The 51,602-nt window shown below is 65.9% G+C and carries 54 protein-coding genes (1 of these 54 only partly in view); 29 read left to right on the top strand and 25 right to left on the bottom strand.

What is annotated here, in order from left to right; translation table 11 throughout:
- Nucleotides 1-100, top strand: a 100-nt coding sequence (locus ACN0SE_RS14465; RefSeq protein ID WP_207382986.1) for a hypothetical protein, incomplete at its 5' end; no start/stop codon positions are given.
- Nucleotides 101-679: 579 nt separating this feature from the next.
- Here the strand turns inward: ACN0SE_RS14465 and ACN0SE_RS14460 are convergent.
- Both ACN0SE_RS14460 and ACN0SE_RS14455 read right to left on the bottom strand, forming a co-directional pair.
- Nucleotides 680-1,294: an enoyl-CoA hydratase/isomerase family protein gene (locus ACN0SE_RS14460; protein ID WP_417525239.1), complete on the bottom strand. Its 615-nt coding sequence runs from the start codon at nucleotides 1,292-1,294 to the stop codon at nucleotides 680-682.
- Nucleotides 1,291-2,019, bottom strand: coding sequence for an SDR family oxidoreductase (locus tag ACN0SE_RS14455; RefSeq protein WP_417525238.1), 729 nt, complete (start codon nucleotides 2,017-2,019; stop codon nucleotides 1,291-1,293). Before ACN0SE_RS14455 ends, ACN0SE_RS14460 begins: the two co-directional genes overlap by 4 nt.
- Nucleotides 2,020-2,209: 190 nt before the next feature.
- Between ACN0SE_RS14455 and ACN0SE_RS14450 the strand changes: the two genes are divergently transcribed.
- A complete protein-coding gene (locus ACN0SE_RS14450; RefSeq protein ID WP_417525237.1) occupies nucleotides 2,210-3,727 on the top strand; it encodes a DUF2125 domain-containing protein in 1,518 nt (505 codons plus the stop codon).
- A gap of 486 nt (nucleotides 3,728-4,213) precedes the next feature.
- Here the strand turns inward: ACN0SE_RS14450 and ACN0SE_RS14445 are convergent, their stop codons facing one another.
- Nucleotides 4,214-4,825, bottom strand: coding sequence for a TetR/AcrR family transcriptional regulator (locus tag ACN0SE_RS14445; RefSeq protein WP_417525236.1), 612 nt, complete (start codon nucleotides 4,823-4,825; stop codon nucleotides 4,214-4,216).
- Nucleotides 4,826-4,952: 127 nt separating this feature from the next.
- On the opposite strand from ACN0SE_RS14445, the gene ACN0SE_RS14440 reads away from it, so the two are divergent.
- From ACN0SE_RS14440 to ACN0SE_RS14430, 3 genes are all read left to right on the top strand, one after another.
- The gene (locus tag ACN0SE_RS14440; protein ID WP_417525235.1) at nucleotides 4,953-5,423 is read left to right on the top strand and encodes an OsmC family protein; all 471 of its coding nucleotides are present in this window, start codon (nucleotides 4,953-4,955) and stop codon (nucleotides 5,421-5,423) included.
- A gap of 61 nt (nucleotides 5,424-5,484) precedes the next feature.
- Entirely contained in the window at nucleotides 5,485-6,831 is a 1,347-nt protein-coding gene (locus tag ACN0SE_RS14435; RefSeq protein WP_417525234.1) for a TldD/PmbA family protein, read from the top strand.
- Nucleotides 6,818-7,603, top strand: a complete 786-nt coding sequence (locus ACN0SE_RS14430; protein ID WP_417525233.1) for an inositol monophosphatase family protein — start codon at nucleotides 6,818-6,820, stop codon at nucleotides 7,601-7,603. The genes ACN0SE_RS14435 and ACN0SE_RS14430 overlap by 14 nt, the downstream gene beginning before the upstream one ends.
- A 37-nt stretch (nucleotides 7,604-7,640) precedes the next feature.
- Here ACN0SE_RS14430 and ACN0SE_RS14425 read toward each other — a convergent pair whose 3' ends face one another.
- The 3 genes from ACN0SE_RS14425 to ACN0SE_RS14415 form a co-directional block, all read right to left on the bottom strand.
- The gene (locus ACN0SE_RS14425) at nucleotides 7,641-8,108 is read right to left on the bottom strand and encodes a CoA-binding protein (protein ID WP_417525232.1); all 468 of its coding nucleotides are present in this window, start codon (nucleotides 8,106-8,108) and stop codon (nucleotides 7,641-7,643) included.
- Between the two features lie 188 nt (nucleotides 8,109-8,296).
- Nucleotides 8,297-9,400, bottom strand: a complete 1,104-nt coding sequence (locus ACN0SE_RS14420) for a DUF2235 domain-containing protein (RefSeq protein ID WP_417525231.1) — start codon at nucleotides 9,398-9,400, stop codon at nucleotides 8,297-8,299.
- On the bottom strand, nucleotides 9,378-11,675 hold the full coding sequence (locus ACN0SE_RS14415) for a xanthine dehydrogenase family protein molybdopterin-binding subunit (RefSeq protein ID WP_417525230.1): 2,298 nt from the start codon (nucleotides 11,673-11,675) through the stop codon (nucleotides 9,378-9,380). Before ACN0SE_RS14415 ends, ACN0SE_RS14420 begins: the two co-directional genes overlap by 23 nt.
- A 175-nt stretch (nucleotides 11,676-11,850) precedes the next feature.
- Here ACN0SE_RS14415 and ACN0SE_RS14410 point away from each other — a divergent pair, with 175 nt between their 5' ends.
- Nucleotides 11,851-12,060 carry a hypothetical protein gene (locus ACN0SE_RS14410; RefSeq protein WP_417525229.1) on the top strand — a complete coding sequence of 70 codons (210 nt, stop codon included), beginning with the start codon at nucleotides 11,851-11,853 and terminating at the stop codon, nucleotides 12,058-12,060.
- On the opposite strand, the gene ACN0SE_RS14405 is transcribed toward ACN0SE_RS14410, so the two are convergent.
- Nucleotides 12,061-12,939 carry a TIGR00730 family Rossman fold protein gene (locus ACN0SE_RS14405; RefSeq protein WP_417525228.1) on the bottom strand — a complete coding sequence of 293 codons (879 nt, stop codon included), beginning with the start codon at nucleotides 12,937-12,939 and terminating at the stop codon, nucleotides 12,061-12,063.
- A gap of 140 nt (nucleotides 12,940-13,079) precedes the next feature.
- On the opposite strand from ACN0SE_RS14405, the gene dapD reads away from it, so the two are divergent.
- The gene (gene dapD / locus ACN0SE_RS14400; RefSeq protein WP_417525227.1) at nucleotides 13,080-13,907 is read left to right on the top strand and encodes a 2,3,4,5-tetrahydropyridine-2,6-dicarboxylate N-succinyltransferase; all 828 of its coding nucleotides are present in this window, start codon (nucleotides 13,080-13,082) and stop codon (nucleotides 13,905-13,907) included.
- A gap of 526 nt (nucleotides 13,908-14,433) precedes the next feature.
- Here dapD and ACN0SE_RS14395 read toward each other — a convergent pair.
- Nucleotides 14,434-15,501: a transporter substrate-binding domain-containing protein gene (locus ACN0SE_RS14395; protein ID WP_417525226.1), complete on the bottom strand. Its 1,068-nt coding sequence runs from the start codon at nucleotides 15,499-15,501 to the stop codon at nucleotides 14,434-14,436.
- A 176-nt stretch (nucleotides 15,502-15,677) separates the two neighbouring features.
- Here ACN0SE_RS14395 and ACN0SE_RS14390 point away from each other — a divergent pair, with 176 nt between their 5' ends.
- Nucleotides 15,678-16,022: a hypothetical protein gene (locus ACN0SE_RS14390; protein WP_417525225.1), complete on the top strand. Its 345-nt coding sequence runs from the start codon at nucleotides 15,678-15,680 to the stop codon at nucleotides 16,020-16,022.
- Nucleotides 16,023-16,027: 5 nt separating this feature from the next.
- Here ACN0SE_RS14390 and ACN0SE_RS14385 read toward each other — a convergent pair whose 3' ends face one another.
- Nucleotides 16,028-17,089, bottom strand: coding sequence for a Hint domain-containing protein (locus ACN0SE_RS14385; protein ID WP_417525224.1), 1,062 nt, complete (start codon nucleotides 17,087-17,089; stop codon nucleotides 16,028-16,030).
- Nucleotides 17,090-17,352: 263 nt separating this feature from the next.
- Here ACN0SE_RS14385 and dapE point away from each other — a divergent pair, with 263 nt between their 5' ends.
- The 4 genes from dapE (at nucleotide 17,353) to rnr (ending at nucleotide 21,917) form a co-directional block, all read left to right on the top strand.
- On the top strand, nucleotides 17,353-18,498 hold the full coding sequence (gene dapE / locus ACN0SE_RS14380; protein ID WP_417525223.1) for a succinyl-diaminopimelate desuccinylase: 1,146 nt from the start codon (nucleotides 17,353-17,355) through the stop codon (nucleotides 18,496-18,498).
- On the top strand, nucleotides 18,495-18,917 hold the full coding sequence (locus ACN0SE_RS14375; RefSeq protein ID WP_417525222.1) for a GNAT family N-acetyltransferase: 423 nt from the start codon (nucleotides 18,495-18,497) through the stop codon (nucleotides 18,915-18,917). Before dapE ends, ACN0SE_RS14375 begins: the two co-directional genes overlap by 4 nt.
- A 17-nt stretch (nucleotides 18,918-18,934) precedes the next feature.
- Nucleotides 18,935-19,549, top strand: coding sequence for a TIGR04282 family arsenosugar biosynthesis glycosyltransferase (locus tag ACN0SE_RS14370; protein ID WP_417525221.1), 615 nt, complete (start codon nucleotides 18,935-18,937; stop codon nucleotides 19,547-19,549).
- A 100-nt stretch (nucleotides 19,550-19,649) separates the two neighbouring features.
- Nucleotides 19,650-21,917 (top strand): ribonuclease R, encoded by a 2,268-nt coding sequence (gene rnr, locus ACN0SE_RS14365; RefSeq protein WP_417525220.1) that lies wholly within the window; start codon nucleotides 19,650-19,652, stop codon nucleotides 21,915-21,917.
- 549 nt (nucleotides 21,918-22,466) lie between these two features.
- Here the strand turns inward: rnr and ACN0SE_RS14360 are convergent.
- Nucleotides 22,467-23,069 (bottom strand): alpha-ketoglutarate-dependent dioxygenase AlkB family protein, encoded by a 603-nt coding sequence (locus ACN0SE_RS14360; RefSeq protein WP_417525219.1) that lies wholly within the window; start codon nucleotides 23,067-23,069, stop codon nucleotides 22,467-22,469.
- A gap of 210 nt (nucleotides 23,070-23,279) precedes the next feature.
- On the opposite strand from ACN0SE_RS14360, the gene dnaK reads away from it, so the two are divergent.
- Both dnaK and dnaJ read left to right on the top strand, forming a co-directional pair.
- Complete coding sequence (dnaK, locus tag ACN0SE_RS14355; protein WP_417525218.1) at nucleotides 23,280-25,196, top strand: molecular chaperone DnaK; 1,917 nt, start codon at nucleotides 23,280-23,282, stop codon at nucleotides 25,194-25,196.
- A gap of 93 nt (nucleotides 25,197-25,289) precedes the next feature.
- Nucleotides 25,290-26,447 carry a molecular chaperone DnaJ gene (gene dnaJ, locus ACN0SE_RS14350; protein WP_417525217.1) on the top strand — a complete coding sequence of 386 codons (1,158 nt, stop codon included), beginning with the start codon at nucleotides 25,290-25,292 and terminating at the stop codon, nucleotides 26,445-26,447.
- A 168-nt stretch (nucleotides 26,448-26,615) separates the two neighbouring features.
- Here the strand turns inward: dnaJ and ACN0SE_RS14345 are convergent, their stop codons facing one another.
- Both ACN0SE_RS14345 and ACN0SE_RS14340 read right to left on the bottom strand, forming a co-directional pair.
- Nucleotides 26,616-27,377: a MauE/DoxX family redox-associated membrane protein gene (locus ACN0SE_RS14345; protein ID WP_417525216.1), complete on the bottom strand. Its 762-nt coding sequence runs from the start codon at nucleotides 27,375-27,377 to the stop codon at nucleotides 26,616-26,618.
- Nucleotides 27,374-28,228, bottom strand: coding sequence for a DUF6692 family protein (locus ACN0SE_RS14340; RefSeq protein ID WP_417525215.1), 855 nt, complete (start codon nucleotides 28,226-28,228; stop codon nucleotides 27,374-27,376). Before ACN0SE_RS14340 ends, ACN0SE_RS14345 begins: the two co-directional genes overlap by 4 nt.
- Nucleotides 28,229-28,358: 130 nt before the next feature.
- Between ACN0SE_RS14340 and radC the strand changes: the two genes are divergently transcribed.
- Nucleotides 28,359-29,126 carry a RadC family protein gene (gene radC, locus ACN0SE_RS14335; protein ID WP_417525214.1) on the top strand — a complete coding sequence of 256 codons (768 nt, stop codon included), beginning with the start codon at nucleotides 28,359-28,361 and terminating at the stop codon, nucleotides 29,124-29,126.
- A 29-nt stretch (nucleotides 29,127-29,155) separates the two neighbouring features.
- Here the strand turns inward: radC and ACN0SE_RS14330 are convergent, their stop codons facing one another.
- Entirely contained in the window at nucleotides 29,156-29,977 is an 822-nt protein-coding gene (locus tag ACN0SE_RS14330; protein ID WP_417525213.1) for an ABC transporter permease, read from the bottom strand.
- Nucleotides 29,978-30,103: 126 nt separating this feature from the next.
- On the opposite strand from ACN0SE_RS14330, the gene cysQ reads away from it, so the two are divergent.
- The 8 genes from cysQ (at nucleotide 30,104) to ACN0SE_RS14290 (ending at nucleotide 39,447) form a co-directional block, all read left to right on the top strand.
- Entirely contained in the window at nucleotides 30,104-30,901 is a 798-nt protein-coding gene (gene cysQ / locus ACN0SE_RS14325) for a 3'(2'),5'-bisphosphate nucleotidase CysQ (RefSeq protein ID WP_417525212.1), read from the top strand.
- A 3-nt stretch (nucleotides 30,902-30,904) separates the two neighbouring features.
- Nucleotides 30,905-32,143, top strand: coding sequence for a glycosyltransferase family 2 protein (locus ACN0SE_RS14320; protein ID WP_417525211.1), 1,239 nt, complete (start codon nucleotides 30,905-30,907; stop codon nucleotides 32,141-32,143).
- 74 nt (nucleotides 32,144-32,217) lie between these two features.
- Nucleotides 32,218-33,111, top strand: a complete 894-nt coding sequence (gene galU, locus ACN0SE_RS14315) for a UTP--glucose-1-phosphate uridylyltransferase GalU (protein ID WP_417525210.1) — start codon at nucleotides 32,218-32,220, stop codon at nucleotides 33,109-33,111.
- A 3-nt stretch (nucleotides 33,112-33,114) separates the two neighbouring features.
- The gene (galE, locus tag ACN0SE_RS14310; protein ID WP_417525209.1) at nucleotides 33,115-34,104 is read left to right on the top strand and encodes a UDP-glucose 4-epimerase GalE; all 990 of its coding nucleotides are present in this window, start codon (nucleotides 33,115-33,117) and stop codon (nucleotides 34,102-34,104) included.
- Nucleotides 34,105-34,159: 55 nt separating this feature from the next.
- On the top strand, nucleotides 34,160-35,281 hold the full coding sequence (locus tag ACN0SE_RS14305) for a glycosyltransferase family 4 protein (protein WP_417525208.1): 1,122 nt from the start codon (nucleotides 34,160-34,162) through the stop codon (nucleotides 35,279-35,281).
- 43 nt (nucleotides 35,282-35,324) lie between these two features.
- Nucleotides 35,325-36,335 (top strand): glycosyltransferase family 2 protein, encoded by a 1,011-nt coding sequence (locus ACN0SE_RS14300; RefSeq protein ID WP_417525207.1) that lies wholly within the window; start codon nucleotides 35,325-35,327, stop codon nucleotides 36,333-36,335.
- Nucleotides 36,332-38,032 (top strand): beta-1,6-N-acetylglucosaminyltransferase, encoded by a 1,701-nt coding sequence (locus ACN0SE_RS14295; protein ID WP_417525206.1) that lies wholly within the window; start codon nucleotides 36,332-36,334, stop codon nucleotides 38,030-38,032. The genes ACN0SE_RS14300 and ACN0SE_RS14295 overlap by 4 nt, the downstream gene beginning before the upstream one ends.
- Before the next feature lie 5 nt (nucleotides 38,033-38,037).
- Nucleotides 38,038-39,447, top strand: a complete 1,410-nt coding sequence (locus tag ACN0SE_RS14290; RefSeq protein ID WP_417525205.1) for a nodulation protein NodH — start codon at nucleotides 38,038-38,040, stop codon at nucleotides 39,445-39,447.
- A 39-nt stretch (nucleotides 39,448-39,486) separates the two neighbouring features.
- Here ACN0SE_RS14290 and ACN0SE_RS14285 read toward each other — a convergent pair whose 3' ends face one another.
- From ACN0SE_RS14285 to ACN0SE_RS14260, 6 genes are all read right to left on the bottom strand, one after another.
- A complete protein-coding gene (locus ACN0SE_RS14285) occupies nucleotides 39,487-39,951 on the bottom strand; it encodes a PTS sugar transporter subunit IIA (RefSeq protein WP_417525204.1) in 465 nt (154 codons plus the stop codon).
- A 39-nt stretch (nucleotides 39,952-39,990) separates the two neighbouring features.
- Nucleotides 39,991-40,563 carry a ribosome hibernation-promoting factor, HPF/YfiA family gene (hpf, locus tag ACN0SE_RS14280; RefSeq protein WP_417525203.1) on the bottom strand — a complete coding sequence of 191 codons (573 nt, stop codon included), beginning with the start codon at nucleotides 40,561-40,563 and terminating at the stop codon, nucleotides 39,991-39,993.
- 281 nt (nucleotides 40,564-40,844) lie between these two features.
- Nucleotides 40,845-41,603: an LPS export ABC transporter ATP-binding protein gene (lptB, locus tag ACN0SE_RS14275; protein WP_417525202.1), complete on the bottom strand. Its 759-nt coding sequence runs from the start codon at nucleotides 41,601-41,603 to the stop codon at nucleotides 40,845-40,847.
- Between the two features lies 1 nt (nucleotide 41,604).
- Complete coding sequence (locus ACN0SE_RS14270) at nucleotides 41,605-42,099, bottom strand: LptA/OstA family protein (RefSeq protein WP_417525201.1); 495 nt, start codon at nucleotides 42,097-42,099, stop codon at nucleotides 41,605-41,607.
- Nucleotides 42,096-42,719 (bottom strand): hypothetical protein, encoded by a 624-nt coding sequence (locus tag ACN0SE_RS14265; RefSeq protein WP_417525200.1) that lies wholly within the window; start codon nucleotides 42,717-42,719, stop codon nucleotides 42,096-42,098. The genes ACN0SE_RS14270 and ACN0SE_RS14265 overlap by 4 nt, the downstream gene beginning before the upstream one ends.
- A gap of 67 nt (nucleotides 42,720-42,786) precedes the next feature.
- Complete coding sequence (locus ACN0SE_RS14260; protein ID WP_417525199.1) at nucleotides 42,787-43,398, bottom strand: ribonuclease D; 612 nt, start codon at nucleotides 43,396-43,398, stop codon at nucleotides 42,787-42,789.
- A gap of 890 nt (nucleotides 43,399-44,288) precedes the next feature.
- On the opposite strand from ACN0SE_RS14260, the gene ACN0SE_RS14255 reads away from it, so the two are divergent.
- The 4 genes from ACN0SE_RS14255 (at nucleotide 44,289) to ACN0SE_RS14240 (ending at nucleotide 46,765) form a co-directional block, all read left to right on the top strand.
- On the top strand, nucleotides 44,289-44,981 hold the full coding sequence (locus tag ACN0SE_RS14255; RefSeq protein WP_417525241.1) for a sugar transferase: 693 nt from the start codon (nucleotides 44,289-44,291) through the stop codon (nucleotides 44,979-44,981).
- A gap of 74 nt (nucleotides 44,982-45,055) precedes the next feature.
- On the top strand, nucleotides 45,056-45,505 hold the full coding sequence (locus ACN0SE_RS14250; RefSeq protein WP_417525198.1) for a YtoQ family protein: 450 nt from the start codon (nucleotides 45,056-45,058) through the stop codon (nucleotides 45,503-45,505).
- A gap of 128 nt (nucleotides 45,506-45,633) precedes the next feature.
- The gene (gene mscL / locus ACN0SE_RS14245) at nucleotides 45,634-46,071 is read left to right on the top strand and encodes a large conductance mechanosensitive channel protein MscL (RefSeq protein ID WP_417525197.1); all 438 of its coding nucleotides are present in this window, start codon (nucleotides 45,634-45,636) and stop codon (nucleotides 46,069-46,071) included.
- 106 nt (nucleotides 46,072-46,177) lie between these two features.
- Complete coding sequence (locus tag ACN0SE_RS14240; protein WP_417525196.1) at nucleotides 46,178-46,765, top strand: YdeI/OmpD-associated family protein; 588 nt, start codon at nucleotides 46,178-46,180, stop codon at nucleotides 46,763-46,765.
- A 272-nt stretch (nucleotides 46,766-47,037) separates the two neighbouring features.
- Here ACN0SE_RS14240 and ACN0SE_RS14235 read toward each other — a convergent pair whose 3' ends face one another.
- The 3 genes from ACN0SE_RS14235 to pgsA are packed head-to-tail and all read right to left on the bottom strand — an operon-like array spanning nucleotide 47,038 to nucleotide 48,397.
- Entirely contained in the window at nucleotides 47,038-47,481 is a 444-nt protein-coding gene (locus tag ACN0SE_RS14235) for a molybdenum cofactor biosynthesis protein MoaE (protein WP_417525195.1), read from the bottom strand.
- A 5-nt stretch (nucleotides 47,482-47,486) separates the two neighbouring features.
- Nucleotides 47,487-47,732 carry a molybdopterin converting factor subunit 1 gene (moaD, locus tag ACN0SE_RS14230; RefSeq protein ID WP_417525194.1) on the bottom strand — a complete coding sequence of 82 codons (246 nt, stop codon included), beginning with the start codon at nucleotides 47,730-47,732 and terminating at the stop codon, nucleotides 47,487-47,489.
- Entirely contained in the window at nucleotides 47,732-48,397 is a 666-nt protein-coding gene (gene pgsA, locus ACN0SE_RS14225) for a CDP-diacylglycerol--glycerol-3-phosphate 3-phosphatidyltransferase (RefSeq protein WP_417525193.1), read from the bottom strand. Before pgsA ends, moaD begins: the two co-directional genes overlap by 1 nt.
- 86 nt (nucleotides 48,398-48,483) lie before the next feature.
- Here pgsA and ACN0SE_RS14220 point away from each other — a divergent pair, with 86 nt between their 5' ends.
- Nucleotides 48,484-48,879: an META domain-containing protein gene (locus ACN0SE_RS14220; RefSeq protein ID WP_417525192.1), complete on the top strand. Its 396-nt coding sequence runs from the start codon at nucleotides 48,484-48,486 to the stop codon at nucleotides 48,877-48,879.
- A 52-nt stretch (nucleotides 48,880-48,931) separates the two neighbouring features.
- A complete protein-coding gene (locus tag ACN0SE_RS14215; protein WP_417525191.1) occupies nucleotides 48,932-49,327 on the top strand; it encodes an META domain-containing protein in 396 nt (131 codons plus the stop codon).
- A gap of 250 nt (nucleotides 49,328-49,577) precedes the next feature.
- On the opposite strand, the gene recO is transcribed toward ACN0SE_RS14215, so the two are convergent.
- The 3 genes from recO to era all read right to left on the bottom strand — a co-directional run.
- Entirely contained in the window at nucleotides 49,578-50,294 is a 717-nt protein-coding gene (recO, locus tag ACN0SE_RS14210; protein WP_417525190.1) for a DNA repair protein RecO, read from the bottom strand.
- A gap of 16 nt (nucleotides 50,295-50,310) precedes the next feature.
- Nucleotides 50,311-50,634, bottom strand: a complete 324-nt coding sequence (locus ACN0SE_RS14205) for a DUF1491 family protein (protein WP_417525189.1) — start codon at nucleotides 50,632-50,634, stop codon at nucleotides 50,311-50,313.
- A 259-nt stretch (nucleotides 50,635-50,893) separates the two neighbouring features.
- A protein-coding gene (era, locus tag ACN0SE_RS14200) for a GTPase Era (protein ID WP_417525188.1) crosses the window boundary here: on the bottom strand, nucleotides 50,894-51,602 show its 3' portion. 200 nt of this gene lie beyond the right edge of the window; 709 of the gene's 909 nt are visible here — the last part of the coding sequence; its start codon lies off the right edge, out of view; it ends in the stop codon at nucleotides 50,894-50,896.

Here is a 51,602-nt window from a genome sequence, read left to right as displayed (position 1 = left end):
GCTGATCGCCCCGATCGCGATGGAAGAAAGCCTGCGCTTCGCCATCCGCGAAGGCGGCCGCACCGTCGGTTCGGGCGTCGTGTCGAAGATCATCGAGTGATCGACAGATCGCTTGGTGATCCCGAGACGCGCCACATCAGCGTGTCGAAGATCATCGAGTAAGCTGGCGGCGTCCCGGACCTGATCCGGGACCTCGCAGCCGAGATGGAAAGGGCCGGTATTTACCGGCCCTTTTTCTTTGTGTGATACGTTTTGGCAGGGCCGTGCCTCAACGAGGCCGCGCTTCGACGGGCCGCGGTGCGGCGATCCGACCCTGGTTCGACAGCGCTTTATCCCTCCCATATCCGAAGATGATCCGAACGATACGCCCGGGTCAGCCAAATCGCCGTGCCGGTGGGCGGCCCGGCGATGCGCGGCGGCCTTTGGCCGCTGTTAACGCGCATGGGGCGTCAGAGTGGCGTAGGGCAAGTTTGACCCAACGTCCCGGGCTCGCCCCCGGGACCTCGCGGCCAACCCAACCGTACACCCGGGTCGCTTCTACAGAGGCCCCGGCTCGGGGGCGGGGGCGGCGTGGTGAGTTACGTCCCCCACGTCCCGGGCCTGACCCGGGACCTCCCGGCCAACCCAGCACCGCAATGGCGCTTCGGGCGCAGAGGCCGGAGGGGCATGGCGCATCCTCTCACCCCGCCCGACAGAGCGCCTTGATCCCCCGGGCAATCTCCGGCGTCGCCGCCAGAGTATCGCCGGCCAGCTCCCGCACTGCCGCCATCAGCTCCTCGCGCGGCACCAGCCGCTCGACCAGGCCGAAGCGCAGCGCCTCTTCGGCGCTGAGCTTTGCTCCGCCCATCAGCACCAGCTTGGCGCGCGCCGGACCCACCAAAGCCGCGAGGCGGCCGGGATCGGAGGGCTGCGGCAGGTAGCCGAGCTTCATCACCGGGTAGAAAAACTTCGCCTCCGGCACCGCGATCCGCATGTCGCAGGCCACCGCCATGCCGAAGGCGCCCCCCGCCAGGGTGCCGTTCAGCGCCGCGATCGTCAGCCCCGGCAGCGCCGCGATGGCGCCCGACAGACGCTCCCAGACGTCCGAGGTGGCAAGGCCGGCCTTGGCCGCCTCGAGGTCGGCCCCGGCCGAGAACACCGTGCCGGCGCCGGTCAGCACCAGCACCTGCGCCTCTTGCGCCTCGCCGGCGATCTCGACCAGCCGCTCGAGCATCTCGGGCGTCAGCGAATTGGCCTTGTCCGGGCGGTTGATCGTCACCACCCAGAGCCCGCCGTCGCGCGAGAGATCGATCATGCGATCAGCCCCAGCTGCCGCCGCCAGCTCTCGTCGCGCAGGGACAGCTCCTCGCCCAGATGCGCGTCGCCCTCGGGTCCGCACATCCAGAGCAGCGCCTGCGCCACCCATTCCGGCGGGATGTGATCGGACCAGTCGAGCTGGCTGACCGGGTTGATGCCGCTCGACTTGATCTCGCGCTGCATCTGGGTCGCCACCGTGCCCGGCGAAAGGCCCATGGCGCGGATGCCCTGATCGCGGCCCTCCTTGTCGGCGCAGCGGGTCAGCATCGCGGCGCCTGCCTTGGAGGCGCAATAGTGGCTCCAGGCCTCGACCGGGCCGTGCGCCGCACCGGACGAGATGGTGACAATCGTGCCGCCACCCTGAGAGATCATCACCGGCATCGCCGCGCGCATGCCGTGGTAGACGCCCTTGAGGTTGATGTCGATCGCGTGGCCCCAGCCTTCGGGATCGGAGCCGGCCAGCAGCGAGATCGGCTCGATCACGCCGGCATTGCCGATCAGCACATCGAGTCGGCCGAATGTCTCGACCGAGACCTGCACCGCTTTCTCGACCTCCCAGTAGCGGCTGACGTCGCAGGGCACCGCCAGCGCCCGGTCGCCGATCTCTCCGGCGAGGTCGGCCACGCTTTCCTCGCTGCGGGCGACAAGCACGACATTTGCCCCCTCGCGCGCGAATTCACGCGCTGCGGCGGCGCCGATGCCGCGGCTGGCGCCTGTGATCATTATACATTTTCCGCTGAAACTCTCCGCCATGCTTTCCTCCGCCTGTGGCCGGCCTGCGGATCTTTGGTAGCGGCTCGATGGGCATTAATCCAGCAATAGGCTATGCTCTGCCCATGCCGGCCTGCCTCTTGACCTCATCCTGCGGCCAAGGGAAGCTGACGCGGAAAATTCATGGAAAGGCGCATTTGACATGACCTGTTTTACCAAGCTTGCCGGCTCGACAGCGCTGGCCACCCTGCTGCTGGCGCAGAGCGCCGCGGCCGAGATCACCCCAGCCCAGGTCTGGGAGGATCTGCGCGGCTACATGCAGGGCTATGGCTACGAGGTCACCGCCACGGCCACCGCCGATGGCGATGTGCTCACCCTGACCGACCTGACCTCGACCATCCCGATCCCCGAGGATGACGTGACCATCGTCATGCGCATGCCCGAGCTGGTGCTGAGCGCCACCGACGATGGCGCGGTCGATGTGTCCTGGCCGGCCGAGATGCCGGTGACCTTCGACTTCACCGAGGGCGAAGAGCAGATGTCGGCGACGCTGCTCTACGAGACCGCCGATCTGAAGGCGACGGTGTCCGGCGATCCCGGCGCCACCGCCTGGGCCTATTCCGCCAGCTCGGCGCGGATATCGCTGGCCGATCTGGTGGTCGAGGGGGTTTCGCTGCCGCGCGACGTGATCCGCGGCGAGATCCTGCTCGACGGGTTGGTCGGCACTTCGCAGATGACCACCGGCGCAATGCGCGACATGGCGCAGGAGATGAAGATCGGCAGCCTGTCCTATGACTTTGCCGGCCGCGATCCGGAGAACACCGAAAATACCGTGCTCTTCCAGGGCAACATGACCGATATCGCCTACAGCGGCACCGGCACCCTGCCGGTGGATCTCGACAGCGAGGATCCGATGGCGGTGATGGCCGTCATGGATGTTGACGGCAGCTTCTCCTATTCCGCCGGATCGGCGCAGTTCAACGGCGTCGAGGACGGCGAGGCGGCGAGCTTTGCCTCGAGCTCCGAGGGCGGCAGCGTCGCCATGACGTTTTCGCCGGAGGCCTGGGATTTCGATTTCGAGGTCAAGGGCTATGACGTTCAGGTTCAGGGCGGCGACCTGCCCTTCCCGGTGTCGCTCAGCGCTGGCGAACTTTCCGGCAATTTCGCCATGCCGGTGGCCCGCGGCGACACGCCGCAGGACGTTGCCGCAGGCCTGGTGCTGGCGGATTTCCAGATGAACGACCTGATCTGGAACATCTTCGATCCCGCAGGCCAGCTGCCGCGCGATCCGGCGACCATCGCGGTCGATCTGACCGGCAAGGTGCGGATGCTCTACGACCTGTTCGACCCCGAGCAGGCCGAGGCGCTGGCCATGTCCGAGATGCCGGCCGAGCTGCACGAGCTGACGCTGAACGAGCTGGTGGTCGATGCGATCGGCGCGGCGCTGACCGCGACGGGGGCGTTCACCTTCGACAATTCCGATCTGGAGAGCTTTGACGGCATGCCCCGCCCCGAGGGCGAGTTGAACGCCGAACTGGTGGGCGCCAACGCGCTGATCGACAAGCTGGTGGGCATGGGCCTGCTGCCCGAAGCCCAGGCGATGGGCGCGCGGATGATGATGGGCATGTTCGCGGTGAACCAGGGGGATGACACGCTGACCTCGAAGATCGAGATCAACTCGCAGGGTCATATCCTGGCGAACGGCCAACGCATCCAGTAACCGGGTGCCACGCCCTCGCAGGCAACTGCGGGGGCGTGCCTGTGATGGTGGGCACCGAGCCGCGCATCGCTGGGCCGCGGTGCGGCGAACCTCACCCAGTTCAGCAGCGCTTTATCTCAGCCAGATCCGCAAACGACCCAATCGACGCGCCACCGTCAGACAAATCGCCGTGCCGAGGGGCGGCCCGGCGATGCGCGGCGGCCTCTGGCCGCTGTTAACGCGCTTGGTGCTTTGCTCCAGGGTTTGCGCTCTGACTGGCTAAAGCCGTCTGCCAACTTGACCCGAGCCGCGCATCGCTAGGTCGCGGTGCGGCGATCCTTGGGTGAGTCGGCAGCGCTTTATCTCAACCAAATCCGCAAAAGACCCAATTGACGCGCCTACGTCAGCCAAATCGCCGTGCCGATGAGGCGGCCCGTCATGCCGAAGGCATGCCTCCGGCATGACGCGCGGCGGCCTCTGGCCGCTGTCAACGCGCGGTCGCACACCTCACGCCTCAGGCACCACCCCCGCCAGGTACCCCGTCACCGCGCGCTCGATCCGCTCGACCAGCGGAGCGAACCCAGCCTCGCCGGCCCGCACCGCGGCATGGGCCATGCCCTCGGCCATGGCCAGCACGTCACGGGCCACCGTTTCGGGATCGTCGACGTAGTATTCCGCCAGGACCCCCACCACCTGCGCCTGCACGCGCGTCCTCAGCCGGGCAATGCCGGGGTCGGCGGGCAGTTCCGCCTCGGCCCGCTCCAATGCCTCGGCCAGCGCCGCCATCTCGAAGAGCTGGCGCAGCCGCGCCCGGACCATGGCGCAGACCACCACCTCCAGCGCTTCGCCCTCGACAGCCTCGGCCGCCGCCTCCATCCCCGCCAGCAGGTCGGCCCGGCTCTGTGTCAGCAGGGCGCCGATGATCGCCTGCTTGTTGGGGTAATACTGGTAGAGCGCGCCGATCGACACGCCTGCCGCCCGCGCCACGTGGTTGGTGGTCAGCCCGCGCAGGCCATTGGCCGCGAGGATGCCGCCGGCGGCGGTCAGGATGGCGTCACGGGTGTGGCGGCTGCGCGCCTGCCGCGGCGCCTTGCGCGGCTCTAGGGGGGCTGTTGCCATGAAGGCCTCCGGGTTTCGTCCAATTGCCACCACTGCGGGGCGAAAATCAACGGACGGAAGGCCGCAGTCTTGCCATTTCGCCCCCGTCAGCCATGGTGGCCCCGACGCGTCAGCAACCGAGGCCGCGATGACCCAGCAGCATATCTACACCTCCGCCATCACCTGGACCGGCAATCGCGGCACCGGCACCAGCGCCTACCGGGCCTATGATCGCAGCTGGGACATCGCGGTGCCCGGCAAGCCGGTGATCCATTGCTCGAACGACCCGCTGCTCGGCGGTGACCCTGCGAAAATGAACCCCGAGGACCTGCTGCTCTCGGCGCTCTCGGCCTGTCACATGCTGTGGTTCCTGCATCTCGCCAGCGACGCCGGGATCACCGTCACCGCCTATTCCGACGCGCCAGAGGCCCAGGGCGAGATCGAACCGAGCGGCGCGGCGCGCTTTGTCTCGGCCACGCTGCGGCCGCAGATCACCCTGGCCGAAGGCTGCGATCCCGCCCGCGCCGATGCGATCCACGGCGAGATCCACAAGGTCTGCTTCATCGCCCGATCGGTCAACTTCCCGGTGCATCACGCGGCCAGCTATACCACCGCATGAGCCGGCGGATCTTGCACCTCGGCCCGGCGCGCTCTACCTGTGACCCCCAAGGAGAGCCCAGATGCCGCAACCATTGTCAGACCTGACCCAAGCCCTGCTAGACGCCGCCCGCAAAGCCGGCGCCGAGGCCGCCGACGCGATTGCCCTGCGCGGCACCTCGGTCACCGTCGACGTGCGCGGCGGCGCGCTGGAACAGGCCGAACGCTCGGAGGCCACGGACATCGGCCTGCGGGTGCTGCTGGGCCGGCGGCAGGCCAATGTCTCGGCCTCGGACACCCGGCCCGAGACCCTGGCCGCGATGGCCGAACGCGCGGTCGCCATGGCCCGCGAAGCCCCCGAAGACCCGCACGTGGGCCTGGCCGATCCGGCGCAGCTGGCGAGCGACACCGACGCTGCCGCCCTCGAGCTGGCCGATCCCGCGGCAGAGCCCGACCCGGCCTACCTGCAAGCCCGGGCTTGCGAGGCCGAAGCGGCCGCCAAGGCGGTCGACGAGGTCAGCCAGGTGCAATCCGCCTCGGCCAGCTATTCCGCCCGCGACATCCATATCGCCGCCAGCAACGGCTTTGATGCCGGCTATCGCCGCACCGGTTCGTCGATCTCCTGTGTCGCCATCGCCGGCGAGGGGCTGGGGATGGAGCGCGACTATGACGGCGACAGCCGCACCTTCGCCGCCGACCTGCGCAGCGCCGAGGACATCGGCCGCACCGCCGGCGAACGCGCCGTCGAACGGCTGAGCCCGCGTAAGCCGCCGACCGGCACCTACCCGGTGCTTTACGACGAGCGTATCTCTGCCTCGCTGATCGGTCACCTGCTCTCGGCCATTTCCGGCGGGGCGATTGCCCGCGGCTCGTCCTTCCTGCGCGATGCGCTGGGGGAGCAGGTGCTGCCAGAGGGGCTGAGCGTGATCGAGGATCCGCATCGTCCGCGCATCTCCGGCTCGCGGCCCTTCGATGCCGAGGGCCTTCCGACGCAGCGACGCGCGATTGTCGACCACGGTGTGCTCACCGGCTGGACGCTCGATCTGGCCACCGCGCGCAAGCTGGGGCTGGAGAGCACCGGTAACGCCGTGCGCGGCACCTCGGCGCCGCCGCATCCGTCGAACTGGAACATCGACCTGACCCAGGGCAGCCGCAGCCGCGCCGACCTGATTTCCGACATGGGCACCGGCCTGCTGGTCACCTCGATGATCGGCTCGACGATCAACCCCAACACCGGCGATTACTCGCGCGGGGCCTCTGGCCTCTGGGTCGAGAACGGCGAGATCACCCATGCGGTCAACGAGGTCACCATCGCCGGCAACCTGCGCGACATGCTGCGCCGGATCGTGCCGGCCAATGACGCGCGGCCGCATCTGTCGCGGGTGGTGCCGTCTCTGCTGATCGAAGGCATGACCCTTGCCGGGACCTGACGCGGGCGAGAGCGATCTGGACCTGCTGCTGCGCGCCGCACAGGTGGCGGGCGAGGTGGCGCTGGGCTTTACCGGCCCCACCGCCAAGGCCTGGGACAAGCCCGGCCAGGGCCCGGTGACCGAGGCCGATTACGCCGTCAACGACGCCCTCCACGACATCCTGCGCGGGGCGCGGCCCGGCTATGGCTGGCTGAGCGAGGAGAGCCCCGACGACAAGGCGCGGCTGGACTGCGAGCATGTCTTCATCATCGATCCGATCGACGGCACCCGCAGCTTCATCGAAGGTTCCGGCACCTGGGCGCTGTCGATTGCCATCGCCCATCGGGGCCAGGTGAGCGCGGGCGTCATCCACCTGCCCGCCCGCGAGCGCACCTTTGCCGCCGCCCGGGGCCAGGGCGCGACGCTCAATGGCGTGCCGATTGCCACCGGCGACCGGGCCGAGCTGACCGGCGCCAGCATGATGGCACCCAAGCCGACCTTTCAACCCATGCACTGGCGCGGCGCGCCGCCAGAGGTGACGCGGGTGTTCCGCCCCTCGCTGGCCTATCGCATGGCGCTGATCGCGCAGGGCCGTTTCGATGCCATGCTGACGGTGCGGCCCTCCTGGCACTGGGACATCGCCGCCGGCTCGCTGATCGCCACCGAGGCCGGGGCGCTCTCGACCGCCGCCGACGGCTCCGATCTGGTGTTCAACACCGACGTCCCGAAAAGCCCCGGCGTGCTGACCGCCAACCCGGCGCTGCACCGCGCGATTCGCAGCCAGCTCGCGTAGGCTGGGCAATCCTGCCCACCGCCCCGGCCGCCACACCTCACAACTTCGACGAAATGATCCCGGTGGAAAACCCGCCCATCCGCAGCTCGCCAAAGAGCCGCTGGTATTCGATCTTGGGACAGCGGCTCATCACCACGTCGACGCCTGCCGCCTGAAGCCGTGCTGCAGCCTCGGCGTGTTCTACGCCGATCTGCATCCAGAAGGTCTTAAGGTTGGGCAGATGCGCCAGCGCCGCCTCGGCGATCTCGGGCACTGCCTCCGACCGGCGGAAGACATCGACCATGTCGACCTCTTTCGGCACCTCTGACAAGTCAGCGCGCACCACTTCACCAAAGAGCTGCTTGCCGGCGTGGCCGGGATTGACCGGGATCACGGTAAAGCCCTTGAGCTTGAGATAGCGGGCGACGAAATAGCTCGGGCGCACGGTGTTGGGTGACACGCCCACCACCGCGATCATCTTGGCGCGGGTCAGGACCGCGCGCAGGAAGCTGTCGGAATAGTCCATGTCCCGGATCTAGCACCCGTCCGCGCAAGAAAAAAGCGCCCAGGCAAGGCCCGGGCGCATAGTGCGGAACGAGGGACAGTGAATTCATGCAAGGGTTCCGGCCTCGCATGTCATGAAAGACAAATAGGCAACAATCGCGTCGAGAAAAGGGCATGTCACCACTTCGTGAATTGCGGGTGTTGGGGGGCCTAGCTGTTGCGGCGCATCACCACGGCCGGCAGGCCCTTGGTGGCGTCATACAGCCGGCTCATCGCGCTCACGTGGTCCTGACGCTCCTGCAGGGTGGCATGGAGCCGCTCAGACGGGTCGCGCATCCGTTTGCGCGGGGTGCGGATCACGAACATCTTGCTCCAGCCCGACCAGGTGCCGACCGACGGGGCGGCGGCATCGACCGGGTAGCGCGCGCGCCAGCCCTCCGGCAGCGGCAGGCCGCAGGCCTCGGCCTTTTCCAGCATCCAGACCAGCGGCAGGTTTGCCAGCGGCCGTGCGGGCTCGAAACTGCCGATCTGGCCGCCGACGTCGCCATGAGTGCCGGGGAACCACATCTGCTCGACCCGGCCGGTCCAGCCTTCGGGCACATCCCAGAGCAGCGGCGCATAGGCGGCACGACGTTCGTCATAGGCCAGCGCGTGATAGCCGTGGCGGATGCTTTCGCCCAGGTGATGGTTGTGGAAGGCATGCGGATCGGGGCTCAGCCGCCAGAGCAGCGGCAGACGCAGGCCCAGCGCCTTGACCGTGTCGAAGACGCCGACCATCTCGATCGGCGCAGCCTCGTGGCAGAAGGCCTTGCGAAAGGCCAGCGCCGCATCGCTGTCGGGCGCGGTCTGATAGTGGCGATAGGCGGTGGCGACATTGCGCTCCAGCGCATTGCGCGCGGTGACAAGCCCCACCCGGTCGATCATCCCGGCCAGCGACCGCACGGCAAAGGCGCCGCGGGAATAGCCCAGCAGGAAGATGCGGTCGCCGGGGCGATAGCGCGAGGCGAGGTAGCCATAGGCCCTGCGGATCTGCCGGTTGATGCCCTTGCCGGTCATCACCGCATAGGCGGCGCGCCAGTCGGGGAACTGCACCCCGGGCTCGTAATAGATCGACAGATCGCCGGGCGATTCGCAGAGCAGCTTGTAGAGGCGGCCGATGTTGGTTTCCGACCCTTCCCGCAGGCTCGACATGGTGCCATCGAGAAGGATCACGTGAATACGCTGCCCCCTGCGGGGGCCGGTGCGGGTCTCTTTGAACCGGAGCTTGCGCGCCAGCCAGCCAGTGACCTGTTTATGCAGCCGTTTTAGACGCATTCCTCAACATACTCCATACGCGCATCGGCGTGAAAGGCATATCTGCCTGCCTGACGCCCCGGTCCCACAAGGCATCCTGAACCGCGTTGCCCATGGCGGCCATGGCGCCGACGGTACCGGCCTCGCCACAGCCCTTCATGCCCATCGGATTGGCGGTCGAGGGCACCGGTTCGGTTTCGAACCGGAACATGGGAAGGATATCGGCACGCGGCATGCCGTAATCCATGAAAGTTGCCGTGAGCAGCTGGCCGTCCTCGTCATGCACCACGTGCTCGGTCAGCGCCTGGCCGATGCCCTGGGCGACGCCGCCGTGCACCTGGCCCTCGGCCAGCAGCGGATTGATCAGGTTGCCGAAGTCGTCGACCACGGTATAGCGCTCGACGGTGACTTCGCCGGTTTCGGGGTCGACCTCGACCTCGGCGACATGGGCGCCATTCGGGTAGGAGCGTCCGGGGAGCTTGTCGCGGGCTTCATGAGACAACAGGTCATCGCGGCCGGCCTCGCGCGCAATCTGCGCGGCCTCCAGCAACGTCGGGGTCAGGTTCGACCCGTCGGCTCGGAATGTTTCATTATCGAAACGCACTGCTTTCTCCTCGACACCCATCATATCCGCCAAAAACGGCGTGAATGCGGCCACGGCCCGGGCCACCACGGTCAGCGTCACGTTGGCCTGAACGGTCACCGAGCGCGACCCGCCGGTGCCACCGCCCCTGGCAATCAGGTCGCTGTCGCCCTGCACCACCCGGATCCTGTCCATCGGGATGCCGGTCTGGTCGGCGAGGAAGTGGGCATATACGGTTTCATGCCCCTGCCCGTTCGACTGGGTGCCGACGTACAGCGAGACGCCGCCGTCTGCATCGAACGTCACCTTGGCGCCTTCCGAAGGATCGCCCAGAATACTTTCGATATAGTAACAGAGCCCGATGCCACGCAATTTTCCCCGGGCAGAGGCCTCCTGCCTGCGCGCGGCAAAGCCGGCACGGTCTGAACTGGCCTCGGCATGTGAGAGGACCCGGTCGAAATCGCCCACGTCGTAAAGCTCGCCGGTGACGGTCTGATAGGGGAACTTCGCGGCAGGGATAAAGTTCCGTCGCCGCAGCTCCCATCCGTCGGTGCCAAGCTCACGCGCGGCGCGGTCCATCAGCCGTTCGAGCACGTAGATCGCCTCGGGCCGGCCGGCCCCGCGATAGGCGTCGACCTGAACGGTATTGGTGTAGAACCCCTTGACCGACATATAGGCCGCCTGAACGTCATAGGTGCCCATCAGAACCTTGGAAAACAACTCGGTCTGAATCGGCTGGCCAAAACCCGAATTGTAGGCGCCGAGGTTGTTGCGGGTGGTCAGCCGGTAACCGAGGATGCGGTGATCGGCATCGAATGCCATCTCGGCCAGCGTCGTCAGGTCGCGTCCGGCGTTGTCGCTCAGCATGCTCTCGGTGCGCTCGGCCATCCAGCGCACCGGGCGGTCCAATGCGCGGGCGGCGTACGCGCAGACCACGTATTCCGGGTAATCCGGCGCCTTCATGCCAAAGCCGCCGCCGACATCGGGGTTGGTGATCCGCACGCTTGCCGCGTCCAGCCCGAGCGCCCGGGCGATGGTCTGCTTGAAGCCCCAGACCCCCTGGCCGTTGATCGCCACGTGCAGCCGCTCGCCCTCGGGCTCGGCAAAGCAGCCGCGCGGCTCAAGCGAATTGACGATGATCCGGTTGTCCTCGACCTGCAGGGACACCACATGCGCCGCCTTGGCAAAGGCTGCATCGGTCGCCTCGGCATCGCCCTTGCCATAGTGATAGGCGAGGTTGCCGGGCGCCTCGGGGTGGATCGTGTGCGGGCCTTCCTCGAGCGCGAGGCTGACCGGCAGGTCATCATACTCGAACTCGATCAGCTCGGCGGCATCGCGGGCCTGTTGCAGGGTCTCGGCAAAGACCATCGCCACCGGCTCGCCGACAAACCGCACCCGGTCGCGCGCCAGCACCGGCCGTTCCGGCGAGGCGCCCTTGCTGCCGTCGATATTGGTCACCACCGTGCCGTGCAGCGTCGCCTTGACGCCCGCCGCCTCGAGATCGGCGAGGGTGACCACGAGATGCACGCCGGGGGCCTGGCGCGCCTCTTCGACATCGAGCGTGGTGATCTCGGCATGGGCAACGGGCGAGCGAAAGACAACGCCGTGCAGGGCGTTTTCCGGGGCGATGTCATCCACGTAGCGGCCTTCGCCGGTCAGGAAACGTAGATCTTCCACCCGTGTCACGGGCTGGCTCTTGCCGAATTTTTCCATGGGGTCTCTCCGTCGACGGTTGCCCCCGACACTAGGGGTTTGGCGGCAACTGTCCAGAGACCCCCGACACGCGGAGGACCGCGCCAGAAAATGCCCGATTTACGAACGATGCCCGCCCGAATCGGGGATTAGCCATGAAGCATAAACAATAAACAACCCAACGAGAGTAGAGCTCATGTCCACCACCGAGATTGACCAGGTCACCATCGCCCAGATCCTCCTCCTGCTTGAGGAAGAACGCGAAAAGGCGCTGAGCGCGCGTGAATGGCAGCACCGCATCGCCGGCTACGGCTATGCCATCAAGCACACCGATCACGGCGACATGATCACCACGCTGCCGCACGGCCAGGAGCTTTGCGCCCTGCCCGCGCAGCTGTCTGCCTGATCAGGTCCGGTCCGCATCCTCTGCGGGATCGGTTTTCTGCCGGCCGGGGATTTCGTCGCGCTTGGGCGCCGGCGCCCAGTTGTGAATGACCTCGAGCGCCTCTTCGGCGGTCTCGACAAACCGAAAGAGATCCAGGTCCTGCGCGGCGATCGTGCCGGCATCGGCCAGCGCCTCCCAGTTGACGATGCGCTCCCAGAAGGCGCGTCCGAACAGCAGGAACGGCACCCGGTCCATCCGCCCGGTCTGGATCAGCGTCAGCGCCTCGAACAACTCGTCCATGGTGCCGAAGCCGCCGGGAAAGACACAGATCGCCTTGGCCCGCATCAGGAAGTGCATCTTGCGGATGGCAAAATAGTGAAAGTTGAAGCAGAGCTCGGGCGTGACGTACTGGTTCGGCGCCTGTTCATGCGGCAGCACGATGTTGAGCCCGATGGACTTGCCGCCGGCCTCTTCCGCGCCGCGGTTGCCGGCCTCCATCACGCCGGGGCCCCCACCGGTGACGACGATGTTCTCGCGCCCGCCGGTTTTCATCGATTCCTCGGTCATCAGCCGGGCAAAGCGCCGCGCCTCGTCGTAGAAGCGCGACAGCTCGGCCAGGGTCTCGGTCCGGGCGGTGTGCTTCTCGGACGGTTTCGGAATGCGCGCACCGCCAAAGAGCACGATGGTGCTCTCCACCCCCGCCTCTGTCATCATCATTTCCGGCTTCAGCAGCTCCAGCTGCAACCGCACCGGCCGCAGCTCGTCCCGGCAGAGGAAATCCTCGTCGGCAAAGGCCAGGCGATAGGCCGGCGCCAGGGTCTGCGGCGTATCCGGTGTGCGGTCCGCCTCCCTGCGGTCTTCCTGGGCGTCGCGAAACCGGCTGCGGCGGTGATCGTTCATGGGGCCATCCTGCTCTTTTCGGCGTGTCCCGCATCCAAGAACGTTCGCGCGGCGAACTCAACCCCGATTGCGCAAAGCGGTATTTTCCTGTCTAAGGCGCCGCAACGCGACTGCATGACGGACCAGACGGAGGAACATCCATGTCCAACGCCCAGCTTGAGACAGCCATCGAAGCGGCATGGGACGCCCGCGACACCATCACGCCCGAGACCGGCGGCGAGACCCGCGAGGCGATCGAAGCGACGCTGAACGCGCTCGACAGCGGCGCGCTGCGGGTGGCGGAAAAGCGCGACAGCGGCGAGTGGCATGTCAACCAATGGGCCAAGAAGGCGGTGCTGTTGTCCTTCCGTCTCAATGACATGGAGCAGATCCCCGGCGGCAACGGCAACTCCGGCTGGTGGGACAAGGTGCCCTCGAAGTTCGAGGGCTGGGACGACGCCAAGTGGCGCGCCGCAGGCTTCCGCGCCGTGCCCGGCTCGATCGTGCGCCGCTCAGCCTATATCGCCCCCGGCGTGGTGCTGATGCCGTCCTTCGTCAACCTCGGCGCCTATGTCGACGAAGGCTCGATGGTAGACGGCTGGGCCACCGTGGGTTCCTGCGCGCAGATCGGCAAGAACGTGCACCTGTCGGGCGGCGTCGGCATCGGCGGCGTACTGGAGCCGATGCAGGCCGGCCCGACGATCATCGAGGACAACTGCTTCATAGGCGCCCGCTCCGAGGTGGTCGAAGGCTGCATCGTGCGCGAAGGCTCGGTGCTGGGCATGGGGGTCTTCATCGGACAGTCCACCAAGATCGTCGACCGCGAGACCGGTGAAGTGATGTACGGCGAAGTGCCGCCCTATTCGGTGGTGGTAGCCGGCTCGATGCCGTCGAAGAACGGCATCAACCTCTATTGCGCGGTGATCGTGAAGCGGGTCGACGAGCGGACCCGCTCCAAGACCGGCATCAACGAGCTGCTGCGAGACTGATTTCCTGGGCTTCGGTGGGGTCACCCGCCGGAGCCTTTTGCTGCGCCCGGGGCAAGTCGCCGCGCATTGTCGGGCCGCGGTGCGGCGATGCGCCCTCAGTTCGGCAGCACTTTATCCACGCCACATCCGAAGAAGATCAGATCGACGCGGCGGCGTCAGCCAAATCGCCGTGTCGGGGGGCGGCCCGGCGATGCGCGGCGGCCTGCGGCCGCTGTTAACGCGCTTGGTGACGTGCACGGGCGATGGCGATGGCGCTGAGCCGCGTGTCGTCGGGCCGCGGTGCGGCGATCCAACCCTCGTTCGGCAGCGCTTTATTCAGGCCATATCCGAAGAAGATCGGATCGGCGCGCTCACGTCAGCCATATCGCCGTGCCGGGGGGCGGCCCGGCGATGCGCGGCGGCTTGCAGCCGCTATTAACGCGCTGGGTGAGCTGAACGGGGGTTGGCGTTGAAGCAAGCCTTGCCTCATGCGCGGCAGCCTTTGGCCGCTGTTAACGCGCATGGCGCTAAACTCCCGAAGTCCCTATCACCCCCCGAACCACTTCCGCACCAGCGCATTGTACTGACCGTCCTCCTGCAGCTGCAGCAGCGCCTGATTCAGCCTTTCACGCAACGGGCTGCCGGTCGGCAAGGCAATGCCGTAGTCCTCGCGCCGGAACACCGTGTCGACCAGATAGGCCTCGCCGTCACGATGCTGCGACAGGTAGTAGCGCAGAAGCGGCGCGTCGAAGACCACGACGCTGACCTCCTCGGCCTCGAAGGCGGCGATCATCTCGGCGAACCCCGGATAAGCACTATGCGCCACCGCCCGCGCATCGAGGAAATCCGACGCCGTCGAGCCGGCCACCGACCCCACTGCCCGGCTGTCGAGATCGTTGAGGCTGGTCACGCTCGAGGTCAGCTCGTTGACGGTGATCGCCGCGGTGATCTTGGCGACGAAGATCGACACCACGAAGAGGCTGGAAAACACCATCACCGTCGCCAGAAGCCGGCCGGGGATCGAGCGCGGCTGGCGCTCTTCGAAGCCGCCGTTCACCACCAGGTTCAGCGCCCACCAGAACGACGGAAAGAAGGCCTCTCGCGCGGGTTTCTCGAAATAGGGCTGATGGCGGCGCTCGAAGAGCCACATGAAGAAGCCGGCGGCACAGAGCATGGCAATCGCCACGCCCAGGTAGATCGCGATGTCGCGGGTGAAGACCTGCTGCCAGAGCGGTGTCCGGTCCGAGCCCGAGACCATCAGCTGCAAGCCACTTTCAAACACCGGCAGGGTGAAGTCCATCTGCGCCTCGCGCGCCGCGGTGATCGAGATGTTGGCGATGGCGCCATCCGCTGCGCCCTGGGCCACCTGCTCGAGCATCTCGCTGAACGACCCGGCGGTCTCGAACCGCACCTCGCGGCCGATGTGATCGGCCATCATCCGCATCAGGTCGATGCTGAAGCCGGTCTGCGCCTCGGTGCCCATGGCAAACGGCGGCCGCTCGACGGTGACGAATTTCAGCGCCTCGTCCTGGGCCTGCGCCGGACCGCCGCCGACCCAGAGGGTCAGAAGGAACAGGGCAGAGACGAGATGGGCAATGATGGGCCGGCGGGCCATGGTGGTCTTCCTCGGGTTGCTTCTGACGGGTGTATCGGCAGCGCCGCCATCAGTGCAACAGCGCCGCGCGCCCCACGCGCAGATTGCGCTGCCGGGTTGACCCATTCGCCGCAAATCCCGCCGGCGCCCCCGGCAACCGGCTTGACAAGCGCGCGCGCCCGACGCATCCGCAGCGCATGACCAAGAAAGCCCGCAACCAGCAAGTCTACACCCTCGTCGTCCAGGTCGGGCGCAAGTCCGGCGACGGCCTGCCCAAGGGCGCCACCGGCGCCGGGCTGGTCTGTTATGCCTCCGGCGTCGACGAAGCCGAAGCGGTGCGCGAAACCGTGGCGCTGCTGAAACAGGCCGATCTGGCACCGCTCGATGTCACCGGCCACGGCTCGCTCGAGGAGCGCCGCGCAGCGGGCGAGGAGATCGACGAGGCAGAGGCCGAACTGATGCAGCGCGCCCTCGACGAGAATTCGGTGGTGGTGGCGCAGATGGAGCCGTTCTACGACCCGCTCGAGGCCAGCGACGACTGAGCCGCTCAGGCCACCTCGGCCAGCGCCCGCGCTTCGAACCGTTTCAGCACCGGCGGCGCCAGATGCGCCTGTTCCGGCAGCAGCACCGGGTTGACCTCGGCCAGCAGCGAGGCCGCCAGCCTGTCCTCGTCACGACGCAAGCGCCCGACATAAAGGCTCTCGGTCCAGGCGCCGCTGGCGGCAATCACCGCATGTGACGGCAAGAGCACCTGGGCGTAGCTCACCAGCGGCAGGTTGGGCTCGGGCAGCGCCGACTGGCCGTTCACCAGATACCCCGCCGGCACCAGCACGCCTTCGCAGCCGAAGGTATAGTCGACCGCCGCGCCGGTGACGAAGATCTTCTGATGCGGTGCCACCACGATGTCACGGTCCAGCCCGAAATACGGCGCGCGCAGGCGGATCGGGGCAAAACTGCCCAGCCCCGGCAGGATGCGCTGTGCCACGTGCAGCACTGGCTCTGGCGCGCCGTCACGGGTCATCACCAGATCGCCGGTCCTGAGCCGCGACACCTCTCGCGCGCCGAAGGGCGTGGACACGAAGGTCCGCGCCGCCAGCCCCGGCAAGGGGCCCACCGGCTCGACACTGTTGGAGATCGCCAGAAAGCCCAGGTCCGCCTCTTCCGGCGCGCAGATCTGCATCGCGTCAAAGGCGGTCAGGCTGTCGAGCGCCATCGGCGCCGGCAGGTCCATGGCGCCGGTGACAAAGCCCTGACCGTCGGCGCGTTCCACACCGAAGCGCGCCAGCCCGGCCTCGCAATCCCAGGCGAGGCTCAGCCGCAGCACATGGCCGCCTTCCGGCAAGGGCAGCCGCAGGGTGCGGTGCACCATCGAGCGGCCCTGCGCCACGACCAGCGCGAAGGAGCCCTGCGGCAGGGCGAGGATCGAGAGATGACCGGCGGCATGGGCCTGCAGCGGAATGCGCAGGATCGGCTGGGCGCTGGCAACCGCGCTCAGCGTGCATTCCAGCAACACCGTGCCGCGCCGCATCGCCCCGCGCGGCGGCACCTTGTCGAACGGTGGAAAGACCTGGCGCGATCCGACATGCGCAAGGGCGGCAATCCAGCTCATCGGGCGCACCGCAAGAAAGACGCGACGGATCGCGAGACCTGACAAACCATGTAACTGCTCCAGCCCTACTGCGCGGTGTTCCCCCGTGGCGTCTTCTGCCGGTTTGCACGCCGGAAGGGTCCGGGGCGGGCCGGCGGTGCCTTTGCGAGGGCCGCGTCATTGTTGCGCCCAGCCTAGCACCGCTCTGCCGGTTCTGTTAAGCGATGCCGGAACGCGGCGGGCAAGCCGCTGCAAATAGGTCACTATCCCCGGGGGGAGATTTCATGCCGCAGACCGACCCGCTCGAATTGACCGCAGCGCTGGTGCGCTGCCCCTCGGTGACGCCGGAAGATGGCGGCGCGCTGGACGTGGTGCAGGGCGTGCTCGAAGGGGCGGGCTTTGCCTGCACCCGGGTCGACCGCGGCGGCATCTCGAACCTCTTTGCCCGCTGGGGCGACAAGGGCCATGCCCGCACCTTCGGCTTCAACGGTCATACCGACGTGGTGCCGCTGGGCCGGCGCGAGGATTGGACCGCCGATCCCTTCGGTGCCGAGATCCGTGACGGTTACCTTTATGGCCGCGGCGCCACCGACATGAAGTCCGGCGTCGCCGCCTTTGCCGCCGCCGCCGCCGATTTCGTCACCGAGACGCCGCCAGATGGCGCGGTGATTCTGGCGATCACCGGTGACGAAGAGGGCGATGCCGATCACGGCACCAGGGCGCTGCTCGACTACATGGACGCGGAAGGCGAGCGCATGTCGGTCTGCCTTGTGGGGGAACCCACCTGCCCCGACACCATGGGCCAGATGATGAAGATCGGCCGCCGCGGCTCGATGACCGCCTGGATCTCCGTGACCGGTGTTCAGGGCCATTCCGCCTATCCGCACCGGGCCAAGAACCCGCTGCCGGCGATGGCACGACTGATGGACCGGCTGGCCTCGCACGAACTTGACCGCGGCACCGAGCATTTCGACGCCTCGACCTTGGCGGTGGTGACCATCGACACCGGCAACCCGGCCAACAACGTGATCCCGGCAGACTGCACCGGCTGCGTCAACATCCGCTTCAACGACGCCCATACCGGCGCCGCGATCAGCGACTGGCTGCGGGCCGAAGGCGACAGGGTGGCGGCGGAGTTCGACGTCAAGGTCGAGATGCGGATCAAGATCTCGGGCGAGAGCTTTCTCACCCCGCCGGGTCCGCTGTCGGAGCTGGTGTCGCGCGCCGTGGCGGCCGAGACCGGCGTCACGCCGGAGCTCAGCACCACCGGCGGCACCTCGGATGCGCGTTTCGTCAAGGATCACTGCCCGGTGGTGGAGTTCGGCCTCGTGGGCCGCACCATGCACCAGGTCGACGAGCGGGTCGCGGTGGACCAGGTGCACCAGCTCAAGGCGATCTACAGTCGCATCCTCAGGGACTACTTCGCATGAGCGTGACGATCACCCGCACCGAGGATCTGGAGACCTGCCTCAAGCTGCGCTTCGAGGTCTTTGTCGACGAACAGGGCGTGCCGCCCGAGATCGAGCGTGATGCCTATGACGACGTGGCGCTGCACCTGCTGGCCATGGACGGCGACCGGCCGCTTGGCACCGCACGCATCCTGCCCAATGGCGAGATCGGCAAGATCGGCCGGGTCTGCGTCATCAAGGAGGCCCGCGGCACCGGGCTGGGCGCGGCGCTGATCCGCGCGGCGCTGGACGAGATGCGCGCCGACGGGCGGTTTTCAAGGGCGGCGCTGGGCTCGCAACTGCATGCCATTGCCTTTTACGAAAAGCTGGGCTTTGCCGCCTATGGCGAGGTCTTCGACGATGCCGGCATTCCGCACAAGATGATGGAACGCACCCTGTGAGGCCACGCCTCGTCGTCATGCTGAAAGAGCCGCACCCCGGCCGGGTCAAGACCCGTCTGGGCCGCGACATCGGCATGACCGAGGCCGCCTGGTGGTTTCGTCACCAGACCGCAAAGCTGCTGCGGCGCCTGCAAGACCCGCGCTGGGCGCTGGTGCTGGCAGTGTCGCCCGACCGCGAGGGGCTGCAGAGCCGCATCTGGCCGGGACATCTACCGCGCATTCCCCAAGGCCGCGGCGATCTCGGCGCGCGGATGGCGCGAGTGCTCCGCGGCCTGCCGCCCGGGCCTGCCTGCATCATCGGCGGCGACATTCCCGGTATCACCAAGACCCATATCGCCCACGCCTTTGCCGCGCTTGGCCGTCACGACGCGGCCTTTGGCCCGGCGCCGGACGGTGGCTACTGGCTGATCGGGTTGCGCCACCCGGCGCGCCAGCCGGCAGGGTTCCTGCAGGGCGTGCGCTGGTCGACGGACCATGCGCTGGCCGACAGCCGCGCCACCCTGCCGGGACATAGCATCGCGCATCTGGCGACACTCGCCGATGTCGACACCGCCGCCGATCTGCCGCAGGCCTCTTTCGCCCGGGTCCGGGCGTCCTCGGCCCCGGCTGGCCGCGCCGGCGAAACGCCCTAGTCTCAAGACAGTCACCTCTTCCATTGCCGCGGTCCGGCACGCGCCCCCGCCCCGCGGTTTGGCAAGTGACGCCCCCGCGCCCCCGTGCTAGGCCTGAGCCATGAGTCAATTGCCCACCAAAGCCCAGATCCTCGAGTGGATCGCCGCCAACCCGACCCTCACCGCCAAACGCGATATCGCCAAGGCCTTCGGTATCAAGGGCGCTGCCCGGATCGACCTCAAGCGCCTGCTCAAGGAGCTCGAGGGCGAAGGTCATCTGGAAAAGCGCAAGAAGACCTATCGCGACCCCGACCGGCTGCCGCCGGTGTCGGTGCTGCAGGTCAAGGAACCGACGCCGGATGGCGATCTCTTTGCCAAGCCGCTAGAATGGCACGGCGAAGGGGTGGAACCGATCGTGCTGGTGGTGCCGCGCGCCTCTGACCCGGCGCTGGGCGAAGGCGACCGCATCCTCGCCCGCCTGCAGGTGGTGCACGAGGAAGACCACAATTACGAGGCGCGGCTCATTCGCCGCATCGGCACCAACCCGCGGCGGATTCTCGGCGTGTTTTCCAAGCGCACCGAGGGCGGTCGGATCAAGCCGGTCGACAAGGGTGCCGACAAGGAATGGCAGGTCGCCGCCGCCGACGTGCATGGCGCCAAGGACGGTGAGCTGGTCGAGGCGGAACTGGCCGGGCCCAAGGGCCGCATGGGCCTGCCCCGCGCCCGCATCGTCGAGCGGCTGGGCGACCCGACCGCGCCGCGCGCGGTGTCGCTCATTGCCATCCACCAGCACGGCATTCCCGACGATTTCCCCGACGAGGTGATCGCCGAGGCCGATGCGATGAAGCCTGCGGGCCTGTCGGGCCGCGAGGACCTGCGCGAACTGCCGCTGATCACCATAGACCCGGCCGATGCGCGCGACCACGACGACGCTTGCTACGCCCATGCCGACGACGATCCGAAGAACAAGAGCGGCCATGTCATCTGGGTCGCCATCGCCGACGTGGCGCATTACGTCCGCCCCGGCTCTGCGCTGGACCGCGAGGCGCGCAAGCGCGGCAACTCGAGCTATTTTCCCGACCGGGTGGTGCCGATGCTGCCGGACCGGCTTTCGGGCGATCTCTGCTCGCTGCACGAAGGTGTGCCGCGCGCCTGTATCGCCGTGCGCATGCAGATCGACGCCCAGGGCGAGAAGCTCTCGCATCGCTTTGTCCGCGGGCTGATGCGCTCGCCCGCCTCGCTGAACTATCAGGAGGTGCAGCAGGGCATGGACGGCGCGCCGAACGACAAGGTCGCGCCGCTGATGGACGACGTGATCCGTCCGCTTTACGCCGCCTACGAGGCGCTGACCAAGGCGCGGGCGGCGCGCCAGCCGCTCGACCTCGACCTGCCGGAGCGGCGGATCGAGCTGTCGGAGGACGGCAAGGTCACTTCGGTCAACTTCCGCGACCGGCTGGATGCGCACAAGCTGATCGAGGAGTTCATGATCCTCGCCAATGTCGCCGCCGCCGAGACGCTGATTGCGAAGAAGGCACCGCTGCTGTTCCGCGTCCATGAAGAGCCGCCGCAGGACAAGCTCGAGAGCCTGCGCGACACCGCCGCTGCCGCGGGGCTGACGCTGGCCAAGGGGCAGGTGCTGAAGACCGCGCATCTCAACCGGTTGCTGCATGACGCCGCCAGCACCGAGGAGAGCGAGCTGATCAACATCGCCACCCTGCGATCGATGACCCAGGCTTATTACAGCCCCAAGAACTTTGGCCATTTCGGTCTCGCGCTGCAGAATTACGCGCATTTCACCTCGCCGATCCGGCGCTATTCCGACCTGATCGTGCATCGTGGCCTGATCTCGGCGCATGGCTGGGGCAAGGACGGGCTCTCGCCCGAGGATATCGACAAGCTGGAGCCGACCGCCGCGCATATCTCGGACACCGAGCGCCGCTCGATGATCGCCGAGCGCGACACCACCGATCGCTATCTCGCGGCCTATCTGTCGGAACGGGTGGGCAACGAGTTCACCGGCCGGATTTCCGGCATCGCGCGCTTCGGCGCCTTCGTGAAGCTCGACGAGACCGGCGCCGACGGGCTGATCCCGATGCGCAACCTGGGGCGGGAGTATTTCCACTTCGATCAGGAGAGCGCGACCCTGATGGGGTCTGACACCGGGCTGACCATCACCATCGGCCAGCGGGTGACCGTGCGCCTGACCGAGGCGGCGCCGGTGACCGGCGGGATCGCGCTGGAGCTTCTGGAGATCGACGGCGCCAAACCGCCGCAGGGCAAGGGCACTGGGCCACGTGGGCGGCGTACGGGCGGCAAGGGCGGGCCGGCAAAGCGCAAGCTGGTGAAGTCGAAGAAGAAGGCTGCAAAGGTCAGCCGCAAGCGGCGGTAGGCGGTGGGCAAAACCCACCTCCGCGTTTGAAGCACAAGCCGCGCCATCGCCGACCCGTGGGGTGGCGATCCGAGGGGTATTCGGCAGCGCTTTATGGCTGCCAAGTCCGAAGATGCTCAGAGCAACGCGCGCACGTCAGCCAAATCGCCGCCCCGGGGGGCGGGTCATGCCGGAGGCATGCATTCGGCATGACGATGGCGCAGCGGCCTCACGGCCTTGATTCCGCGCCGGGGAAGATGTTGACCGGGTGCCCAGACGCGCAGGGAGGGCAATCCCGCCCACCGAAACGCGTCGCCAGTCGCCTCCCTCTACACCTTCGAAGAACAACCCGCGCCATCGCCGACCCGCGGGGTGGCGTTCCAACGTGTGTTCTGCAACGCTTTATGGCTGCCAAGTCCGAAGATGCTCAGAGCAACGCGCATACGTCAGCCAAATCGCCGCCCCGGGGGGCGGGTCGGCGATGGCGCGGCGGCCTTTGGCCTTGATTCCGCGCCGGAGAAATAGTCGACAGGTCGCCCTGAAGTGTAAGATGGGCATTGCCGCCCCCAATCACGTCACCACCCGCAAGGTCAGATTGATCCGTCCGCCGTCCTTGAGCAACGGCGAGGTCCCGAACTTGATTCGGTCCACGCCGTGATGCACCAGTCGCGCCGCACCGCCGATCACCAGCACATCGCCCGACCGCAGCCAGACCGATTGCGTCTTGCCGCCGCGCTCGACGTTGCCCACCCGGAACAGCCCTTCGTCGCCCAGCGAGATCGACACCACCGGCTGCGAGAAATCTGCCTCGTCGCGGTCCTGGTGCAGGCCCATCCGGGCACCCTCGCCGTAGTAGTTCACCAGACAGCTCTCCAGCAAACGCGCTTCCGGCGCTACGTCGCGCCAGACCGCCAGCACCGCTTCGGGAATCGCCGGCCAGGCCATGCCCTCGGGGTGGCGCGGCTCGTAGCGATAGCCGGTCCGGTCGGTCACCCAGCCGAATTGGCCGGCGGCGGTCATCCGCACAGACATCTGCCGCCCGCCCGGCGTCACCGGATGATAGAACGGCGCCTGGCGCACCACCTCGCGCAGGGCCTCAAGCATTTCAACCTGTTGGCCATGATCGAGATAGCCCGGGAAAATCCTCACCCCCCGCAGATCGACCGCCGTCATCGCCGCCCCTTTCCCACTGTCCTCAAGAAATCCTCACGCATTTGCACGATACCGCGCCCCACACCGCTTGCAGCATAGAAACCCGGTCCTTATATACACGCCGAAGCGCGGAACGGGCCGCAAGGCTCACCGCCAATCATTCGGGGTCGGGATGCCGCATATGGGTTCCGCCTCGTGTCATCGCCTTGAAGATTAAGAGGGATCGAAACAATGGGTAAAGTCATCGGGATTGACCTCGGTACCACCAACAGCTGCGTGGCCATCATGGACGGCAGCCAGCCGCGGGTCATCGAAAACTCCGAAGGTGCGCGGACGACTCCGTCGATCGTCGCCTTCACCGACAACGAACGCCTCGTTGGCCAGCCGGCCAAGCGTCAAGCCGTCACCAATCCGGAAAACACCGTCTTTGGCGTCAAGCGTCTGATCGGTCGTCGGTTCGACGACGGAGACCTGGCCAAGGACAAGAAGAACATGCCGTTCAACGTCATCGATGGCGGCAACGGCGACGCCTGGGTCGAAGCCAAGGGCGACAAGTATTCTCCGTCGCAAATCTCGGCCTTCATCCTCGGCAAGATGAAAGAGACCGCCGAAAGCTATCTCGGCGAGGAAGTCGACCAGGCGGTCATCACCGTCCCGGCCTACTTCAACGACGCCCAGCGCCAGGCCACCAAGGACGCTGGCAAGATCGCCGGTCTCGAAGTGCTGCGCATCATCAACGAGCCGACCGCGGCTGCGCTGGCTTACGGCCTCGACAAGGAAAACACCCACACCATCGCGGTCTATGACCTTGGCGGCGGGACTTTCGACGTCACCATCCTCGAGATCGACGATGGCCTGTTCGAAGTGAAGTCGACCAACGGCGACACCTTCCTCGGTGGTGAAGACTTCGACATGCGGATCGTCAACTACCTGGCTGACGAGTTCAAGAAAGAGCATGGCGTCGACCTGACCAAGGACAAGATGGCGCTGCAGCGTCTCAAGGAAGCGGCCGAAAAGGCCAAGATCGAACTGTCCTCCTCGTCTCAGACCGAGATCAACCAGCCGTTCATCTCGATGGACCCGAAAGGCGGCCAGCCGCTGCACATGGTCATGAAACTGACCCGTGCCAAGCTGGAATCGCTGGTCGGCGACCTGATCAAGGCCTCGATCAAGCCCTGCCAGGCAGCTCTGAAAGACGCCGGTCTTTCGACCTCCGAGATCGACGAAGTCGTTCTCGTTGGTGGTATGACCCGGATGCCGAAAGTCATCGAAGAGGTGACCAAGTTCTTTGGCAAGGAGCCGCACAAGGGTGTGAACCCGGACGAAGTGGTTGCCATGGGCGCCGCCATCCAGGCCGGTGTTCTGCAAGGTGACGTCAAGGACGTGGTCCTGCTCGACGTGACCCCGCTGTCGCTGGGCATCGAGACACTGGGCGGTGTCTTCACCCGCCTGATCGACCGCAACACCACGATCCCGACCAAGAAGTCGCAGATCTTCTCGACCGCGGAAGACAACCAGAACGCCGTGACGATCCGGGTCTTCCAGGGTGAGCGCGAGATGGCGGCCGACAACAAGATGCTCGGTCAGTTCAACCTCGAGAACATCCCGCCCGCGCCGCGCGGCATGCCGCAGATCGAGGTGACCTTCGACATCGACGCGAACGGCATCGTGTCGGTCCAGGCCAAGGACAAGGGCACCGGCAAGGAGCAGAAGATCACCATCCAGGCGTCTGGTGGCCTCTCCGACGAGGACATCGAGAAGATGGTCAAGGAGGCCGAGGAGAACGCCGAAGCCGACAAGGCCCGCAAGGAACTGGTGGAAGCCAAGAACCAGGCCGAAAGCCTCATCCACTCGACCGAGAAATCGCTCGAGGAGCATGGCGACAAGGTCGACCCGACCACCGTCGAGGCGATCGAACTGGCCGTTGCCGCGCTCAAGGACGAGCTGGAAACCGACAATGCCGACAAGATCAAGTCCGGCATCCAGAACGTCATGGAAGCCTCGATGAAACTGGGCGAAGCGATCTACAAATCGTCCCAGGAAGAGGCCGGCGAAGAACCTGCACCCGAGGCCGATGGCCCGGCGAATGACGATGACACCATCGTCGACGCCGATTTCGAGGACCTTGACGACGACAAGCGCGCCTGATCGTCGGTGACGACAGCGCGATGGAACCACTGCGGGGGCCGGTCCGGACGACGGGCCGGCCCTCGCATGTTCCGCGAATAGGAGGACGGACTGATGTCCAAACGTGACTTTTACGAGGTTCTGGGCATAGCCCGGACCGCCTCCGCCGACGAGATCAAGAAGGCCTATCGCAAGAAGGCCAAGGAACTGCACCCTGACCGCAATGCCGACAACCCGGAGGCGGAAGCGCAGTTCAAGGAGGCCAACGAGGCCTACGAGATCCTGAAGGACGCCGACAAGAAGGCGGCCTATGACCGCTACGGCCACGCCGCTTTTGAGGGTGGCATGGGCGGTGGCGGCGGGCGTCCCGGCGGCGGCTTCCATCCCGGCCAGCAGGGCGATTTCGCCTCGGCCTTCTCGGATGTCTTCGACGATCTCTTCGGCGATTTCATGGGCGGCCAACGCGGTGGCGGACGCCAGCGCGCGGCGCGCGGCGCCGACCTGCGGTACAATCTGCGGGTGACGCTGGAAGACGCCTATTCCGGGCTGCAGAAGACGATCAACGTGCCCACTTCGGTGGCCTGCGGGTCGTGCAACGGGTCGGGCGCCGAAGGCGGGGCCGAGCCCACCACCTGTCCGACCTGTTCCGGCATGGGCAAGGTCCGGGCGCAGCAGGGCTTCTTTACCGTCGAACGCACCTGTCCGACCTGTTCGGGCCTTGGCCAGACGATCAAGAACCCCTGCAAGACCTGCCACGGCGCTGGCCGGGTCGAGAAGGAACGCGCGCTGTCGGTCAACATCCCCAAGGGGGTGGAAACCGGGACCCGCATCCGTCTGGCCGGTGAGGGCGAGGCCGGGATGCGCGGCGGCCCTCCGGGCGATCTCTACATCTTCATCGAGGTGACGGCGCACAAGATCTTCGAGCGCGACGGCACCGACCTGCATTGCCGGGTGCCGGTGTCGATGTCCGCAGCCGCGCTTGGCGGTGACATCGAGGTGCCGACGATCGATGGTGGTCGCAGCCGCGTGAAGATCCCCGCGGGCAGCCAGTCGGGCCGCCAGATGCGCCTGCGCGGCAAGGGCATGCCCGCCCTGCGCGGTGCCGGCACCGGCGACATGTTCATCGAACTGGCGGTGGAAACCCCGGTCAACCTGACCTCGCGACAGAAGGACCTCCTGCGAGAGTTCGAGCAGCTGAGCGAGGACAACAACCCCGAGAGCAAAAGCTTCTTCTCGTCGGTCAAGGGGTTCTGGGATTCGATGAAGGGCTGATCGCGAGAGATTGGCGTGTCGAGAGGCCGGGGGAGACCCCGGCCTTTTTTGGTTTGAACGGGGCTTTTCTAAGATCGGCGACATGCCTAGGGCTGGCGGTGCGCACGGGGGGCTTGGCCCCCCGGCCCCCCCAGCGGTATTTGGAAAGAGAAGAACGAGGGGGGCGGGTCAGATGATGCCTGTTGCTCTTAGCGGCATCCAGAGGCCCATGAAGATCATCATCAGGTTCTCGGTCAGCGAGACAAAGCCCAAGGGCACGTTCGACGATCCGCCGACGCAGGCGCATTTCAGCTCGCGCTTGTCGATGTAGACCGCCTTGAACACCGAGACCGCGCCGATGGTGCCGATCACCAGCGCAACCGGCGCCGAGACCCAGACCAGCGCGCCGGCCACCATCAGGATGCCGGCCAGGGCCTCGCCGAAGGGATAGACATAGCCATAACGCACCCAGCGCTGCGCCAAGAGGTCGTAGTTCAGGAACATGGTCGAGAAGCTTTCGATGTCCTGCAGTTTCTGCACTGCGAGGAAACACATCGAGATGCTGACGAACCATTCGAAGGCGCGCAGGGTGAAGAGCGTCTCGTAGACCGCCCAGCTCAGCCCCAGGGCCATCAGCGCCGCCACCGCGAAGATCGCGATCACCGGCTGATAGCTCGTGGTGTCTTCGTCGGGCACCTCGTGGCCGAAATGCGCCAGCAAGTCCTCGTAGCCGCCGATGCGCTGGTCGCCGATGTAGACCTGCGGCGTCGTCTCGACCCCGTGGGTGCGCATGAATTTGTCAGTCTCCTCGCGGGAGGTCAGCGGGTGGTCGATCAGGTCATAGCCCTGACGCTCCAGCAAGTCCTTGGCCTTGAGACCGTAGGGACATGTGTGCGCATCGGTCACCATGCGGAAGAGATGCGCGGTTCTTTCGTCGGCGCCGTCGATCATCCTGCACCTCCGCAGCGATAGATGCCGCGATAGCCGACGGTGTGGCCCTTCTCGAGATCGAAGATCAGGTCGGCGGCGTCTTCGGGCGCGCCCTCGGCGGGCCGCACCCGCATTGCCACGCCGTCGGCGGTAAAGCCGTTGGTGCCATCGGCGCTGAGCTCGATCAGCTTGCCGTTGAGCTTCATCACCGCTGCCTGACCACCGGCCGAGACCGCCAGCACCGCCGGGCTTTCGATCGTGCGCAGGAAGCGACAGGGGCTGTCGTCGCCCAAGACCGTGGCGACCTCTTCCTCGGTCAGCGCCTCGGCGTCGAGCGAGGGCAGGTCAACCTCGGCAAGCGCCTCTTCGACGCTGGCCACTGGCGCCGGTTCCTCGGGCGCGCGGGCGGGGAGCGGTTCACCGGTGTTCTCGCCCTCGAGATCGGCGATCAGGTATTTCATCTCGGCGATCTCCTTGTTCTGCGCCGCGATGATCTCGTCCGCCAGCTTGCGCACCCGCGGGTCGGAGATATTGGCGCGGCTCGAGGTCATGATGGCGATCGAATGGTGCGGGATCATCGCCCGCATGTAGCTGACGTCGCCGACGGTGACCTGGCTGCGCACCAGGTAGAGCATGCCGGCAAAGACCGCGATGCTGCCGGCAAAGATCGCGGCATTGACCGCCTTGTTGTCATACGTCGACAGCATGAACCCCAGCATGATCACCGCCATGGCGGCACCCATCAGCAGGGCCATGTAAGCGCGTGTCTCGCTGAAGGTCGCATGCGGCCAGAGGTAGGTGTTGAGATACATCAATCCGAACATCACCACGGTGGATGTGGCAATCATCGCGAAAAAGCGCCCGTATGACATGTGAGACCTCCTGAACAGCAGACGACGCAGGGTCAACGCGCTTCCCGCGCTGGAAGGTTCCCGGAACAGTGCATTTTGTTCCCGGGCGGCGTTAACCCGGCGTTTACCCCGGGCGCGGAATGCTGACGGGATGGAGCGAAACCGATCCCTTGCCGAGGCGCCGCTGCCGCTGTTTGGCGGTGACGAGGCCGCCGCCCCCGAGCCGCTGGCCCCGGGCACCCGGCTGCCGTCCTACATCCGCGATCATCGCAAGCGGCTGCGGACGCGGTTCCTGTCCGGCGGGGCCGAGGCGCTGCCGGATTACGAGATGCTCGAGCTGGTGCTGTTTCGCGCCATTCCGCGGCAGGACGTCAAGCCGCTGGCGCATCTACTGCTGGCGCAGTTCGGCGATTTCAACCGGGTGATCTCGGCCCCTGTGGCGCGGCTGGCCGAGGTCAGGGGCGTGGGCGAGGCGGTGATCTGCGAGCTCAAGCTGATCGAGGCCGCGGCGCAGCGGCTGGCGCGCAGCCGGGTGATCGCGCGGCCGGTGGTGTCCAGCTGGGAGCAGCTGATCGCCTATTGCCATACCGCCATGGCGCATCGCGAGACCGAGGAGTTTCGCGTGCTCTACCTCGACCGCAAGAATACCCTGATCGCCGACGAGGCGCAGGGCCGCGGCACGGTCGATCACGTGCCGGTCTACCCGCGCGAGGTGGTCAAACGCGCGCTCGAGATCAATGCCTCGGCGCTGATCCTGGTGCACAACCACCCCTCGGGCGATCCGACACCCAGCCGCGAGGATATCGACATGACCGCGCAGGTCGAAACCGCCGCCCGGGCCCTTGGGCTGGTGCTGCATGACCACATCATCATCGGCAAGAGCCGCGAGCTGAGCTTTCGTTCCGAAGGATTGCTTTAGAAGGCTTGGGTCCCGGCAGAAGCCGCGACCTAGCCCCGCGCCGACCAACTGGCCGAGGCATGGCGGCGGGTGTAGAACTCGCCCATCAGCCCGATGGTGATCAGCCCGATCCCCAGCCAGATCGGATATTCGAGGTTGGAATTGCGCGGAAAGTAATTGACGAAGGCATAGCCGCGCGACTGGTCGATGGCATGAAACAGCGGGTTCCAGTCGAACATCGTCAGCATGTAGCTGGGCAGCGTATTGGCCACGAACATCTTGCCCGAGGCAATCATGTTGGCGCGCTGGTAGATCGACGAGATGATGCTGATCGCCGAGGGAAACCACGGCTTGAGCGCCAGAAAGACCATGCCCACGGCGGCACCGGTGAACCAGGCCAGCAGCAGCATCCCCATGCAGCCGATCGGATCGTGAATGTCGACATCGACAAAACCCACGTCATAGATAAACAGCACGATCAGCACCGAGAGCACCTGGATGTAGAGCGCCGCCAGCATGCCCGACAGGATCGAGATGATGGTGTTCATCGGCGCATGCTGCATCATCGGCGCGGTCGGCCCCTCGGCCCCCACCACGGCGCTCATCGTCTTGATATGCGTCATGTAGAGGAAGATGCCGGTCATGATGTAGATCAGGAAATCGCCGCGCAGCTTGAGCCCGCGCAGGCCGAGGACGGTGAACATCACGTAGAAGACCATCACCATGATGATGGTCTGCAGCACGTTCATGAAGATCGACATGAAGGCATTGCCGTGGGTCTTGCGCACATGGCGTACCGCGCCGTGGTAGACGAGCTCCATCGTCGTCACGACGGAATCCAGCGTCGTCCTTGGGCGTCGTTGTACGAACATGAGGCTCTGCTCCGCCTGATTTTGGCCGGGATGGCACGGAATTCTTGCTGTTCCGTTACGGCTTGAGCATAACCCCGGGGAAATCAGTTATCAAATTAATCCGCGCGATCCGCGCAAGGAGCCAGAATGAATTACGATACTCTGACGAAAGTGATGCGGCGGCTGGCGCTCGAGGCGGGCGACGCGATCATGGAGATCTACAACGCCGACGATTTCGAGGTGAAGACCAAGTCCGATCTGAGCCCGGTCACCGCCGCCGACGAGGCCGCCGACGCGCTGATCTCGGCCGGTCTGAGAGAGGCCTTTCCCGATGTGCCGCTGATCACAGAAGAGCAGGCCGACAGCCATGACACCCGCGCCGATACCTTCCTGATCGTCGATCCGCTCGACGGCACCAAGGAATTCATCAACCGGCGCGGCGATTTCACCGTCAACATCGCCTATGTCGAAAGCGGTGTGCCGGTGCGCGGCGTGGTCTATGCGCCGGCGCGCGAACGGCTGTTCTACACCTCGGCCATGGGCAACGCGATGGAAGAGGCCGGTCCCTTCCTCAAGGAGGCCGCCGGCGAGACCACACCGATGAAGGTGCGCGAGGCCGACAATTCCGCGCTGCTGGTGGTGGCGTCGAAATCGCACCGCGATCAGGCGACCGATGATTACATCGGCCAGTACGAGGTCGCCGACATGAAGAGCGCCGGTTCTTCGCTCAAGTTCTGTCTGGTGGCCAGCGGCGAGGCCGACCTCTATCCGCGGCTCGGCCGCACCATGGAATGGGACACCGCCGCCGGTCATGCGGTGCTGAACGGTGCCGGCGGCAAGGTGGTGCGTTTCGACGATCACAGCCCCCTGGCCTATGGCAAGGACGGCTATGCCAACCCGTTCTTCATCGCCTATGCCCCGACGGTCGAGCTGAAGGAAGGCTGAGCCGTGACCCGCCCGGTCAGCGTCGTCATCGTGTCGCACGGTCGCGAGGCCGCGCTGAAACGGTGCCTGACCGGGGTGCGCCAGCTGCTGTATCCGGCGTTCGAGGTGGTGGTGGTCGCCGACCGCCACAGCCTCGCCATGCTGCAGGAACTGCCGCTGGCGTTGGGGATCAAGACCGCGCCCTGCGACGCGGAAAACATCAGCCTCGCGCGCAACATCGGCCTCGGGCTGGCGGCGGGCGAGGTGGTGGCCTTTGTCGATGACGACGCGGTGCCGGAGCCGACCTGGCTGACGCATCTGGCGGCGGTCTTCGACGACGAAGAGGTCGCGGCGGCCGGCGGCTACGTGCGCGGGCGCAACGGCATCTCCTGGCAATGGCGCGGTGCCTGGGTGGACGGTTGCGGCGAACGGCATGAGCTGCCGCTGGACGGCGACCGGCCGGTGGTGCTGCATCCGAAACCCGAGCGCGCGATCAAGACCGAAGGCACAAACATGGCCTTTCGCCGCGATGTGATTGCCGAGATCGGCGGCTTCGACCCGGCCTTTCGCTTCTTTCTCGACGAGACCGACGTGAACCTGCGACTGGCCCGCGCCGGGCATGCCAGCGCGCTTGTGCCGCTGGCGGTGGTGCACCACGGCTTTGCCGAAAGCGCCCGCCGCCGCGCCGACCGGGTGCCGCGCGATCTCTTCGAGATCGGCGCCAGCCTGGCGGCGTTCCTGCTGCGCCATTGTCCCGCGGCAGAGCGGGCGCCGCGACAGGCGCGCTTTGCCGAGGAACAGCGGGGACGGCTCCTGCGGCACATGGTAGCCGGCAGGCTCGAGCCGCGCGACGTTCGCCGGCTGTTGGCGCGGCTCCATGCCGGCTTTACCGGGGGCGGCACACGCCTGCCCGCGCCCCTGCCCGCCCTGCCCCATGCCGCCGCGCCCTTTGCGCCGCTGCCAAAGCGCCCGGCGCTGCGACCGAAGCTGTCCTGCGGCCGCTGGTGGCACCGCGCGCGCCTGCGCCGACAGGCCGCGCATGACGCCGCCGCCGGTCACGTCTCGACCGCGATGATCTTTTCGCTGACACCGGCCTATGCCAAAGTGCATTTCTCGCCCGCCGGCTTCTGGGAGCACAGCGGCGGCCAGTTCGGCAAATCGGAGCGATCCGAGCCCTTTTTCACCCTGCGCCGTCTGCGCCGGAAGTGCGATGCTGAAATATCACGCATCCGCCGCGAAAGGGGTTTGACCGGCGAGTCGTGAATCGTATTGCCAGTTTGGAATCGGGTAGGACTGGTGTAGATATTTTAGAAACCCGTGAGAATTTGAGGGCATTTATGCGTACCAAGGTTACAAAAGCGATTTTTCCCGTTGCCGGTCTCGGCACCCGGTTTCTGCCGGCCACCAAGTCGGTGCCGAAGGAAATCATGACCTTGGTCGACCGACCGCTCATCCAGTACGCGATTGACGAGGCCCGCGCCGCCGGGATCAAGGAGTTCATCTTTGTCACCTCCCGCGGCAAGGGTGCGCTCGAGGATTACTTCGATCTCGCCCCGCAACTCGAGAACGAGCTGCGCAAGAGCGGCAAGACCGAGCTTCTTGAGATCCTGAAATCCACCAACATGGAAAGCGGCGCGATTGCCTATATCCGCCAGCACAAGGCGCTGGGTCTCGGCCACGCGGTCTGGTGCGCGCGGCGGTTGATCGGCAACGAGCCCTTTGCGGTGATGCTGCCCGACGACGTGATCGCGGCGGAAAAGCCCTGCCTGCAGCAAATGGTCGAAGCCTATCAGGAGAATGGCGGCTCGATGGTGGCGGCGATGGAAGTGCCGCATGAGAAGACCTCGTCTTACGGCGTGCTCGACGTCAAGGAAGAGATGGGCGATCTGGTCTCGGTCAAGGGCATGGTCGAAAAGCCCAAGGCCGACGAGGCGCCGTCGAACCTCGCCGTCATCGGGCGCTACATCCTGACGCCCGACGTGCTGCGCAACCTCAACAAGATGAAGCAGGGCGCCGGCGGAGAGATCCAGCTGACCGACGCCATCGCGCAGGAAATCACCGAGGGCCGCAACGTCTTTGGCATGCGCTTCAAGGGCCAGCGTTTCGACTGCGGCTCCAAGGCGGGGTTCCTGCAGGCGACCGTGGCCTTCGGTCTGGCGCGCGAAGAGCTGCGCGATGACCTGCACGGCTACCTGCAACAGCTGATGGCCGTGGATCAGGCGGCGCAGTAACCCATGACCAAAGGCAATATCCTCGTCACCGGCGGTGCCGGTTACATCGGCTCGCATGCCTGCAAGGCGCTGCGCGACGCGGGCTACACCCCCGTCACCTTCGACAATATCTCGACCGGCTGGGAAGAGGCGGTGAAGTTCGGGCCGCTGGCGCGCGGCGACCTGCTCGACCGCGCCCGGCTGGACGAGGTCTTTGCCGAGTACAGGCCGCTGGCGGTGATGCATTTCGCCGCTCTCAGCCTGGTGGGCGAGGCGATGTCGAACCCCGGGCTCTACTGGCGCAACAATGTCGCCGGCTCGCTCAACCTGATCGAGGCGGCGGTGGATGCCGGCTGCCTCGATTTCGTCTTCTCCTCGACCTGTGCCACCTACGGCGACCAGGACAACGTTGTGCTCGACGAAAGCTCGGCGCAGATGCCGCTGAACTCCTACGGCAAGTCCAAGCGCGCGATCGAGGACATGCTGGCGGATTTCGGCGCGAGCTATGGGCTGCGCCACGTGATCTTCCGCTACTTCAACGTCGCCGGCGCCGATCCCGAGGGCGAGGTCGGTGAGTACCACCGGCCCGAGACCCACCTGATCCCGCTGATGCTCGATGCGATCGACGGCAAGCGCGCCGCGCTGACCGTCTTCGGCACCGATTACGACACGCCCGACGGCACCTGCATCCGCGATTACGTGCATGTCTGCGATCTGGTGGATGCCCATGTGCTGGGGCTGAAATGGCTCGAAGAGGGCAAGGAGAGCCGGGTGTTCAACCTCGGCACCGGCTCGGGCTTTTCGGTGTTCGAGGTGATTGCCCATTCCAAGGCCGTCACCAACCGCGAGGTCCCGCACGAGATCGGCGCGCGACGTGGCGGCGATGCGACGAAACTGGTTTCCGGATCGACCCGCGCCGTGCAAGAACTGGGCTGGACCCCGAAGCGATCCAACCTGGAGGCGATGATCCGCGATGCCTGGCGCTGGCACCAGAGCGGCCACTACGAAAAATAGCCCGCCCGCCCGCTGTCTCGACATCACGCGGCTGATCCGCAGGGCTGGCCGCCCCATGACCGGCGTGGATCGCGTCGAATTTGCCTATCTGCGGGCGCTGCTGGCGGACCCGGTGCCTCTGTTTGCGCTGGCCCGCACGCGGCTGGGCTATGTGCTGCTGTCGCAGGCGGGGGCGCAGGACATCCTGCGCCGCGCCCGCAAGGAGGCCTGGGGGCCGCTCGACCTTCTGGGCCGCGTCACCAAGGGCGCCGAGATGCGCCGCCGGGCCGAGGCCGACCTGCGCCGCGCCGCCCTGGCGCGCGCCCTGCCCTGGCGGCTGGGTGCAATGCTGGCGCGGCATCTGCCGGCGGGCACGATCTATTACAACACCGGCCATTCCAACCTGACCGAACGGGTGATTGCGGGCTGGCGAGCCGTGCCCGGGGCGCAGATCGCCGTGCTGGTGCATGACACCATCCCCTTGGACTTTCCGCAGTACCAGCGGCCCGAAACCCTGCGCAAGTTCAAGCACTTCCTCGGCCGCACAGCGCAATCCGCCGATCTGATCATCTGCAATTCCAGCGCCACCCTCGCCGACTGCCAGCGCCATATGGAGGCCTTCGGCAACATTCCCGACGGCATCGTGGCCCCCTTGGGGATCGAAACCGTCACCCCCGGCCCGGCCCCTGCCACCCTGCCGCCAGGGCCGTTCTTTGTCTGTGTCGGCACCATCGAGCCGCGCAAGAACCACGCGCTTCTGCTCGACATCTGGGACCAGTTTGCCGCCGAGGGCCGCGACGGCCCGCATCTGCTGCTCTGTGGCGGGCGCGGCTGGAACAATGACGCGGTCTTTGCCAGGCTCGACGCCGGCAACCCGCTGGTGCAGGAACGCCCCGGGCTGAGCGACGCCGAGATCGCGGCGCTGCTGGTCCGGTCACGCGGGCTGCTCTTTCCCAGCCTGGCCGAGGGCTACGGCCTGCCACCGGTCGAAGCGGCGGCGCTGGGGGTGCCTGTGGTGGTCTCCGACCTCGCGGTCTATCGCGAGTCGCTGGATGACATACCCATTTACCTGCCGCCGCAAGACATCTATTCTTGGCGCCAGAAAATCGAACAACTTCAAGAGCAGAGACCGCCGGTGCCCCCTTATGACCCGCCAACCTGGGACAGGCATTTCAACATTGTCTTAAGACAGCGCTGATACCGATTGAGGGGCGTTCCGGAAGGTTAACAGAGGATCAGGATTGGGCGCCTGGCAATCATACAGCCTCAGGCTTCAGCGCAAGCGCTGGCGCATCCGCGCCCTGCGCAAGTCGCGGGAGCTGCGGGCCACCGCCGACCGGACCGACAGGATCCGGCCCGGTGACCTGTTGTTGTTCTCGACCCTGCGCAACGAACATGTGCGCCTGCCCTATTTCCTGCGCTACTACCGCGATCTCGGCATCAACCACTTCCTGATGGTCGACAACGGCAGCGACGACGGTTCCGACGCATATCTCGCCGAACAGCCCGACGTTTCGCTCTGGCGCACCGACGGCAGCTACAAACGTTCGCGCTTCGGGGTCGACTGGCTGAACTGGCTGGCGCGCAAACATGCCCATGGCCATTGGGCGCTGACCGTCGATCCCGATGAGTTCTTCCTGTTTCCCTTCTGCGACACCCGGCCGCTGCGGGCGCTGACCGACTGGCTCGATGCCTCGTCGATCCGGTCGTTCTCGGCGATGCTGCTCGACATGTATCCCAAGGGGCCGATCAACGCGCAGCCCTATCTGCCGGGGGACAACCCGCTGGAGATCGCCTGCTGGTTCGACAGCGGCAATTACACCATCAGCCGCAACCGCCGCTTCGGCAACCTGTGGATTCAGGGCGGGCCGCGGCGTCGGGTGTTCTTTCCCGAGCTGCCGGAAAAGGCGCCAGCGCTCAACAAGATACCGCTGGTCAAATGGGACCGGCGCTACACCTATGTCAGCTCGACCCACATGCTGCTGCCGCGCGGGCTCAACCTCGTCTATGACGAATGGGGCGGGGAGAAGGCCAGCGGCATCCTGCTTCATACCAAGTTCCTCGACACCTTCACCGCCAAGGCGGCGGAAGAGCTGGAGCGCAAGCAGCATTACTCCGGCTCGGTCGAATACAAGGCCTATGCCAGGACGCTGGAGGAGAACCCCGATCTCTGGTGCAAATGGTCAGAGCGCTACATCAACTGGCGCCAGCTCGAGATCCTCGGGCTAATGTCCAAGGGGAACTGGGCATGAGCCTCGGGGTCGTCATGCTGGTGCACACCGCCTTCAAACGGGCGGAACAGGTGGCGCGGCACTGGGCCAATGCCGGCTGTCCGGTGGTCATCCATGTGGATCGCAACGTGCCCGCCCGGCTCTACAAGGCCTTCGCCGAGGCGGTGGCCGATGTCGATCACATCCGCTTTTCCCGCCGCTACCGCTGTGAATGGGGCACCTGGGGTATCGTCGCCGCCAGCCAGTCGGCGGCGGAGAAGATGCTGGCCGAATATCCCGACGTGCAGCATGTCTACCTTGCGTCAGGCTCCTGCCTGCCACTGCGGCCGGTCGAAGAGCTGATCGATTACCTTGCCGCCCGCCCGCGCACCGACTTCATCGAAAGCGCCACGACGATGGACGTGCCCTGGACGGTCGGCGGGCTCGACCAGGAGCGGTTCACCCTGCATTTCCCGTTCTCCTGGCGGCAGCATCGCTTTCTGTTCGACAAGTTCGTGCAGCTGCAGCGGCTGGTGGGGATCAAGCGGCACATCCCCAACGGGTTGCGCCCGCATATGGGCAGCCAGTGGTGGTGCCTGACCCGGCAGACCCTGAGCGCGATCCTGCAGGACCCGGACCGGATGATCTATGACAACTTCTTCCGCCGGGTCTGGATCCCCGATGAGAGCTATTACCAGACGCTCGCGCGGCTTTATTCGCGCGAGCTGGAGAGCCGGTCGCTGACGCTGTCGAAGTTCGATTTCCAGGGCAAGCCGCATATCTTCTACGACGATCACCTGCAGCTCTTGCGCCGCTCGGACTGCTTTGTCGCGCGCAAGATCTGGCCGCATGCCGACCTTCTGTATCACTCCTTCCTGACCGACCGCGCCGGCGCCATGAGCCGGACCGAGCCCAACCCCGGCAAGATCGACCGGATCTTTGCCAAGGCGGTGGATCGGCGGACGCGCGGCCGGCCCGGGCTCTACATGCATTCGCGCTTTCCCAACGAGAACTGGGAAAACGGCATGACCGCCGGGCCCTATTCGGTGTTTCAGGGCTTTACCGAGCTGTTCGAGGATTTCGAGCCCTGGCTGGCGCGGGCCACCGGCACCCGGGTGCATGGCCATCTGTTCGCACCGGAACAGGCCGAATTTGCCGAGGGCGAAGAGGTGATCCAGGGCGGGCTGTCGTCGAGCGCGGAGATCCGCGACGCCAACCCCTGGGCCTTTCTCACCAACCTGGTCTGGAACACCCGGGGCGAGCGGCAATGCTTTCAGTTCGGGCCACATGACACCCAGGACGGGGTGACCTGGAACATCGCCAAGGACCCCAACGCGCAGATTTCCGTGGTGTCCGGCGCCTGGGCGGTGCCGCTGTTCAACTCCAACCTCGATTTCGCCACCATCCGCCGCGCCGCCGCCAAGCTGCAGAAGATCGAGGCGGACTCGCTCGATGCCTATCGCTCGCCCTATGCCAAGGCGCATATCCGCATCTGGACCATGGCCGAGTTCATCGAGGCGCCGATGGAGCCGCTGCAAAGCATCATCGACGAGATCGGCGCGCGCAATCCGCGGCGGCTGGCCGAGGTGCCGAAGATGCGCGACCTGACCGGCTTTGGCCAGTTCCTGCAGAACCTGAAGAACCAGGGGATGCACCCCTACCTGATGGGTGATTTCCCGGTCGAAGGCCGGCAGTTGGGACAACGTCCACGCACCCCGAAACCCTATCTTGTGAGATGAGCCATATGGCCCAGAATTTCGATGCCTTCGTGGTCTTTGCCGAAATGCGCACCGGCTCAAACCTGCTTGAAGCCAATTTGAATCTCTTTGAGGGCATTTCCTGCCTGGGAGAGGCCTTCAACCCGCATTTCATCGGCTACCCCAATTCGACCGAGATCCTCGGGATCGACCGCGCCACGCGCGACGCCGATCCGCTGGCGCTGCTGGGCCGCATTCGCGGCGCCGAGGGGCTGGCGGGGTTTCGCTACTTCCACGATCACGATCCGCGCATCCTCGAGCCGCTGCTCGACGATCCGCGCATTGCCAAGATCGTGCTGACCCGCAACCCGGTCGACAGCTATGTCAGCTGGAAGATCGCGCAGAAGACCGACCAGTGGAAGCTGACCAATGTCTCGCGCCGCAAGGACGCCAAGGCGACCTTCGACACGGCCGATTTCGAGGCCCATCTCGAGGCGCTGCAGGGCTTTCAGGTGCGTCTGCTCAACGGGTTGCAGAAGCGCGGGCAGACGGCGTTCTACGTGGCCTACGAGGATGTGCAGGACCTCGACGTGATGAACGGGCTGGCGCGCTGGCTGGGCTGCGCCACGCCGCTGGAGAGCTTCGATCACAACCTAAAGCGCCAGAACCCGGCGCCGATTTCCGACAAGGTCGAGAACTTCGAGGAAATGGAGCAGGCGCTGGCACGGCTCGACCGCTTCGACCTGTCGCGCACCCCGAATTTCGAGCCGCGGCGCGGCGCGGCGGTGCCGGGCTATGTGGCCTCCGGTGCGGCGCCGCTGCTTTACATGCCGATCAAGGGCGGGCCGGAAGACGCGGTCTGCGACTGGCTGGCGGCACTCGGCGGCGAGTTGAAGCGTGACTTCAACCAGAAGGGCCTGCGGCAATGGCTGCGGCGCAATGCCGGCCACCGCCGCTTCACCGTGCTGCGCCACCCGCTGGCGCGGGCGCATCACGTCTTCTGCCACCGCATCCTTGCCAAGGGGCCGCAGGCCTTTGGCCGCATCCGCCGGGTGCTGGTCAATCGCCACGACCTGCCGCTGCCCGAGAGCTGGCCTGACGCGTCTTATGACCTTGCCACCCACCGGCGGGCCTTTGCCGGCTTTCTCGAGTTCCTGCGCGCCAACCTGGCCGGGCAGACCAACCTGCGGATCGACCCGAATTGGGCCAGCCAGAGCGGGCTGCTGCAGGGCATGGGCGATCTCTGCCTGCCGGACCTGGTGCTGCGCGAAGAGGAGATGGCCGAGGGGCTGGCGCGGTTGGCGGCCCAGGTCGGGGTGAGCGCGCCTGCAGTGCCGAGCGCGGCAGCGGACGCGCCTTTTGCGCTGTCGGAGATCTACGACGCAGAGCTCGAAGCGCTGGCGCGGGCGGCCTATCCGCGGGATTACCTGATGCTGGGGTTTGGGGATTGGCGGTAGCGGTGGGTCACAGACCCACCCTACGGGCGCGCAGGCCGCTCAGGCGGCCTTCATCGCCTCTTCCTCGGTGAGGATGGTGTAGAGCGTCACGATGCTCTGGTTGGCGCGCAGCTTGGTGCAGACCGCCGGATCGCGCAGCAGGCGCGAGACGCGGGCCAGCGCCTTGAGGTGTTCGACACCGGCATCCTCGGGCGCGAACAGGCCGAAGACGATGTCGACCGGCTGGCGATCAACCGAATCGAAGTCGATCGGCTTTTCCAGCAGCAGGAAGACACCGGCGCAGGTCTCGAGCCCGGAAATCCGCGCATGCGGCAGGGCAACGCCATGGCCGACGCCCGTGGGGCCGAGGGATTCCCGCTCCAGCAGCGCCTCGAAGGCGATGCTGGAGTCGATGTTGTACGCGGCATGGGCCAGATCAGCGACATCATGCATCAAACGCTTCTTGCTCGTGCACCCGGTATTGACCCGGATTGCCTCGGGTTTCAGCAAATCTGAAAGTTCCATAATACTGCCTGTAATCCCATTGCCGACCAGACCGCAGACCTAGGCCTGCTCTTGCGGTTCAATCCAGCCGATATTTCCATCATCCCGCCGATACACGACGTTCAGACCCTTCTTTTCGCTCCGAAACACCAGAACCGGTGCGCCCGCAAGTTCCATCTGCATCACGGCCTCCCCGACAGTCAGCGCGGGGATATCCGTCTTCATCTCTGCGACGATCATCGGCTGGAGGCTCTCCGGCTCCGAATCCGCATCCTGCACGTCGCTGGCGAGGATATACGATGAAGCGCCGAATGTTTCAACGGGCTCGGTCCGGTCCTTGTGGTGGTCCTTCAGGCGACGCTTGTAGCGGCGGAGCTGCTTCTCCATCTTGTCACAGCAGCTTTCGAAAGCTGCATAGATTTCAGTGGCATGCGCCTTGGCCTGTGCGGTGAGGCCGGTTGACAGATGCACCGTGGCCTCGCAGACGTATTCATGCGCGGCCTTGGAAAACACGACATTCGCATCGGTCGGCCGTTCGGCGTATTTCTGCACGACACCGCCCAACCCGTCCTGCACGTGGGTCTGCAGGGCCGCGCCGATGTCGATTTGTTTGCCGGTGATTTGATAGCGCATCTTGCGTCCTTCTTATTGTTCCGGTGACGCGTCACGCCACGGCTGCCGGGGGCAGCCGAACGCTTCCACTCACCATCTCGGAGGTCTGACGCAAAGAGGTGCCTGTACATGTAGACCCATCCCGAAACCGGAACCGCGACTCTGTCCAAGGCAAGCCACTCAAGCGTCATGCCCCCATTTGAGGACAGAGCGCGGGCGTCTGTCAATGATTTGTCACAAGATTAGTTGCCGGAACGGTAAACAGACTGTCAGCAGGCGCGCGGCCAAGGCGATGGCACGGCTCAGGAAATCCGGAACTGGTCGCCGAGGTAGACGCGCCGGACGTTTTCGTTCTCGACCACCTCTTCCGGGGTGCCCGACATCAGCACCGTGCCGTCGTGCAGGATGTAGGCGCGGTCGACGATCTCAAGCGTTTCGCGGACGTTGTGATCGGTGATCAGCACGCCGATGCCGCGGTTCGACAGGTCCGACACCAGCCCGCGAATGTCGCCGACCGAGATCGGGTCGACGCCGGCAAAGGGTTCGTCGAGCAGCAGGTACTTGGGCTCGGCCGCAAGACAGCGGGCAATCTCGACCCGGCGGCGTTCCCCGCCCGACAGCGCCAGCGCCGGGGCGCGGCGCAGGTGTTCGATGTGAAACTCGCCCAGCAGCTCTTCGAGCCGCTCGCGCCGCCGCCGGCCGTCGCGCACGGCAATGTCGAGGATCGCGCGGATGTTGTCCTCGACGCTCATGCCGCGAAAGATCGACATCTCCTGCGGCAGATAGCCGATCCCCAGCTTGGCGCGGCGATACATCGGCATGGTGGTCACGTCCTGGCCGTCGATCGTCACCTTGCCGCCTTCGGGAAAGACCAGACCGGCCACCGAGTAGAAGGTCGTCGTCTTGCCAGAGCCGTTGGGACCGAGCAGCGCCACCACCTCGCCGCGCTGCAGCTCCATGCTGACATCGCGGATCACCACCTTCTTACGGTAGCTCTTGCGCAAGTGATCGATGCGCAGCCCGGCGGAGCCTTCGGTCAAAGTCAGATCTGGGGCGGTCATGTCAGTCGCTGGCACCCGAGCTTTGCAGCACGGTCTTGACCCGGCCGGTCATCCGCGCCGTGCCGGCCTTGATGTCGGCGACCATCTTGTCGGCGGTCAGGGCCGAGCCGCCCTGGGTCAGCAGCACGTTGCCGGTCATCTCGATGATCCCGGCCTCGACATCGTAATCGGCGCTGTCGCCCTCGGCGGCCTCTTCGCCAGACACCAGCGTCACCCCGCCGCGCGCCTCGAGCCGGGCGATGGCCGAACGGTCCTCGGCATAGACCACCAGCACCCGCGGGGCCGACAGCCGCATTTCGCCCTGCCCGACGATCACGTCACCGGTAAAGAGCGCGGTGCCGTCGTTCTGGTTGACGGTCAGGTTCTCGGCGGTGACCTCGACCGGCGCATCCGGGTCGGCCTGAAGCGCGCCAAAGCCCACCTGGGCGCCCTGCGCCAGGGCCGCGACCGGCAGCAGCGACAGCAGCACGACCGAGAGCAAACGTTTGGGGGTCATGGGGTTTCACCTTCCTCGGGGGGCTCTTTTGCCGGCTGATATACCAGCTTAACGCCCTTTGTGAAAAACATTTGCACTTCGCCTTCGCGGCCTGTGTCGCGAATGCGCAGGGCGCCGGCGCTGAGATCGCCGATCGGGCTGGTGCCGGTCACCCCGTCGGGCGCGTCGACATTGACCGCGCGCAGCGCCGATTGCAGCCCCGGCGTCTCGAGCAGGTAGCCGATCGAGCTGTCGATCACCACGCCGCCGGTCAGCGACATGCGGTCGGCCGGTTCATTCACCCCGGCCTGATCGGCGGTGATGTTGATCCGCGAGCCGTCGGTCAGGCGGAAGCTGGCCTTCAGCCCGTCGGCCAGCACTCCGGCCGGATCGTCGGCCATCGGCTGAGCGCTGGCGGCAGTGATCGACACGGCGTGCCCCTCGGGCGTGCTGCCGGTGTAATAGGGCGCGGTCACGGTGTCCCGCTCGGGGATTTCCGAGGCATCCTGAAAGAAGGTGAGCTCCGGCTGATCCGACCCGCCGCGCGACAGCAGGAAGATGGTTGCCAGCAGGCCGACCGCCGTCAGCGGCAGAAGCACCTTGAGCCCTGCGACCACCGTGGAATGAAATGTCTCGGTCACGGCCATGGGCGGCCTTTCATTAGCAGCTGAACTCAATCTAGGTGCGCTGCCGCGGGGTGCAACGCGCTTAGTGCGCAAAGATATCCTGATCGGGCCAACCGGCGAGATCCAGCCGGGCCCGCGCCGGCAGGAAGTCGAAACAGGATTGCGACAGCGCCACCCGATCCTCGCGCGCCAGCCGCTCATCCAGCACCGAGCGCAGCCGGTGCAGGTAGAGCACGTCCGACGCGGCATAGTCGATCTGCGCCCTTGTCAGCTCCGCCGCGCCCCAGTCGCTCATCTGTTGCTGCTTCGAGATGTCGACGCTCAGCAATTCCTGCAGCAGATGCTTGAGCCCGTGCCGGTCGGTGTAGGTGCGCACCAGCTTGCTGGCGATCTTGGTGCAATAGACCGGCGCGGCCAGGGTGCCGAAGGCGTTGTAGAGCGCGGCAATGTCGAAGCGGCCGAAGTGAAAGAGCTTGAGCACCTGCGGATCGGCCAGCATGCGGCAGAGGTTCGGCGCCTCGGACTGGCCTTTTTCGATCTGCACCAGGTGCGCGGTGCCGTCGCCCGAGGACATCTGCACGACGCAAAGCCGGTCGCGATGCGGCTGCAGGCCCATGGTCTCGCAATCGATGGCGACCACCGGCCCCAGGTCGAGCCCCTCCGGCAGATCGCGCTGATAGAGATGATGTGCCATGCCGCCGGACCCCATGGTTGGATTTCCCCATGGCAATAGTGGTTTGGCCGCGGCCTTGCAACGCTGGCAGGGGCGCGACGGTCGAATCACTGCCATGATTGCAAGGCGATACCGGAACCAATCTCCGCAAAACCGGCGGATTGACCACTCTCATAAGAAGAGTGGTGCGTGCATCACAAAGAATTATTGGGCGGAGTCCCGGGCAAATTCGATGCTGCTTCGCGTCAGAATATGTGCGATACCTCACCTTTGAAAGGCCGGACACCCCGTCCGAGACCCGTGACCAGGACGGCTGGCAAGGGGAAAGAGCGGAAAATCCGACCCCGGAACCGGGAAAAATAACGATATACTAGGCGCTTCACTGTTTCCACGGGGTGTTGTGCCACACAAATCCAGCTGCATTGTCAACACGCAGACTACAATCCTACCCCAAATACCCGTCCAAGATGTATTTCCGCATCAAGCGGCGCCGCCGAACCTGGCCGCTCAACGCGCCCGAATCACCGACTCACCCACCCGCCAATTCCACTTTTCCGTGAGTTTTCAGGCAGGCATCCAGCCGCTCTCGTTAAGGTTGAACGGCATTTGAGGCAACTTGACGGCAGAATGATGACCGGCCATTTTTCTCTCAGTCGAGCAAAAAACGCCGTGCCAATCGGTGACTACATTTTTTGCAAACGGCACTTGGGGGTTGAAGCTTTCACTTGGGAGTGAAGTGTACGGTTACGGTCTGCACGCTGCATGTGACACCATTTCGGTGATGCTGCTGCCTTGAATTACGACAAGAGGGACCTTGTGTTCGCTCCGCTTCGGCGGGTGGATCAGGTGTGCCTGCAGACATGAAACGGTGCGCGGCGCTTCGTCATTGACCGCCTCAGGAGGGCATGACGTTGACAATGCATGTGCGTCCGGTGGAGACCGCTCAGAGAGCCTCCTCCGACAGCCTATTTGTTAAAGAGTTTCAACCGCTGGTCCGCGGCGCCTATCGGCAGTGGGCAAAGCGCGTCCTGGATGTTTTCGTGGTTCTGCTGGCCTTGCCGCCGGTGCTGCTGCTGCTTGCCCCGCTCTGCCTGCTGATCGCGCTGGACGGCCATTCGCCGTTCTACCGCCAGGCGCGGATCGGCCGCAATGGCAAGGTCTTCCGGATGTGGAAGCTGCGCTCCATGGTGCATGACGCCGAGGGCCGGCTGCAGACCTATCTCGACAGCAACCCGGCCGCGCGGCTGGAATGGGATCACAGCCAGAAGCTGCGGTCGGACCCGCGGATCACCCGGATCGGTGCCTTCATCCGCAAATCCTCGATCGACGAGCTGCCGCAGCTGTTCAACGTGCTGATGGGAGACATGTCGCTGGTGGGTCCACGGCCGATGATGGTGGACCAGCGCGGGCTTTATCCCGGCACCGCCTATTACGCCATGCGCCCCGGCATCACCGGCATCTGGCAGACCTCGGCCCGCAACGAGAGCAGCTTTTCCGAGCGCGCGATCTTTGACGCCCGCTACTTCCGCGAGCTGTCGTTTGTCACTGATCTTACCTTGATCGGCCGCACCTTCAAGGTGGTGCTGCGCGGCACCGGCTACTGACCCGCGTATCGACCTTCTGACAGGGCAATGCTAGGCCGGGGGAAATCCCCCGGCCTTTTCTTACGGAGCATGCCATGACCCTCAATGTCTATCTCAGCGGAGAAATCCACACCGACTGGCGCGAGCAGATCACCGAAGGCGCCCAGGGCCTCGATATCGTCTTTACCGCCCCGGTCACCGATCACGCCGCCAGCGATGATTGCGGCGTGGCGATCCTCGGCGCCGAGGACAACAAGTACTGGCACGACCACAAAGGCGCCATGGTCAACGCCATCCGCACCCGCAAGGGCATCGAAGAGGCCGATGTGGTGGTGGTGCGCTTCGGCGAGAAATACCGCCAGTGGAACGCCGCCTTTGACGCGGGCTATGCCGCCGCACTTGGCAAGTCGCTGATCATCCTGCAGCAGCCCGACCATGACCACGCGCTGAAAGAGGTCGACGCCGCCGCCCTCGCCGTGGCGCGCGAGCCGTCGCAGGTGGTCGATATCCTGCGCTACGTTCTGACCGGCACGCTGCCCTGCTGAGCCTGCGGGCGGTCCGGGGAACCGGCCCGCCCAATTCCCATGAAAGCGCTTGCGGGAAGCCCCTATTCCCGCAACATCACGTGGCAGGGCCAAAAGGACCGCGTGAGGACAAAAGCGAAGGGACAGACATGCTTCAGGAATTCCGGAACTTCATTGCCAAGGGCAATGTCATGGACATGGCGGTCGGCATCATCATCGGCGCCGCCTTTACCGCGATCGTGCAATCGGTGGTGCACGACCTGATCAACCCCATCGTCGGGCTGTTCACCGGCGGCATCGACTTTACCGACCAATACGTGGTGCTCGCTGGCAGCGTGCCCGAGGGTTCCAGCCTCGAGATCGCGCGCGAGTCCGGAGCCTCGATCTTCGCCTACGGGTCCTTCCTGATGGCGGTGGTCAACTTCCTGATCATCGCCTTCGTGGTGTTCCTGCTGGTCAAGGGCGTCAACCGCATCAAGGAAGCCGCGATGCGCGAAGAAGACAGCGCGGCCCCGGCCGAAACCAAGCCCGCCGGCCCCAGCCAGCTGGATGTGCTGCTGGAGATTCGCGACTCGCTGAAGCGCTGATCCCGGCCCCCCCTCTTGTGAAGGAAACCGCGTTTGCCCTCGGGCGGCGCGGTTTTTTGTTGCCTTGGCGCCGGGCTGAGGCAGGATCGGCAACAAGGAGACATCCATGGGCACCCCCGACCGCCGCTGTGGCATCTGGTTCGACAAGCGCGAGAGCTGGCAGGCAGAATTGCGGGCGCTGCGGGCGATGCTGCTCGACACCCCGCTTGACGAGGCCTTCAAGTGGCGCGGCCCGGTCTATTGCGCCCATGGCAGCAATGTCGCCGTGGTCTGGGGCCTCAAGGAGCGTTGCGCGCTGGCATTCTTCAAGGGCGTGCTGCTGGACGACCCCGAGGGCCTGCTGGTGGCGCCGGGGCCGAATTCCCGCTCGGTGCGGATGCTGACCTTTGCCGATCTGTCCGAGATCGAAGGGCGCGCGGCGGTGATCCGCGACTACACCCTGCGGGCGATCGCGGTCGAGGCGGCGGGTCTGAGGGTGGACTTCCCCAAGGACGACCTGGAGCGCCCGGACGAGCTTGTCGACGCCCTCGACGCCGACCCCGACCTGAGCGCCGCCTTCGACGCCCTCACCCCCGGCCGCCAGCGCGGCTACATCCTGCATATCTCGGGCGCCAAGCAGTCCAGCACCCGCGCGAAGCGGGTCGAGAAATGGGCACCGCGCATCCTCGAGGGAAAAGGCATGCACGACCGCTGACGGCCATGGCGCGAGCCGCGCATCGTCGGGCCGCGGTGCGGCGAGCCGACCTCAGATCGGCAGCACTTTATTCCAGCCAGATCCGGAAAAGATCAGATCGGCGCGCTCTTGTCAGCCAAATCGCCGTGCCGTGGGGCGGCCCGTCAGGCCGAAGGCATGCCTCTGGCATGATGCGCGGCGGCCTTTGGCCGCTGTTAACGCGCTTTGGCTCAAGAATGACCGTTAAGAGGCCGTGGCCGTATGAAACCAAATGTGACTCGTCAAAGGCCTACTCACCACCGCGTCAACGCAGCCTCGTCTTCGTCCCTGGCGGCAACCCATTCAGCTCCGTCCGCCCCGATCTCTTTCTTCCAGAACGGCGCCCGGCTCTTGAGATAGTCCATCAGGAACTCGGCCGCCTCGAAAGCCGCCTTGCGATGCCGCGCCGCCGTGGCGACCATCATGATCATTTCGTCCCGGCCCAGACGCCCGAGCCGGTGGATCACCAGGGCATCGCCCAGCCCCCAGCGCTCGACCGCCTCGGCGGCAATCGCCTCGAGCGCCTTCTGGGTCATGCCCGGATAATGCTCGATCTCCATCGCCACCATGCCGCCCTGCGCGCCGTCGCGCACGATGCCGGTGAAGGTGACGACCGCGCCCATGTCGCGTTGCGCGCTGGCAAAGGCCGCGGCCTCGGCGCCCAGATCGAAAGCCTCCTGCTGCACCCGTACCTGCATCGGCCTCAGCCCCCGGTCATCGGCGGAAAGAAGGCCACCTCGCGCGCGCCTTCCAGCGCCGCGTCGAAATCCGTCAGCTCCTGGTCGACCGCCACGCGCAGGGCCGAGAGATCGGCAAAGGCCGCCTCGTAGCGCGGCTCGCGCGCCTTCAACTCGGCCACCAGTTCGGCGACCGTGGCCGCCCCGGTCTCGACCCGCTCCTTCGGCACGCCGATCCGCTCACGCACCCAGGCGAAATAGAGCACGTCCATCAGCCTTCCTCCTTCAGATGCGGCAGCGCCTTGCGGAAGTAGTCAAAGCCGGTGATCAGCGTCAGAGCAGCCGCCACCCAGAGCAGCACCAGCCCGATGTAGCCCGACCAGAACATGCCGCTGTAGATCCAGGTCAGCCCCATCTCGTCGCTTTCGCGCCGCTCGAGGATGTCGACCACCATCTGCTGGTCCATGCCATAAGACCACATGCCGAAATAATGCTCAAAGATACCCTGGCTGAACAGCACCGCAATCGCGACCATCTGCAGGGTTGTCTTCCATTTCGCCAGCTTGGTCACCTTGAGCGTGCCCGCCACGTCGCCGAGGAATTCCCGCAGCCCCGAGACAAAGACCTCGCGGAACAGGATCACCGTCGCCGGCAGCACCAGCCAGGGTGAATAGGACGAATAGGCCGCGATCACCATCAGCGCGATCACCACCATCGCCTTGTCGGCGATCGGGTCGAGCATGGTGCCGATCTTGGTCTCCTGCTTCCAGGCCCGCGCCAGGTAGCCGTCGAACCAGTCGGTCACGGCCGCGGTGAGAAACAGCACCAGCGCCGCGATATCCGCATAGGGCCGGGCCCAGTAGAGGAACATCAGCGGCACGGCAGGAGCCGCGGCAAGCCGCAGCACGGTGAGGATATTTGGCAGGGTCCAACGCATGTGTTCGCTTCTATCTCTCAAGGGGCTGACAGTGAAGAGAGCTTGCGGGATATTTCATTTCCGCGCCTGTCGCCTATGTCAGAAGGATGAAACTAGCCCTGCCCCTGATCGCCGCCACCCTGTTGTCGACCTGCGACAGCGATGAAACGCTTGCCGCCTATGGCGCCGGTGATGTCACCTGGCAACTGCAGAGCCTCGACGGCCGGCTGTTTGCCGCCGAGGCGACGCTCGCCTTTCCGGCCGAGGGGCAGATCACCGGCCGCGGCCCCTGCAACAGCTTCTCCGGCAGCCAGACAAAACCCTATCCCTGGTTCGGCACCGGCCCGCTGCGCAGCACCCGCCGCGCCTGCCCCGATCTGGGGGCAGAACAGGCCTATCTCGCCGCACTGGGCGCCATGACCCTGGCCGAGGTTCAGGGCGACACGCTGATCCTGTCGAACGACGAGGGCGGCGAGATGGTGTTTTCCGCCGTGCCGGAATGACAAAGCCTGTTACCGGGCTGTTGCTCCGCGCCCGGGCGGTTAGATTGAGCGCATGACACAGACACTCCTCGCCGCGGCCACATCCGCCTTTGCCAGCCTCTCAGCGACGCTGAGCGGTGCGCAAGACACCGACATCCTCTGGAAACTCCAGAGCATCGACGGCGCCCCCTTCGAGGCCAGCGCCACGCTCAGCTTCCCGGCGCCCGCCCAGATCGCCGGCAGCACGCCCTGCAACCGCTTCTTCGGCGTGCAGACCCGCCCGATGCCCGGGTTCAATGCCGAAAGCCTCGCCCTCACCCAGCGCATGTGCCTGCATTTCGAGCAGGAAGCCGCCTTCATCACCGCCCTGCGCGACATGACCCTGTCGGAAATCGACGGCACCCGCCTGACCCTGCGCAACGAGGCTGGCCGCGAAATGGTCTTCATCAGCACCCCCCGCCAGAACTGACCTTCTTCTCTTTCCCGAATACGCCGCACCGCCCCCTGACCCCGCACCACCCCCGGGCCTCAGGAGGCACATGCGCAACGACTCCAACCGCGAAACGCCCGTCTTCGCCCGCCACGCCAGACCTGATCTTCTTCTCTTTCCAAAATACGCCGCACCTCCCTCCGACCCCACGCAACCCCCGGACCTCAAAGGGCTCACACCCGCCCAATCTCCCAAAAACCTGCCCGCCGCAGGCGGCCCGTGAAAATCCCTAGCGCAGCCGCTCGACAAACCGCCCGCGTGCCTCGGGCAGGGGCCGATGCCCCAGCGCGGGCGCCAGTTTCTCCGACAGGAAATAGCCGGTAACCCGCAGCCCGGCGGCAATTTCGGCGGTCTCGGCCGGTCCGCGGCCCAGCATCACCTCGGGCAGGGGCAGCAGCCGGTCGGCCCAGTCCCCGGCGCCCGCGACAGAGACCGCGCGGCCGGATTTCGGCGAGATATAGGCCAGCCCCTCGCTGGCGCCCGTCACCGCGCAGGCCGAGAGGTCGAGGCCGTAGCCCAGTTCCTCCAGCAGCGCCATTTCCCAGCGCAGATAGGCCAGCGGCCAGAGATCGTCCTGCCCCAGCAAGTCGAGCAGCTGCTCGCTGCGCAGGTAGAGCGCGCCATGGGGTTCCCGCTCGGGCAGGCAGAAGGACAGCAGCGCGCAGACCGCGTTCAGCCCGGAAAGCGCCAGCCGGCTGCCCATCGCCTGCACCGCGCGAGACCGCTGCAGTTCCACCGTGAAGGCGCCCAGATGCTCTTCCAGCCGCGCCCGCCAATGCAGGTCGAGCTGCGCGCCGGGCTGCAGCACGGGGCCCAGCTTGCGGCTGGTGGCGCCGCGCACCACGCCGGCGTGGCGGCCGTGTTCGGGGGTGAAGGCCTCGACGATGGCCGAGGTCTCGCCATGATGCCTGATACTCAGAAGTATGCCGGTGTCGCGCCAATCCATGCCGGCCACGCTGGCCTCAAAGCCCGCCGCTGTCCAGCAGGTGGCGCCCGGCGCGGTCCTCGACCTCGATCACCCAGAGGTCGGGGTCCATCGCCCGCTGCCGCGCCAGAGCCGCGTCGACCTCGGCCTCGGGGCCGGCCTGCATCTCCTGCCAGCGAGTTTCGTCGGCCATCAGGTCGTGCATCCGGTGATAAAGCCGCGCCTCGCCGTCCAGCGTGTTGAGCTTGACCATCACCATGCCCGAGGTGTCGTCGCCATGCGCCACCACGAAGGCCGGGATATCCGCCTGTCTGAGCCGCGCGATATAGGCCGCCACCCAGAAATCTGCCGTCAACCGCATGACAGGAACACCTTGACCGATTTTGTCATTTGATTACCTCGCCCGGCGATCTACATCAGAGACACAGTCACGTTCCCTCAGCCGCGAGCGGGCGTTCAGCAGGGTCCCGCCCGTCGCAGGCCGGGGCGCATACTGGAACCGGGTGTCTGTCCCCGCCGCCCCTGTCTGTCTCGTGGCGCGCCGGCGTGTCGCTCTCTCCCCAGAGGCGCCGGCACCTGTCGGGGCTCCGGTCGGATCTACCGGAGCCCCGACGCCTTTTTCAGCCATTGCCGTCGCGGAAATCGAGACCCATCTCGGAATAACGCGCGGCCTCTTCCAGCCATTTCTCGCGCACCTTGACCTGCAGGAACAGGTGCACCCGGCGGCCGAGGAATTCTTCCAGCTCTTCGCGTGCGGCCTTGGAGATCGCCTTGATCGACTCGCCCTTGTTGCCCAGCACAATGCCCTTGTGGCCGTCGCGCGCCACATAGACCACCTGGTCGATGCGCGCGGTGCCGTCCTTGCGCTCTTCCCAGTTCTCGGTCTCGACGGTCAGCTGGTAGGGCAGCTCCTGGTGCAGCCGCAGGGTCAGCTTCTCGCGGGTCATCTCGGCGGCGATCATCCTGAGCGGCAGATCGGCAATCTGGTCCTCGGGATAGAGCCAAGGCTCTTCGGGCAGTTGCTCGGCCAGCCATTTCTTCAGATCGTCGCAGCCATAGCCCTTTTCGGCCGAGATCATGAAGGTCTCTTCAAAGGCAAAGCGCGCGTTCAGATCCTCGGTCAGGGCCAGCAGCACGTCGGATTTCACCCGGTCGATCTTGTTGATCGCCAGCGCCACCCGGCGGCCCTTGCCGATGTCTTCCAGCCCTTCGAGGATGCTCTCGACGCCGGCGGTCACGCCGCGATGCGCCTCGACCAGCAGCACGACGATATCGGCATCTGCCGCCCCGCTCCAGGCCGCGGCGACCATTGCCCGGTCAAGCCGGCGG

The sequence above is a fragment of the Marinovum sp. genome, assembly GCF_048263515.1.
Classification (GTDB): domain Bacteria; phylum Pseudomonadota; class Alphaproteobacteria; order Rhodobacterales; family Rhodobacteraceae; genus Marinovum.
The sequence above is the reverse complement of the archived record's forward strand: the minus strand, read 5'-3'. Positions and strand labels throughout refer to the sequence as shown.

Bases quoted from the DNA above. Each gene is read 5' to 3' on its own strand.
- dnaK (WP_417525218.1), top strand. From the start codon at position 23,280: ATGGGTAAAGTCATCGGGATTGACCTCGGTACCACCAACAGCTGCGTG.
- dnaJ (WP_417525217.1), top strand. From the start codon at position 25,290: ATGTCCAAACGTGACTTTTACGAGGTTCTGGGCATAGCCCGGACCGCC.
- ACN0SE_RS14260 (WP_417525199.1), bottom strand. From the start codon at position 43,398: ATGGCACATCATCTCTATCAGCGCGATCTGCCGGAGGGGCTCGACCTG.
- lptB (WP_417525202.1), bottom strand. From the start codon at position 41,603: ATGACCGCCCCAGATCTGACTTTGACCGAAGGCTCCGCCGGGCTGCGC.
- ACN0SE_RS14330 (WP_417525213.1), bottom strand. From the start codon at position 29,977: ATGTTCGTACAACGACGCCCAAGGACGACGCTGGATTCCGTCGTGACG.
- ACN0SE_RS14240 (WP_417525196.1), top strand. From the start codon at position 46,178: ATGGGCACCCCCGACCGCCGCTGTGGCATCTGGTTCGACAAGCGCGAG.
- ACN0SE_RS14360 (WP_417525219.1), bottom strand. From the start codon at position 23,069: ATGACGGCGGTCGATCTGCGGGGGGTGAGGATTTTCCCGGGCTATCTC.
- ACN0SE_RS14220 (WP_417525192.1), top strand. From the start codon at position 48,484: ATGAAACTAGCCCTGCCCCTGATCGCCGCCACCCTGTTGTCGACCTGC.
- ACN0SE_RS14435 (WP_417525234.1), top strand. From the start codon at position 5,485: ATGCCGCAACCATTGTCAGACCTGACCCAAGCCCTGCTAGACGCCGCC.
- ACN0SE_RS14270 (WP_417525201.1), bottom strand. From the start codon at position 42,099: ATGACCCCCAAACGTTTGCTCTCGGTCGTGCTGCTGTCGCTGCTGCCG.
- ACN0SE_RS14440 (WP_417525235.1), top strand. From the start codon at position 4,953: ATGACCCAGCAGCATATCTACACCTCCGCCATCACCTGGACCGGCAAT.
- dapD (WP_417525227.1), top strand. From the start codon at position 13,080: ATGTCCAACGCCCAGCTTGAGACAGCCATCGAAGCGGCATGGGACGCC.
- rnr (WP_417525220.1), top strand. From the start codon at position 19,650: ATGAGTCAATTGCCCACCAAAGCCCAGATCCTCGAGTGGATCGCCGCC.
- pgsA (WP_417525193.1), bottom strand. From the start codon at position 48,397: ATGCGTTGGACCCTGCCAAATATCCTCACCGTGCTGCGGCTTGCCGCG.
- cysQ (WP_417525212.1), top strand. From the start codon at position 30,104: ATGAATTACGATACTCTGACGAAAGTGATGCGGCGGCTGGCGCTCGAG.
- ACN0SE_RS14250 (WP_417525198.1), top strand. From the start codon at position 45,056: ATGACCCTCAATGTCTATCTCAGCGGAGAAATCCACACCGACTGGCGC.
- ACN0SE_RS14395 (WP_417525226.1), bottom strand. From the start codon at position 15,501: ATGGCCCGCCGGCCCATCATTGCCCATCTCGTCTCTGCCCTGTTCCTT.
- ACN0SE_RS14420 (WP_417525231.1), bottom strand. From the start codon at position 9,400: ATGCGTCTAAAACGGCTGCATAAACAGGTCACTGGCTGGCTGGCGCGC.
- ACN0SE_RS14290 (WP_417525205.1), top strand. From the start codon at position 38,038: ATGGCCCAGAATTTCGATGCCTTCGTGGTCTTTGCCGAAATGCGCACC.
- ACN0SE_RS14235 (WP_417525195.1), bottom strand. From the start codon at position 47,481: ATGCAGGTACGGGTGCAGCAGGAGGCTTTCGATCTGGGCGCCGAGGCC.
- ACN0SE_RS14285 (WP_417525204.1), bottom strand. From the start codon at position 39,951: ATGGAACTTTCAGATTTGCTGAAACCCGAGGCAATCCGGGTCAATACC.
- ACN0SE_RS14410 (WP_417525229.1), top strand. From the start codon at position 11,851: ATGTCCACCACCGAGATTGACCAGGTCACCATCGCCCAGATCCTCCTC.
- ACN0SE_RS14345 (WP_417525216.1), bottom strand. From the start codon at position 27,377: ATGATCGACGGCGCCGACGAAAGAACCGCGCATCTCTTCCGCATGGTG.
- radC (WP_417525214.1), top strand. From the start codon at position 28,359: ATGGAGCGAAACCGATCCCTTGCCGAGGCGCCGCTGCCGCTGTTTGGC.
- galU (WP_417525210.1), top strand. From the start codon at position 32,218: ATGCGTACCAAGGTTACAAAAGCGATTTTTCCCGTTGCCGGTCTCGGC.
- ACN0SE_RS14425 (WP_417525232.1), bottom strand. From the start codon at position 8,108: ATGGACTATTCCGACAGCTTCCTGCGCGCGGTCCTGACCCGCGCCAAG.
- ACN0SE_RS14385 (WP_417525224.1), bottom strand. From the start codon at position 17,089: ATGAGCTGGATTGCCGCCCTTGCGCATGTCGGATCGCGCCAGGTCTTT.
- ACN0SE_RS14370 (WP_417525221.1), top strand. From the start codon at position 18,935: ATGCTGAAAGAGCCGCACCCCGGCCGGGTCAAGACCCGTCTGGGCCGC.
- dapE (WP_417525223.1), top strand. From the start codon at position 17,353: ATGCCGCAGACCGACCCGCTCGAATTGACCGCAGCGCTGGTGCGCTGC.
- hpf (WP_417525203.1), bottom strand. From the start codon at position 40,563: ATGCGCTATCAAATCACCGGCAAACAAATCGACATCGGCGCGGCCCTG.
- ACN0SE_RS14415 (WP_417525230.1), bottom strand. From the start codon at position 11,675: ATGGAAAAATTCGGCAAGAGCCAGCCCGTGACACGGGTGGAAGATCTA.
- ACN0SE_RS14205 (WP_417525189.1), bottom strand. From the start codon at position 50,634: ATGCGGTTGACGGCAGATTTCTGGGTGGCGGCCTATATCGCGCGGCTC.
- ACN0SE_RS14215 (WP_417525191.1), top strand. From the start codon at position 48,932: ATGACACAGACACTCCTCGCCGCGGCCACATCCGCCTTTGCCAGCCTC.
- ACN0SE_RS14375 (WP_417525222.1), top strand. From the start codon at position 18,495: ATGAGCGTGACGATCACCCGCACCGAGGATCTGGAGACCTGCCTCAAG.
- ACN0SE_RS14445 (WP_417525236.1), bottom strand. From the start codon at position 4,825: ATGGCAACAGCCCCCCTAGAGCCGCGCAAGGCGCCGCGGCAGGCGCGC.
- mscL (WP_417525197.1), top strand. From the start codon at position 45,634: ATGCTTCAGGAATTCCGGAACTTCATTGCCAAGGGCAATGTCATGGAC.
- ACN0SE_RS14305 (WP_417525208.1), top strand. From the start codon at position 34,160: ATGACCGGCGTGGATCGCGTCGAATTTGCCTATCTGCGGGCGCTGCTG.
- recO (WP_417525190.1), bottom strand. From the start codon at position 50,294: ATGGATTGGCGCGACACCGGCATACTTCTGAGTATCAGGCATCATGGC.
- ACN0SE_RS14340 (WP_417525215.1), bottom strand. From the start codon at position 28,228: ATGTCATACGGGCGCTTTTTCGCGATGATTGCCACATCCACCGTGGTG.
- galE (WP_417525209.1), top strand. From the start codon at position 33,115: ATGACCAAAGGCAATATCCTCGTCACCGGCGGTGCCGGTTACATCGGC.
- ACN0SE_RS14405 (WP_417525228.1), bottom strand. From the start codon at position 12,939: ATGAACGATCACCGCCGCAGCCGGTTTCGCGACGCCCAGGAAGACCGC.
- ACN0SE_RS14460 (WP_417525239.1), bottom strand. From the start codon at position 1,294: ATGATCGATCTCTCGCGCGACGGCGGGCTCTGGGTGGTGACGATCAAC.
- ACN0SE_RS14455 (WP_417525238.1), bottom strand. From the start codon at position 2,019: ATGATCACAGGCGCCAGCCGCGGCATCGGCGCCGCCGCAGCGCGTGAA.
- ACN0SE_RS14390 (WP_417525225.1), top strand. From the start codon at position 15,678: ATGACCAAGAAAGCCCGCAACCAGCAAGTCTACACCCTCGTCGTCCAG.
- ACN0SE_RS14295 (WP_417525206.1), top strand. From the start codon at position 36,332: ATGAGCCTCGGGGTCGTCATGCTGGTGCACACCGCCTTCAAACGGGCG.
- ACN0SE_RS14450 (WP_417525237.1), top strand. From the start codon at position 2,210: ATGACCTGTTTTACCAAGCTTGCCGGCTCGACAGCGCTGGCCACCCTG.
- moaD (WP_417525194.1), bottom strand. From the start codon at position 47,732: ATGGACGTGCTCTATTTCGCCTGGGTGCGTGAGCGGATCGGCGTGCCG.